Annotated in this window: 45 protein-coding genes and 1 pseudogene (2 of these 46 only partly in view); 22 read left to right on the top strand and 24 right to left on the bottom strand. The window is 67.5% G+C overall.

Annotation, left to right across the window (positions count from 1 at the left end; genetic code table 11):
- Positions 1-2,029, top strand: partial view of a DNA gyrase/topoisomerase IV subunit A gene (locus P2Q00_RS45520; protein ID WP_275780766.1) — the 3' portion only. It extends 428 nt beyond the left edge of the window; only the last 2,029 of its 2,457 coding nucleotides appear in the window; its start codon lies beyond the left edge, outside the window; its stop codon occupies positions 2,027-2,029.
- Here P2Q00_RS45520 and P2Q00_RS45525 read toward each other — a convergent pair.
- Positions 2,026-3,090 carry a CobW family GTP-binding protein gene (locus tag P2Q00_RS45525; RefSeq protein WP_275780717.1) on the bottom strand — a complete coding sequence of 355 codons (1,065 nt, stop codon included), beginning with the start codon at positions 3,088-3,090 and terminating at the stop codon, positions 2,026-2,028. The genes P2Q00_RS45520 and P2Q00_RS45525 overlap by 4 nt on opposite strands.
- Before the next feature lie 321 nt (positions 3,091-3,411).
- On the opposite strand from P2Q00_RS45525, the gene P2Q00_RS45530 reads away from it, so the two are divergent.
- The 3 genes from P2Q00_RS45530 (at position 3,412) to P2Q00_RS45540 (ending at position 4,875) form a co-directional block, all read left to right on the top strand.
- Complete coding sequence (locus P2Q00_RS45530; RefSeq protein WP_275780718.1) at positions 3,412-3,969, top strand: DUF6082 family protein; 558 nt, start codon at positions 3,412-3,414, stop codon at positions 3,967-3,969.
- A 274-nt stretch (positions 3,970-4,243) separates the two neighbouring features.
- Positions 4,244-4,483: a hypothetical protein gene (locus tag P2Q00_RS45535; protein ID WP_275780719.1), complete on the top strand. Its 240-nt coding sequence runs from the start codon at positions 4,244-4,246 to the stop codon at positions 4,481-4,483.
- Positions 4,484-4,638: 155 nt separating this feature from the next.
- Positions 4,639-4,875, top strand: coding sequence for a hypothetical protein (locus tag P2Q00_RS45540; RefSeq protein WP_275780767.1), 237 nt, complete (start codon positions 4,639-4,641; stop codon positions 4,873-4,875).
- Between the two features lie 108 nt (positions 4,876-4,983).
- Here the strand turns inward: P2Q00_RS45540 and P2Q00_RS45545 are convergent, their stop codons facing one another.
- Positions 4,984-6,144 carry a citrate synthase/methylcitrate synthase gene (locus P2Q00_RS45545; protein ID WP_275780720.1) on the bottom strand — a complete coding sequence of 387 codons (1,161 nt, stop codon included), beginning with the start codon at positions 6,142-6,144 and terminating at the stop codon, positions 4,984-4,986.
- A 109-nt stretch (positions 6,145-6,253) separates the two neighbouring features.
- Here P2Q00_RS45545 and P2Q00_RS45550 point away from each other — a divergent pair, with 109 nt between their 5' ends.
- From P2Q00_RS45550 to P2Q00_RS45565, 4 genes are all read left to right on the top strand, one after another.
- Complete coding sequence (locus P2Q00_RS45550; RefSeq protein WP_275780721.1) at positions 6,254-7,510, top strand: citrate synthase; 1,257 nt, start codon at positions 6,254-6,256, stop codon at positions 7,508-7,510.
- A gap of 81 nt (positions 7,511-7,591) precedes the next feature.
- The gene (locus tag P2Q00_RS45555) at positions 7,592-8,533 is read left to right on the top strand and encodes a ferredoxin family protein (protein WP_275780722.1); all 942 of its coding nucleotides are present in this window, start codon (positions 7,592-7,594) and stop codon (positions 8,531-8,533) included.
- A gap of 119 nt (positions 8,534-8,652) precedes the next feature.
- Positions 8,653-10,323, top strand: coding sequence for an ATP-binding protein (locus P2Q00_RS45560; RefSeq protein ID WP_275780723.1), 1,671 nt, complete (start codon positions 8,653-8,655; stop codon positions 10,321-10,323).
- Positions 10,320-11,000, top strand: a complete 681-nt coding sequence (locus P2Q00_RS45565) for a response regulator (protein ID WP_275780724.1) — start codon at positions 10,320-10,322, stop codon at positions 10,998-11,000. Before P2Q00_RS45560 ends, P2Q00_RS45565 begins: the two co-directional genes overlap by 4 nt.
- A 54-nt stretch (positions 11,001-11,054) precedes the next feature.
- Here P2Q00_RS45565 and P2Q00_RS45570 read toward each other — a convergent pair whose 3' ends face one another.
- Genes P2Q00_RS45570 through P2Q00_RS45580 form a run of 3 tightly spaced genes read right to left on the bottom strand, consistent with a single transcriptional unit; the run spans position 11,055 to position 13,847 of the window.
- On the bottom strand, positions 11,055-12,104 hold the full coding sequence (locus P2Q00_RS45570; protein WP_275780725.1) for an ABC transporter substrate-binding protein: 1,050 nt from the start codon (positions 12,102-12,104) through the stop codon (positions 11,055-11,057).
- Between the two features lie 59 nt (positions 12,105-12,163).
- Complete coding sequence (locus tag P2Q00_RS45575; RefSeq protein ID WP_275780726.1) at positions 12,164-13,042, bottom strand: ABC transporter permease; 879 nt, start codon at positions 13,040-13,042, stop codon at positions 12,164-12,166.
- Complete coding sequence (locus P2Q00_RS45580; RefSeq protein WP_275780727.1) at positions 13,032-13,847, bottom strand: ABC transporter ATP-binding protein; 816 nt, start codon at positions 13,845-13,847, stop codon at positions 13,032-13,034. The genes P2Q00_RS45575 and P2Q00_RS45580 overlap by 11 nt, the downstream gene beginning before the upstream one ends.
- A gap of 161 nt (positions 13,848-14,008) precedes the next feature.
- On the opposite strand from P2Q00_RS45580, the gene P2Q00_RS45585 reads away from it, so the two are divergent.
- On the top strand, positions 14,009-14,701 hold the full coding sequence (locus tag P2Q00_RS45585) for a response regulator (RefSeq protein WP_275780728.1): 693 nt from the start codon (positions 14,009-14,011) through the stop codon (positions 14,699-14,701).
- 90 nt (positions 14,702-14,791) lie between these two features.
- Here P2Q00_RS45585 and P2Q00_RS45590 read toward each other — a convergent pair whose 3' ends face one another.
- The 6 genes from P2Q00_RS45590 to P2Q00_RS45615 form a co-directional block, all read right to left on the bottom strand.
- Positions 14,792-16,384: a monocarboxylic acid transporter gene (locus P2Q00_RS45590; protein ID WP_275780729.1), complete on the bottom strand. Its 1,593-nt coding sequence runs from the start codon at positions 16,382-16,384 to the stop codon at positions 14,792-14,794.
- Positions 16,384-16,938, bottom strand: coding sequence for a DUF485 domain-containing protein (locus P2Q00_RS45595; protein WP_275780730.1), 555 nt, complete (start codon positions 16,936-16,938; stop codon positions 16,384-16,386). The genes P2Q00_RS45590 and P2Q00_RS45595 overlap by 1 nt, the downstream gene beginning before the upstream one ends.
- Before the next feature lie 69 nt (positions 16,939-17,007).
- The gene (locus tag P2Q00_RS45600) at positions 17,008-17,691 is read right to left on the bottom strand and encodes a response regulator transcription factor (RefSeq protein WP_275780731.1); all 684 of its coding nucleotides are present in this window, start codon (positions 17,689-17,691) and stop codon (positions 17,008-17,010) included.
- Positions 17,688-18,839, bottom strand: a complete 1,152-nt coding sequence (locus tag P2Q00_RS45605; protein ID WP_275780733.1) for a sensor histidine kinase — start codon at positions 18,837-18,839, stop codon at positions 17,688-17,690. Before P2Q00_RS45605 ends, P2Q00_RS45600 begins: the two co-directional genes overlap by 4 nt.
- Positions 18,836-19,363 (bottom strand): DUF1453 domain-containing protein, encoded by a 528-nt coding sequence (locus tag P2Q00_RS45610; RefSeq protein ID WP_275780734.1) that lies wholly within the window; start codon positions 19,361-19,363, stop codon positions 18,836-18,838. The genes P2Q00_RS45605 and P2Q00_RS45610 overlap by 4 nt, the downstream gene beginning before the upstream one ends.
- A 198-nt stretch (positions 19,364-19,561) precedes the next feature.
- Entirely contained in the window at positions 19,562-21,685 is a 2,124-nt protein-coding gene (locus P2Q00_RS45615) for a DNA gyrase/topoisomerase IV subunit B (RefSeq protein ID WP_275780735.1), read from the bottom strand.
- Positions 21,686-22,127: 442 nt separating this feature from the next.
- Between P2Q00_RS45615 and P2Q00_RS45620 the strand changes: the two genes are divergently transcribed.
- A complete protein-coding gene (locus P2Q00_RS45620) occupies positions 22,128-22,358 on the top strand; it encodes a DUF7455 domain-containing protein (RefSeq protein ID WP_200699702.1) in 231 nt (76 codons plus the stop codon).
- Between the two features lie 115 nt (positions 22,359-22,473).
- On the opposite strand, the gene P2Q00_RS45625 is transcribed toward P2Q00_RS45620, so the two are convergent.
- Entirely contained in the window at positions 22,474-23,322 is an 849-nt protein-coding gene (locus P2Q00_RS45625; RefSeq protein ID WP_275780736.1) for a serine protease, read from the bottom strand.
- A 733-nt stretch (positions 23,323-24,055) separates the two neighbouring features.
- Here P2Q00_RS45625 and P2Q00_RS45630 point away from each other — a divergent pair.
- Entirely contained in the window at positions 24,056-24,886 is an 831-nt protein-coding gene (locus tag P2Q00_RS45630; RefSeq protein WP_275780738.1) for a hypothetical protein, read from the top strand.
- A gap of 351 nt (positions 24,887-25,237) precedes the next feature.
- On the opposite strand, the gene P2Q00_RS45635 is transcribed toward P2Q00_RS45630, so the two are convergent.
- The 10 genes and pseudogenes from P2Q00_RS45635 to P2Q00_RS45680 all read right to left on the bottom strand — a co-directional run bounded on the left by P2Q00_RS45635 (position 25,238) and on the right by P2Q00_RS45680 (position 42,773).
- A complete protein-coding gene (locus tag P2Q00_RS45635) occupies positions 25,238-25,777 on the bottom strand; it encodes a hypothetical protein (RefSeq protein WP_275780739.1) in 540 nt (179 codons plus the stop codon).
- Positions 25,778-25,830: 53 nt separating this feature from the next.
- The gene (locus tag P2Q00_RS45640; RefSeq protein ID WP_275780740.1) at positions 25,831-26,793 is read right to left on the bottom strand and encodes a hypothetical protein; all 963 of its coding nucleotides are present in this window, start codon (positions 26,791-26,793) and stop codon (positions 25,831-25,833) included.
- Between the two features lie 121 nt (positions 26,794-26,914).
- Positions 26,915-30,367, bottom strand: a complete 3,453-nt coding sequence (locus P2Q00_RS45645; protein WP_275780742.1) for a DUF499 family protein — start codon at positions 30,365-30,367, stop codon at positions 26,915-26,917.
- A gap of 33 nt (positions 30,368-30,400) precedes the next feature.
- A complete protein-coding gene (locus P2Q00_RS45650) occupies positions 30,401-33,136 on the bottom strand; it encodes a DUF1156 domain-containing protein (RefSeq protein WP_275780743.1) in 2,736 nt (911 codons plus the stop codon).
- Complete coding sequence (locus P2Q00_RS45655; protein WP_275780744.1) at positions 33,133-36,663, bottom strand: helicase-related protein; 3,531 nt, start codon at positions 36,661-36,663, stop codon at positions 33,133-33,135. The genes P2Q00_RS45650 and P2Q00_RS45655 overlap by 4 nt, the downstream gene beginning before the upstream one ends.
- A 176-nt stretch (positions 36,664-36,839) precedes the next feature.
- A pseudogene (locus P2Q00_RS45660) lies at positions 36,840-36,982 on the bottom strand (tyrosine--tRNA ligase); the annotation flags it as partial.
- A gap of 90 nt (positions 36,983-37,072) precedes the next feature.
- On the bottom strand, positions 37,073-40,174 hold the full coding sequence (locus P2Q00_RS45665) for an SUMF1/EgtB/PvdO family nonheme iron enzyme (RefSeq protein WP_275780745.1): 3,102 nt from the start codon (positions 40,172-40,174) through the stop codon (positions 37,073-37,075).
- A 31-nt stretch (positions 40,175-40,205) separates the two neighbouring features.
- Positions 40,206-40,955, bottom strand: coding sequence for an SDR family NAD(P)-dependent oxidoreductase (locus tag P2Q00_RS45670; RefSeq protein WP_275780746.1), 750 nt, complete (start codon positions 40,953-40,955; stop codon positions 40,206-40,208).
- A 70-nt stretch (positions 40,956-41,025) separates the two neighbouring features.
- A complete protein-coding gene (locus P2Q00_RS45675; protein WP_275780747.1) occupies positions 41,026-41,931 on the bottom strand; it encodes a DMT family transporter in 906 nt (301 codons plus the stop codon).
- Positions 41,928-42,773, bottom strand: a complete 846-nt coding sequence (locus tag P2Q00_RS45680; protein ID WP_275780748.1) for a beta/alpha barrel domain-containing protein — start codon at positions 42,771-42,773, stop codon at positions 41,928-41,930. The genes P2Q00_RS45675 and P2Q00_RS45680 overlap by 4 nt, the downstream gene beginning before the upstream one ends.
- Positions 42,774-42,833: 60 nt before the next feature.
- Between P2Q00_RS45680 and P2Q00_RS45685 the strand changes: the two genes are divergently transcribed.
- Positions 42,834-43,097, top strand: a complete 264-nt coding sequence (locus P2Q00_RS45685; protein ID WP_275780749.1) for a hypothetical protein — start codon at positions 42,834-42,836, stop codon at positions 43,095-43,097.
- On the opposite strand, the gene P2Q00_RS45690 is transcribed toward P2Q00_RS45685, so the two are convergent.
- A complete protein-coding gene (locus P2Q00_RS45690) occupies positions 43,090-43,605 on the bottom strand; it encodes a pyridoxamine 5'-phosphate oxidase family protein (protein WP_275780750.1) in 516 nt (171 codons plus the stop codon). The genes P2Q00_RS45685 and P2Q00_RS45690 overlap by 8 nt on opposite strands.
- A gap of 327 nt (positions 43,606-43,932) precedes the next feature.
- A complete protein-coding gene (locus tag P2Q00_RS45695) occupies positions 43,933-44,847 on the bottom strand; it encodes a DUF4231 domain-containing protein (protein ID WP_275780768.1) in 915 nt (304 codons plus the stop codon).
- 487 nt (positions 44,848-45,334) lie between these two features.
- Here P2Q00_RS45695 and P2Q00_RS45700 point away from each other — a divergent pair, with 487 nt between their 5' ends.
- From P2Q00_RS45700 to P2Q00_RS45745, 10 genes are all read left to right on the top strand, one after another.
- Positions 45,335-45,667 carry a hypothetical protein gene (locus tag P2Q00_RS45700; protein ID WP_275780751.1) on the top strand — a complete coding sequence of 111 codons (333 nt, stop codon included), beginning with the start codon at positions 45,335-45,337 and terminating at the stop codon, positions 45,665-45,667.
- A gap of 63 nt (positions 45,668-45,730) precedes the next feature.
- Positions 45,731-46,042, top strand: a complete 312-nt coding sequence (locus P2Q00_RS45705) for a pore-forming ESAT-6 family protein (RefSeq protein WP_275780752.1) — start codon at positions 45,731-45,733, stop codon at positions 46,040-46,042.
- Positions 46,043-46,101: 59 nt separating this feature from the next.
- On the top strand, positions 46,102-46,500 hold the full coding sequence (locus tag P2Q00_RS45710) for a DUF6507 family protein (RefSeq protein WP_275780754.1): 399 nt from the start codon (positions 46,102-46,104) through the stop codon (positions 46,498-46,500).
- A gap of 2 nt (positions 46,501-46,502) precedes the next feature.
- Complete coding sequence (locus tag P2Q00_RS45715; protein WP_275780755.1) at positions 46,503-49,460, top strand: hypothetical protein; 2,958 nt, start codon at positions 46,503-46,505, stop codon at positions 49,458-49,460.
- 22 nt (positions 49,461-49,482) lie between these two features.
- Complete coding sequence (locus tag P2Q00_RS45720; protein ID WP_275780756.1) at positions 49,483-50,337, top strand: pentapeptide repeat-containing protein; 855 nt, start codon at positions 49,483-49,485, stop codon at positions 50,335-50,337.
- A gap of 106 nt (positions 50,338-50,443) precedes the next feature.
- Positions 50,444-50,737, top strand: coding sequence for a hypothetical protein (locus P2Q00_RS45725; protein ID WP_275780758.1), 294 nt, complete (start codon positions 50,444-50,446; stop codon positions 50,735-50,737).
- A gap of 13 nt (positions 50,738-50,750) precedes the next feature.
- Positions 50,751-52,100 (top strand): type VII secretion integral membrane protein EccD, encoded by a 1,350-nt coding sequence (gene eccD, locus P2Q00_RS45730; protein WP_275780760.1) that lies wholly within the window; start codon positions 50,751-50,753, stop codon positions 52,098-52,100.
- 16 nt (positions 52,101-52,116) lie between these two features.
- Entirely contained in the window at positions 52,117-53,643 is a 1,527-nt protein-coding gene (locus P2Q00_RS45735) for a MinD/ParA family ATP-binding protein (RefSeq protein ID WP_275780761.1), read from the top strand.
- On the top strand, positions 53,640-57,647 hold the full coding sequence (gene eccCa / locus P2Q00_RS45740; protein WP_275780762.1) for a type VII secretion protein EccCa: 4,008 nt from the start codon (positions 53,640-53,642) through the stop codon (positions 57,645-57,647). The genes P2Q00_RS45735 and eccCa overlap by 4 nt, the downstream gene beginning before the upstream one ends.
- Positions 57,644-57,671: the beginning of a DUF6177 family protein gene (locus P2Q00_RS45745; protein WP_275780763.1), read on the top strand. Its footprint extends 1,448 nt past the window's final position; only the first 28 of its 1,476 coding nucleotides appear in the window; the start codon lies at positions 57,644-57,646; the stop codon falls past the right edge of the window. The genes eccCa and P2Q00_RS45745 overlap by 4 nt, the downstream gene beginning before the upstream one ends.

Below are 57,671 nucleotides of genomic sequence, written 5' to 3' on the forward strand. Positions count from 1 at the left end.
GAGCCTGATGACGGAGTCGATCGACGAGGACACGGTCGACTTCGCGCCCAACTACGACGGCCAGGAGCAGGAGCCGGTGGCGCTGCCCGCCGCCTTCCCGAACCTGCTGGTGAACGGCTCGTCGGGCATCGCGGTCGGCATGGCGACGAACATGCCGCCGCACAACCTCGCCGAGGTCATCTCGGCCGCCCGGCACCTGATCCGCTTCCCGGGCGCGGACCTCGACACCCTGATGAAGCACGTCCCCGGCCCCGACCTGCCGACCGGCGGCCGCATCGTCGGCCTCTCCGGCATCCGGGACGCGTACGAGACGGGCCGTGGCACGTTCAAGATCCGCGCCACGGTCGAGATCGAGACCGTCACCGCCCGCCGCAAGGGCCTGGTCATCACCGAACTGCCCTTCGCGGTCGGCCCGGAGAAGGTGATCGCCAAGATCAAGGACCTGGTCGGTTCGAAGAAGATCCAGGGCATCGCCGACGTCAAGGACCTCACCGACCGCGCGCACGGCCTGCGCCTGGTCATCGAGATCAAGAACGGCTTCGTGCCGGAGGCCGTCCTGGAGCAGCTGTACAAGCTGACGCCGCTGGAGGAGTCCTTCGGCATCAACAACGTCGCGCTGGTGGACGGCCAGCCGCTCACGCTGGGCCTCAAGGAGCTCCTGGAGGTCTACCTCGACCACCGCTTCGAGGTCGTGCGGCGCCGCAGCGAGTTCCGCCGCACCAAGCGCCGCGACCGTCTGCACCTGGTGGAGGGCCTGCTCACCGCGCTCGTCGACATCGACGAGGTCATCCGTCTGATCCGCTCCAGCGAGAACAGCGCGCAGGCCAAGGAGCGCCTGATGGAGCGCTTCTCCCTGTCGGAGATCCAGACCCAGTACATCCTGGACACACCGCTGCGCCGGCTGACCAAGTTCGACCGCATCGAGCTGGAGTCGGAGAAGGACAGGCTCAACGCCGAGATCGCGGAGCTGACCCGGATCCTCGAATCGGACGCGGAGCTGCGCAAGCTGGTCTCCTCCGAACTGGCCGCGGTGGCCAAGAAGTTCGGCACCGAGCGGCGTACGGTCCTGCTGGAGGCGTCCGGCGCCCCGGCTGCCGCCGTGCCGCTGCAGGTCGCGGACGACCCGTGCCGGATCCTGCTCTCCTCCACGGGCCTGCTGGCCCGTACGTCGAACGGCGAGCCCTTCCTGGAGGACGCCGACGCCCGGCGCACCAAGCACGACGTGATCGTGTCCGCGGTCCCGGCGACTGCACGCGGCGAGATCGGCGCGGTGACCTCCTTGGGCCGTCTGCTGCGGATCAACGTCGTCGACCTGCCGCAGCTGCCGGACACGGCGTCGGCGCCGAACCTCGCCGGCGGGGCACCCCTGTCGGAGTTCCTCTCCCTGGAGGACGGCGAGACGGTCATCTGCCTGATCACGCTCGACGAGTCCTCCCCCGGCCTCGCCCTCGGCACCGAACAGGGCGTCGTGAAGCGTGTCGTCCCCGACTACCCGTCCAACAAGGAGGAGTTGGAGGTCATCACGCTCAAGGACGGCGACCGGATCGTCGGCGCCATCGAGCTGCGCACCGGCGAGGAGGACCTGGTCTTCATCACGGACGACGCGCAACTGCTGCGCTATCAGGCCTCACAGGTCCGTCCCCAGGGCCGCCCGGCGGGCGGTATGGCGGGCATCAAGCTCACCGAGGGCGCGAAGGTCATCTCCTTCACGGCCGTGGACCCGGCCGTGGATGCAGTCGTGTTCACGGTCGCGGGCTCGCGCGGCACACTCGACGACTCGGTCCAGACGACGGCCAAGCTGACCCCGTTCGACCAGTATCCGCGCAAGGGCCGCGCCACCGGCGGCGTCCGCTGCCAGCGGTTCCTGAAGGGCGAGGACTGCCTGTCCTTGGCCTGGGCGGGCGCCGTCCCGGCCAAGGCGGCGCAGAAGAACGGCACTCCGGCCGACCTCCCCGAGATGGATCCGCGCCGCGACGGCTCGGGCGTGTCCCTGGGGAAGACGGTGGCGGTGGTGGCGGGACCCGTCTAGGCCGACGGCTCCACGAGGTCCGTCTCCGGATCCTGTACGTAGCGCAGGACGCCCCACATACCGTGCTCGTCGGCGGTGTGCGGGGCGCCGCTCCTGCTCGCCTCGAGTTCCTTGCCGAGGGCGGGCGCGTCGATGCCGGAGCCGATGAGGACGACCTGCGTCACTCGCGCGTCGTCCGGCGCCCAGGGCTCCGGGTAGAACCGGAGGAAGCGCCCCACCGCGTGTACGGCGTAACGGTTCCGGATGTCGTGCGCCCCGAAGTCGACGTACCCCTTGATCCGGTACAGCCCCTCGGGCCGGCTGTCGAGGAACTCCATCAACCGGCGCGGGTCCATGGGCACTTCGGAGGTGAAGGACAGGCTGTCGTACGCCGCGTGCAGGTGATCGGCGTGGCCCTGCTCGCCGTGCTCGTGCAGGTCGTCGAAGGACAGCTGCCCGATGCGCTCCTCGCTCGGCCTGCAGTCGAAGAGGAACTCGGGATCGATGCGGCCGTAGGAGGCAGGGACGACGGCGGCACGGTCGACGAGGGAACGGACGAGCCCGAGGACGCGCTCGGCGTCCGGCGCCCGGTCGAGCTTGTTGACGACGACGAGGTCGGCGAGGGCGAGATGCCGGTCGACCTCGGGATGCTTCACACGTGTGCCGTCGAACTCAGCGGCGTCGACGACCTCGACGAGGCCGCCGTACACGATCCCCGGCTGCTCACTGGCGAGCACCATGCGCACGAGTTCCTGCGGTTCGGCGAGGCCGCTGGCTTCGATCACGATGACGTCGATGCCGGCGGAGGGCCGGGCGAGCCGTTCGAGATAGAGGTCGAGCTCGCTGACGTCGACGGCACAGCACAGACAGCCGTTCCCGAGCGAGACGGTGGAGTCACCGAGCGCTCCGGCGACGGCCATGGCATCGATCTCGATGGCACCGAAGTCATTGACGACGGCGCCGATACGGCTGCCACCGCTGCGATGCAGGAGATGATTGAGGAGGGTGGTCTTGCCGGAGCCCAGGAATCCGGCGAGTACGACGACCGGGATCTGCCGGATGCTGTGGCTCGGCTGACTCAACGTGCGACCTCTCTGACACCGACGCGCGCACCGGATCGCGACCGCGGCGCACACCCAAGGATTGAATGCCGGACCAGGATACGAGCCGTAAGAATCACCGCGAAGTGAACGATTGTTAGCAGCAGTTGCGGGGCAGACGTTGGGCAAGGCGCCGGAGCGTGCGACCCTTGCTTCCCTCCGTGCGCCGCCTCTCCGCCTCCCTGCCGATCAGAGCCGCTCGGCACCCTGGGAGACGGCAAGCGCCGCCCACCGCTCGCCGGTCCCCATCAGTCGACCCGCACCCCGACGACCGGCGGACGGCCGCCTGACTCGGGGGTTGACATGGTCACACAGAACTTTGGGCTTCGGGGGCTGAGGGCCGTAGCCTCGGCCGGCATCGGCCTGGCGGCAGGTGCCGCCGCCACCCTGGCCGCACAGCGACCCGCTCTCCATGCCCTGCGCACACGGATCGAGCATCTGGAACAAGCCGCCCAGGCCCAGCGCCAGACCAACTTCGCCCACCAGCAGCGCCTGCACTGGGAGCTACTGAGCAAGGCCATGGACGATCCGGACCTGGCCGAGGTGCTGGACGCCTACAACGGGACCGTTCCGCCCAGGAAGCAGCGCCAGTTCCTCTTCGCCAACGCCCTCTACACCAATGCGTTCTGCTACTACCGCATGGGCAACATAACGCGCGATGAGTTCTTCGGCTTCGCCCGAAGCATGCTCCAAATTCCCATATTCCGTGAGTATTGGTACGCAACCCGGCCTCATCGGGCAACGCTGATCGGAACTTCCGAAGAAGCCAAACTCGGCCGCATGGTTGACGAGCTTCTGGTCCAGCTGGAGGAAACGGACATCGACGAGTGGTGGGTGGTCGGGGAGCCGCCGACCGAGTAGCCGCAGCCGCTTCTCGCCCTCGAGGCGTGAAACGCCGTCCCTGCGAGCCACTCTCCTGAGCGCATCACACGGTTGGGCGGTAACAAACCAGTAAACCGCTGCGTTTCCCCAGGTGCCAACAAGGTTGACTACTGCGCATCCTGCGGAACAGGGCGATCCCCGCCGAACCGCCATCCACGCCGCCCGGTTGTCGAGACCGCGGCCCCACCGGGCCGAATCGCGCCGCGCTGCCCCAGTGCGCACCCACCTCGAGACCAAAAGGAACACCAGAACAGTGAGCCAGATCATCCGTCGGATTGGTACACCGCCGAGCGCCCGGGGAAGCGCGACAGGTGCCAATTGCCCCGATATCTTCGAGCTCTCCGACGGAAGGTTCGCTGTCATCGGCACGGACGTCACGGACGAACTCGACGCCCAGCTCCCTGCCGACGCCTCCAGAGCCGGCTACGAACGCATTGTCGTGGTCACCCGCGAGACCCTCATTCACGCCAAGGCTGACATCCCCGACGCATAGCCCACGGGGTCATTCCCTACGCACCCTCAATCGTTCAGTCAGCCTGTCTTCGTCTGCACTTCGACGTCCCCGGTGCCCTGCAGCCCTGCACGGCAGGGCACCCCCGGGCGGCAACACCATGAGCTCAAGGTCACTGTCTGAAAGGCGGGACAATGGTGGCAATCTTACGGCGGATCGGCGACTCCCCCTATGCGAGAGGCAGCCTGTCAGGCCAGCACTGCCCCGACATCTTCGAACTCAGCGACGGCAACTACGCCGTCATTGGAAGGGAAGCCACCGCAGAACTCGAGGCCGAACTACCTCCCGACGCCTCCAGGGCCGAATACGAGCGGATCGTGGTCATCAGCCGCGAGACACTGATCCGGGCCCGCAAGGACATTCCTCCCAACTGACGCGACTGAAGGCCACCTGGCGCACTCGCATCGCGGTCGCCCCGTCGCCGTCGCCGTCGCATGAGCGGGTTCGGCTTCAGCCCGTACTGCCGAACCCGCCCCACCGGGTCACACCGGCACCGCAACCGGCGCCTCCGCCCCCACATACCGCGCCACCGGCCTGATGATCTTCGAATCCTCCGCCTGTTCCAGGATGTTCGCGCTCCAGCCCACCACCCGCGCCGCCGCGAACGTCGGGGTGAACATCTCGCGCGGCAGACCGCACAGTTCCATGACGACGCCCGCGTAGAACTCGACGTTCGTGTGCAGTTCGCGGCCGGGCTTCAGCTCCGCGAGGATCGACTCGACATGGCGCTCGACCTCCACCGCAAAGTCGACACGCGGGCCGCCGAAGCTCTGCGCCAGCTCGCGCAGCATCCGCGAACGAGGGTCCTCCGTACGGTAGACGGGATGGCCGAAGCCCATGATGCGGTCGCCGGCGAGGACGCGTGCACGGATCCAGGGGTCGATGCGGTCGGGGGTGCCGATCGCATCCAGAGTGTCCAGCGCGCGACTGGGCGCACCACCGTGCAGCGGCCCGGAGAGCGCCCCCACGGCTCCGACGAGGCAGGCGGCCACGTCCGCTCCCGTCGACGCGATGACTCGGGCCGTGAAGGTTGATGCATTGAAGCCGTGATCAATGGTTGAGATCAAGTACTGCTCGACCGCCCGCGCCCGCTTCGGCTCCGGCACCGAACCCGTCAGCATGTACAGGTAGTTGGCCGCATAGGAGAGGTCGTCCCGCGGTTCCACCGGCTCTAGACCCCGGCCGAGCCGGTGCAGCGCCGTGAGCAGCGTCGGTACGGCTGCGGCCGCCACGAGGGTGTCCCGGCGGCGGTCGGCCGCGCCGATGTCGTACACCGGCCGGAAGCCCTTCGCCGCGCCGAGCAGCGACAGTGCTGTGCGCATGCCTGCCAGCGGGCCGGACCGTCCGCTCGCCGCCGCGATGGCAGGCAGGGCCGTCCGCACCTCGTCAGGCAGTCGCCGCAGGGCCGCCGTTTCGGAGATGAAGGCCGCACGCTGCACCTCGTCCGGCAGTTCGCCGTGGACCAGGAGATGCCAGACGTCCTCGAAGCCGCGGGTCTGCGCGAGTTCGACGGCCGAGTACTGGCGGTAGTGATAGAAGCCCTCCAGCCCCCGAACGTCCCCGATCTCCGTGTCGGTGACGACGACGCCGGCGAGTCCCCGCGGTACGTCGACGGTGGCGGCGGCTGACCTGTTGACGGACATGATTCCTCCCTGGACTTGATTCAACTGTCCATGCTTGACTAATTCTCTGTCAATATTGATTGAATCAATGTCATGGATCCATACGTCGTGATGCGGATACGGTGGCCCCATGCGCGATCAAGACCCCTCCGCCGGTCATGCCGAACGCCGGCTGACCACCAAGGAAGCCGCCGAACTGCTGGGCGTGAAGCCCGAGACCGTGTACGCGTACGTGAGCCGCGGCCAGCTCAGCAGCAGACGCGTACCCGGCGGCCGGGGCAGCACCTTCGACGCCAAGGAGGTGGAGGCGCTCGCCCGGCGCAACAGGTGGGAGAGCAGCGGGAGTTCACCGTCAGGCGGCGAGCTCTCCGTGCGGACCCGCATCACGCTCATCGAGAAGGACCGGTACTTCTTCCGTGGCGTCGACGCCACGGAGCTGGCCACGCGCCACTCCTACGAAGAGGTCGCCGAGTGGCTGTGGACCGGCCGGCTGCGCCCCGGCATCGCGTTCACCGCGCCCGAGGTCTCCGTCGCCGTGGCCCGCCGCGCCGTCGACGCGCTGCCCGAACACACCGGGCCGACCGACAGGTTGCGGGTCGCGGCGATCGCCGCCGCGGTGGCGGACCCGCTGCGCTTCGACCTCTCCGAGGACACAGTGCTCGGCACCGCGCGCACCCTCATCCCCACCCTGGTCGCCGCCCTGCCGCCGGCCCGGCGCGGCCACCGCGACGAGGGTCCGCTGGCCCACCGCCTGTGGGCACGGCTGAGCGGACGGGAGGCCGACGAGGCCTCGCTGCGCGCGCTGGACACCGCGCTCGCCCTCCTCGTCGACCACGACCTCGCCGCCTCGACCCTCGCGGTGCGCGTCGCCGCCTCGGCCCGCGCCCACGCCTACGCGGCCGTCTCCGCCGGGCTCGGCGTACTGGAAGGGCCCCTGCACGGAGCGGCGAGCGGCCTCGCCCACCGGCTACTGCTCGACGTGCTCGACGAGGGCAACGCGGCCCCCGTCATCGCGGAAGAGCTGCGGGCGGGCCGCCGCATTCCGGGACTCGGCCACCGGCTCTACCCCGGCGAGGACCCACGCGCGCGTGTCCTGTTCGGCCTCCTGGAGGGGATCCCCCGCGCCGCCCCCGCCCTCGCCGCGGCCCGCGACGTCGTGGCCACCACCGCCCGCCACACCCCGCTGCACGCCAATGTCGACCTGGCCCTGGCCGTGCTCACCGCGTCCTCGGGCATGCCCTCCACCGCGGGCGAGACGATCTTCGCCGTGGCGCGTACGGCGGGCTGGATCGCCCACGCGCTCGAGGAGTACGGGGAGCGCCCGCTGCGCATGCGGCCGAGCGGACACTACGTCGGCCCGAGGCCACCCCAGCCACTGCCCGGGTAAGAGCCGTCCCAGCCACTGTTCAAGTTGGACACGAACACGGCCGGAAGCCACCGTGAGCCAAGTCAGGTTAGGCTCACCTGTGTGAGTACGTGCTCGACCGCCTCCCGGGAGCTCGACGAGCCCATTGCGGGAACCGCGGCCACCGCGAGGACCTGGCTCCTGCTGGAGCAGCCGGGTCCCTGGGGTGCGGATGCACTCACTTCGAGCCACCTCGATCCGGCACTCGGCCGCGCCCTGGAGGCGGCCGCGAAGGGCACGGGCGTACGTATCGCGCTGATCCGCCGCCCGGGACGGCACGCCGACTGCGGCACGCTCACCACACGGCAGGTGTACGCGGCCCATACCGCGCCCGGCAACGCGTGGCTGCACTCCGCCTCGGCCTACGATCCGCGGGCCCTGCTCGACCTCGACTTCGCCGCGCTCGGCCGGGGCGAGCACCACACCTTCGACTCGGCGCTCGGGGCCCGGCCGCACGCCGGTGGTCCGCTCGCCCTCGTCTGCACCAACGGCAAACGCGACCGCTGCTGCGCCCTGCTCGGCCGCCCGCTCGCGGCCGAGCTCGCCGCCTCCGAGGTGGAGGGCGTCTGGGAGGTCACTCATCTGGGTGGCCATCGCTTCTCGCCCACGCTGCTCGTCCTGCCGTACGGATACGCATACGGCCGCGCCCAGGCCCACGCGGTCAAGGAGATCCTGCACGGCGTCCAGGAAGGGCGGATCGTCGTGGAGAAGTGCCGCGGGAGCTCCGCCTGGGAGCGCCCCGGTCAGGCGGCCGAGCTGGCCGTGCGCACCACCGCGCGCGAGTACGCGGCGGACGCCCTGAGCGTCGTACGGACGGACGGCAGCGCACCGTGCTGGGAGGTGACCGTCGGCCACACGGACGGACGCCAGTGGCGGGTCGTGGTCGCGCAGGGCGCGTCCCTGCCGCCCCGCCCGGAGAGCTGCGGCACGTCGATCCTCGGCTCACCTGCGCGTATGGAGGTCCTGGCGGTGCACGAGCTGAGGACGACGGTTCCGGTCGGCTGAGCACGGCGCTTTCCCTACTGCTTCAAGAAGGCGCTTCCTCGACTGCTTCAAGAATTGGTCAAGAGATCCACGCCACACCCCCCTGGGGCACACCGGGCCGCCCACGTACCGTCGTGGGTATGAGTCCCACTCCGCCTGCACGCCGCCTGCGCCTCGGTCTGCCGAAGCGGGTGTTCTCGCAGGTGCTGCTGATGCAGGTGGCGATCGCCGCGGGAGTCGCGGTGCTCGCGACCGGGTTGTTCCTGGCGCCGCTGAGCAAGCAGCTCGACCAGGAGGCGATGCGCCGGGCGCTGGCCATCGCGCAGACCACCGCGGAGCAGCCGCAGATAGCGAAGGACCTGATCAACACCGCCCCGACCGTCGACGGACCGGTCCAGAAAGAGGCGGAGCGGATCCGCAGGGCCACCCATGCCGAGTACATCGTGGTGCTGGACTGGCGGGGCGTGCGCTGGTCGCACACCGATCCCGAGCAGATCGGCCGGAACGTCTCGACCGACCCCACCGAGGCCCTCCTCGGCAACCAGGTCATGGAGATCGACAACGGCACCCTGGGCCGCTCGGCCCGCGGCAAGGTGCCCCTGCGGGACGCCGACGGCACGATCATCGGGGCGGTCTCGGTCGGGATCAAGTACGACAGTGTGCGGGCCGAGCTCATGGGCGCGATCCCCGAGCTGCTGGCCTACGCCGGCGGCGCACTGGCCGTTGGTGCGCTGGCCGCCTGGGTGATCTCGCGGCGAGTCCAGCGGCAGACCCGTGACCTTGCCTTCTCCGACATCTCGGCGCTGCTCGCGGAGCGCGAGGCGATGCTGCACGGCATCCGCGAGGGCGTCGTCGCCCTGGACCGGGCCGGACGAATACGCCTCCTCAACGACGAGGCGCACCGGCTGCTGAGCATCGATGCGAAGGCCGTCGGCCGGTCCCCCGACGAGGCGCTCGGCGAAGGACGTACGGCCGACATCCTGGCCGGCCGGGTGACGGGCACCGACCTGCTCACCGTCCGGGGCCAGCGTGTCCTGGTCGCCAACCGCATGCCCACCGACGACGGCGGCGCCGTGGCCACCCTGCGCGACCGCACGGAACTGGAGCAGCTCGGTCGGGAACTCGACTCGACGCGTGGCCTGATCGACGCCCTGCGCGCCCAGGACCACGAGCACGCCAACCGCATGCACACGCTCCTGGGGCTGCTCGAACTGGACATGTACGACGACGCCGTGGAGTTCGTCGGGGAAGTGGTCGGTGACCACCGGGTCACGGCGGAACAGGTCACCGAGAAAATCCAGGACCCGCTGATCGCCGCTCTGCTGGTCGGCAAGGCGACGGTTGCGGCCGAGCGCGGCGTCGCCCTGTGGGTCTCGGACCGGACGCGGCTCCCGGACCGGTTGATCGACCCCAGGGGGCTCGTCACGATCGTCGGGAACCTCGTGGACAACGCGCTCGACGCGGTCGCCGGCACCCTCCACGCGCGCGTGGAGGTCGAGTTGCGCGCCGAGGGGCCTACCGCCGTCCTCAGGGTGCGCGACACGGGGCCCGGAATCCCTGCGGAACAACACGAGTTGATCTTCACCGAGGGGTGGTCCACCAAGGAGCCGCCGGCGCACCGCAAGCGCGGCATCGGTCTGTCCATGGTGCGCAGGCTCGCGGAGCGGCAGGGCGGCAGCGCGACGGTGGGCGAGGCGGACGGTGGCGGCGCGGAGTTCACCGTCGTCCTGCCGGAAGCACTGACCGAGGCGGCGCCGGAGCTGGCCCTGACCAGAGCCGCGGACGCGCCAGTCAAGGAGGAGTCGCGATGATCGAGGTCCTGGTCGTGGACGACGACACCAGGGTCGCGCAGGTCAACGCCGCCTACGTCGAGAAGGTGCCGGGCTTCCATGTCGCCGGCGAGGCGCACAGCGCGGCCGAGGCGCTGCGACAGCTGGAGGCGCTGCCCCGTCTGGACCTGGTCCTCATGGACCACTATCTGCCCGACGAGACGGGCCTGGCGGTTGTCCAGGAGATGCGCCGCCGCGGCCACCAGACCGACGTGATCATGGTGACGGCGGCTCGTGACATCTCGACCGTGCAGGCCGCGATGCGGCACGGCGCACTGCAGTACCTCGTCAAGCCGTTCGCCTTCGCGGGCCTGCGCGCCAAGCTGGAGGCGTACGCGGAGCTGCGCCGCACACTCGACGGCGGCGGCGAGGCGGAGCAGGCCGAGGTGGACCGCATCTTCGGCGCCCTGTCGGCGCCTTCGGAGCCGGGGCTGCCCAAGGGCCACTCCCCCACCACCGCGGAGCTGGTACGCCAGTCCCTGATGAGTGCCGAAGGCCCGCTGTCGGCCCAGGAGATCGCCGATCGGACGGGGGTCAGCCGTCAGACGGCCCAGCGCTACCTGAAGCTCCTGGAGCGCACGGGCCGGGCCCGGCTCACGCTCAAATACGGCGACGCGGGCCGCCCTGAACACCGTTACGTGTGGGCGACCCGCGCCTGAGGGCACGGCCGTTGGGGACGGGGGAAGGGGCCGTGCCCCCACCTACATACGGACTCAGCCCGCGGCCTTCTCCACGAACTCAGTGGTGAACGTCTTGCTCAGATCCACCTTGGCGTTCTTGATGTTGGGGTTGAACGCCTTGAGGACCTTCTCGACGGTCTCGGGGCCGTCTTTGGGCATCACGCCGTCCTTGGTGAACATCGGCAGCGTGCTCTCGATGGCTGCCGCGTACAGGAGCTTGTTGCCCTGCGAGTAGTCGGCGGGCATCTTGTCGGCGATCTGCGTAGAGCTGTGAGTGGACATCCACTTGAGCGTCTTGACGAATGCAGTGGCCAACTTCTGGACGGTGTCCTTGTGACTGTTGACCCAGTCCGTCTGCATGTACAGGCTTGACGACGGGTACGGGCCGCCGAGCGCCTCCTGGGACCCCTCGGGCGTACGCATGTCGAGGAGGACCTTGCCCGCCTTCTTGTCCAGGATGGTGGCGACGGTCGGGTCGGTCGTCATGCCGCCGTCGATTGCGCCCTGCTGGAGGGCGGCGATGAAGGTCGGTCCCGCTCCGACCGCGACCGGCGTGAAGTCGCTGACCTTCACCCCGTTCTTGACGGCAAGGTACTTGGTGAGGAAGTCGGTCGACGAGCCGAGACTGGTGATGCCGAGCTTCTTGCCCTTGAAGTCCTTGAGTGACTTGATGTCGCCCTCCGCCTTGCTGGAGACGATCTCCACCTCGCCGGGCGCGTGCGAGAACTGCACCACGGACTCCACAGCCTTGTCCTTGGTCTGCAGGTCGAGGGTGTGGTCGTAGAAGCCGACGGCCCCCTGGACCTGCCCGGAGACGAGCGCGGTCTCGGCCTGGACACCGGCGGGCTCGCTCAGCAGCTCCACATCGAGGCCCTCGGCGTCGAAGTAGCCGAGCCGCTGGGCGAGCATCGCGGGCAGGTAGATGACCTTGTCGAGGCCACCGACCATGATCTTGACCTTCGTCCCCTTGCCGTCGCCCTTGCTAGAGGCAGTGTTGGCCACGTCATTGGCACAAGCGGTGAGGGAGGAGAGGGCGAGCAGGCCCGCGGCGGCCAGGGTGGAGTATCTGGCGGTCTTGCGCATGAGGGTTCACGTCCTTGTGAGAGGGCTGTGCGGGGAAAGGAGCGGCTCAAGGCGGGAGTTCAGCTGTCGGAACCCGTCGGCTTCCACCGGAAGATGCGGCGCTCGGCGAAGGTCAGCAGTCCCTCGGCGGCGAGTGCCACGACGGCGAGGATGACCATGGCCGCGTACACACCGGCCGTGTTGAAGGTGCCCTGCGACTGCGAGATGAGCATGCCGACGCCCTTGGTCGCGCCGATGTACTCGCCGACGATGGCGCCGATGAGGGCGAAGCCGAAGCTGACATGGAGGCTGGTGAAGATCCATGAGGTCGCGGAGGGGATGACCACCTGGAGCGTCACCCTGCGGTCACTCGCGCCCAGGATCCGGGCGTTGGAGACAAGGTTGCGGTCGACCTCGCGGGCGCCCTGGAAGGCGTTGAAGAAGACCGGGAAGAAGACCAGGACAACCGCCGACGCGACCTTGGAGGCGGGGCCGAGTCCGAACCAGATCATGAAGACCGGGGCAAGGACGATCCTCGGTATCGAGTTGAGCACCTTGATGTATGGACCAAGGACATCGGCGAGAAAGGTGATCCGGCCAAGGGTGATGCCGAAGACGACACCGGCGATCACACCGAGGATCCAGCCGAGCAGCGCCTCGTACAGCGTGTACCAGATCTGCTCCCCCAGCGGCCCCTGCGCTGTCCCGTGCATCACCCAGGTGTAGATCTGGTCCCAGATCTTCGAGGGCATCGAGAAGTTGAACGCATCGATGACCTTGGTACGGGAGAGCGCCTCCCACAGACCCAGGACCGCGACCAGAAGCAGCACTCGGGCGGCCATCACGGCGATCTTGCGTCTACGGGCGGCACGCGCGCGTGAGTGTGCACGGTCCGTCTTGTTACCCGGCTCCGTCACGGTCAGCGCGATCTGTGCCTCGGGCATGACGTCAGGCGACATTGGCGGCACCCCTCTCACGGGTGATGCGGACCTCTTCGCCGAGCGACTCCCAGATCTCGCGGTAGATCTCGATGAACCGCGGCTCCAGGCGCACCGACTCGACCTTGCGCGGCCGCGGCAGGTCGATGTCGAAGACCTGCTTGACGGTGGCGGGACCGGCTGTCATCACGACGACCTTGTCCGCCAGCGCGATGGACTCCTCCAGGTCGTGGGTGACGAAGACGACGGAGGCGCCCGTGCCCTCCCACAGCTCCAGCAGCTCGTCCGACATCAGCGCCCTGGTCTGCACGTCGAGCGCCGAGAACGGCTCGTCCATCAGCAGGATCTCGGGGTCGTTGACGAAGGTCGCGGCGAGCGCGACGCGCTTGCGCTGGCCGCCGGAGAGCTGGTGCGGGTAGCGGTCCTCGAAGGCGGCGAGCCCGACCCGGGCCAGCCACTCACGCGCCTTCTGCTTCGCCTCCGCCTTGGGCACACCGCGGAAACGCGGGCCCGCCATGACGTTCGACAGGACGGTGCGCCAGGGGAAGGTGGCGTCCTGCTGGAAGACGAAACCGACCTTGTCGCCGACGCCGCGCACCGGCTCCCCGGCGACCAGGACCTCGCCCTCGGTGGGCTCTTCCAGCCCGCTGACCAGCGTCAGCGTGGTCGACTTGCCGCAGCCGGTCGGTCCGACGACGGCCACGAACTCCCCGCGCCCGACCGTGAGGTCCAGCTCCCTGACGGCCGTGTGCAGACCCCCCGACGGGGTCTTGAAGATCTTGCTCGCGCCCCGCAGCTGGATGGCGGGGCTGGTGTCTGCGCTCATGGCCGGGGACGGTAGATGTGGCCCGGGCCACAGCAGCAGCCTTGTGAGCGCATGCCGTTCTTTTGCTTGCAACAGCCTGTTGTGCTCGTTTTGCGCGCGCTACAACAGCGGAGCCGAAACACGGGCTTAACGCTCGCCAGGCCTTGACAGAAAGAGGCCCGATGATTGACGTCCTGGTCGTGGACGACGACTTCCGCGTTGCCGAGATCAACGCCAAGTACGTGGGAAAGGTTCCCGGCTTCCGGGTCGCCGCCCGCGCACACAGCGCTGCCCAGGCGCTGGCCAGCGTGCAGCGTGGGGCCATCGACCTGGTCCTGCTGGACCACTACCTGCCCGACCAGACAGGCCTCGAACTCGTCCACCGCATGCGGGAACAGGGCCACGGCACCGACGTCATCATGATCACCGCGGCCGGCGACGTGGCGACCGTGCAGGCCGCCATGCGCCTGGGCGCCCTGCACTATCTGGTCAAGCCGTTCACCTTCGCCGCCCTGCGCACCCGCCTCGACTCGTACGCCGCCCTGCGCCGCACCGTCGACCGCGTCGGCGGCCGCGGCATCGCCGGCCAGGAGCAGGTGGACCGGATCTTCGGCGCCCTGCGCACCACGCCGGCACCGTCGTCACCAGGCCTGCCCAGCGGCCACTCGGAACCGACGACCGATCTGATCTGCCGGGTCCTGCACCACGCCGAGCACCCCCTCTCCGCCCACGAGGTGGCCGCGGAGACGGGCCTGAGCCGCTCCACCGCCCAGCGCTACCTCCGCCACCTCGAACAGGCCGGCCGCCTCCGCCTCTCCCTCAAGTACGGCGACACGGGGCGTCCGGAACATTTGTACGCGTGGGTGACGCCGTAGCCCGAAGACCGAGCCGTGCGCCGTTCGACTGTGAGGCGTGCGTCCTACGAGGGTGAGGCCTGCGTCCTACGACGGTGAGGGCGGCGGTGGCTACGCGGCCCCCGCCCCCGTCAGCGCCCGCACCTCGGTCTCCGCGTGCTTGGCCTCGTCGGGGATCTCGTCGGAGGTGACTGTCCCGAGCCAGCCCGCGAGGAAGCCCATCGGGATCGACACCAGGCCGGGGTTCTGCAGCGGGAAGTACTGGAAGTCGACGTCCGGGAACAGCGATTCGGGACTGCCCGACACCACTGGCGACAGCACGACGAGGGCGAGTGCAGGGACCAGCCCGCCGTATACGGCCCACACGGCACCGCGGGTGGTGAAGCCGCGCCAGAACAGTGAGTAGAGCAGCACCGGGAGGTTCGCGGACGCGGCGACTGCAAAGGCCAGGCCCACCAGGAACGCGACATTCAGGTCACGGGCCAGCAGGCCAAGGGCGATCGCGACCACGCCGATGCCGACCGAGGCGACGCGCGCCACGGCCACTTCGCTGCGCGGCTTGGCATGTCTGCGCCGCAGGGACGCGTACAGGTCGTGGGCCACGGACGCCGAGGAGGCGAGCGTGATTCCGGCGACCACCGCAAGGATCGTGGCGAAGGCGATGGCGGCGACGACCGCGAAGAGAACCGTTCCTGCTGTGGAGTTCGCACCGCCGCCCAGGGCGAGCGCCAGGAGCGGGACCGCCGTGTTCCCGGCCGCGTTCGACCCGCGTACCGCATCCGGCCCCACGATCGCGGCCGCCCCGAAGCCGAGGATGATCGTCATCAGATAGAAGCCGCCGATGAGCCCGATCGACCAGAGCGCCGAGCACCGCGCCGCCCGGGCGGTGGGCACGGTGTAGAAGCGGGACAGAATGTGCGGCAGCCCTGCCGTGCCCAGCACCAGGGCGAGTCCCAGACTGATGAAGTCGAAGCGTGCGGTCCAGTCGCCGCCGTACTTCAGCCCCGGGGCCAGGAACGCATCGCCATGACCGCTGCGCTCGGCCGCCGTCAGCAGCAGCCGGTCGAAGTCGCCGTGGAACCGCAGCAGGACGAGCACGGTCAACGCGACCGTGCCGCTGAGCAGCAGCACCGCCTTGACGATCTGGATCCAGGTGGTTGCCCGCATCCCTCCCAGTGACACATAGATCACCATGAGCGCGCCGACGCCGATGACGGTCCAGGCCCGCGCCGCCGCGCTCGTACCCCCGAGCAGCAGCGCGACCAGGCTGCCCGCCCCCACCATCTGCGCCACCAGATACAGAACGGACACGGTGACCGAGGAAGTTCCCGCCGCGATCCGCACGGGCCGCTCATTCATGCGCGCTGCGACCACGTCGGCGAGCGTGAACCGCCCGCAGTTGCGCACGAGTTCGGCGACGAGGAAGAGCACCAGCAGCCAGGCGACGAGGAAGCCGACCACGTACAGCAGCCCGTCGTATCCGAACAGCGCGATGAGCCCGGTGACTCCCAGGAAGGAGGCGGCCGACATGTAGTCGCCGGCGATGGCAAAACCATTCTCCATGGGCGAGAAAAGACGCCCGCCGGCGTAGAACTCCTCCGCCGAGCCCTGTCTGTTGCGGCTCACCCACGTCGTGATCGCCAGCGTGATGGCGACGAACACGCTGAACAGAGAGAACGCAAGCGTCTGATGGCTGCCCGTCACTACGCACCACCCCGGACGCCGCGCGTCAGTTCCTGGGTGTTCCACCGCAGTTCGAGTGCGGCCCGGTCCCGGCGCAGCCGCGCATGCCGGGCATAGGCCCAGGCGAACAGGAACGTGGTGAGGAACTGCCCGAGCCCCGCGAGCATCGCCACGTTCACGGCGCCGGCCACGGGATGCGCCATCAACCCGGGCACGGTCGTGGCGGTCACGAGATATCCCATGTACCAGGCGAGGAAGGCGGCTACTCCCGGCACCACGAACCTGAGGTACCTACTGCGCACTTCCTGGAACGCCGCGCTGCGCTGCACCTCGAGGTACACGTCGGCCGCAGCGGCCGCCTCGTCCTCGCTCGCCCGGAGCTCCGGCCCGGCCTCGGGCACGGGGCCGCCGACGCCGTCCGACTCGCCCCAGCCGGAGGCAAGTGCGTCGTACCACGGGTCGTCGTATCTCGCGCTCCCGGGAGCCTCGGCGGGGGACGGGGCGTGATCTCGGTGCTCGGCCGAACCATCGGCGCCATCCCCGCCTCCGCGGGGACGACCGTTGCTTGACTGCATGCCCAAGGATGGACAGAACGGGAAGATCCCCGGCTCTTCTTCTCCGCGCTCTTCACCCCATCAGGTGACTCATCCCACCGGTGGCCGCGCGAGCCCCTTTGCATACGCATAACGCACGGCCTGGGCACGGTCCTTGAGCCCCGTCTTGGCGAAGATGTTGTTGATGTGGGTCTTCACGGTCGCGGTGGAGACATGCAGCTTGCGGGCGATCTCCTGATTGCTGAGGCCGTCGGCGATCAGCAGCAGCACCTCGGTCTCCCGCGCGGTGATCCCGTCCGGCGCCTCGGTCACGGCCGCCGGCTGCGGCTCCGGCTCGGACAGCCGCTCCAGCAGCCGCCGTTGGATGCTCGGCGACAGCCCCGCGTCCCCGGACAGCACGCTCTGCACGGCCCGTACGATCTCGTCCCCGCCCGCGTCCTTGGTGAGATAGCCCCGTGCCCCGGCCCGCAGGGCCGGGAACAGAGACTCGTCGTCGGCGAACGTCGTGAGCACCACGACCTGCGTCCCGGGGTACTCCGCGCGGATGCGCCGGGTCGCCTCCACACCGTCGCAGCGCGGCATGCGCAGGTCCATCAGCACCACGTCCGGGGCGAGTTCCGCGACGAGCCGCACCGCCTCGTCCCCGTCCCCCGCGGCACCGACGACCTCGATCCCGGGCAACAGGCCCAGCAGCATCACGATGCCCTCACGCACAACGGTCTGGTCGTCCGCGACCACCACGCGTGCGGGCCGCTGCTCCGTCCCTTCCGTCATACGGGCACCTTCAGCGTCACCACGAACCCCTCCTCGTCCGGCCCGGCCGCCAGCGAACCGCCCAGCAACTCGGCACGCTCGCGCATGCCCAGCAGACCGTACCCGGCGCCCGCCCCGGCCAGTTCGCCCGGTGAACCGCCGGAGTCCCGTACATCCAGCGTCACTTGATGGTCGCCGTAGTCCAGGCGCACCCGCACCTTGGCCCCCGGCGCGTGCTTACGGACGTTCGTCAGGGCTTCCTGCGCGACCCTGCGCACGGCCTGCGACGCCTCTGCGGGCAGCCGTCTGCGCTCACCCGTAATGGTGACCTCGGCACCGGCCGCCGTACTGATGAGCTGCGAGAGGAAGTCCTCCAGCGGAGTCTGCTCTCCGCGCAGCGCGGAGAGCGCCTGTCGCGTCTCGTCGAGACCGTCACGGGCCATGCCCCTTGCCGCCACCACTCGCTCCAGGATCTGCTCCCGGTCGGCGCCCCGCTCGATCAGCAGTCGGGCCGCCTCCAGGTGCACGAGCTGGGCCGAGAGGCTGTGTGCCAGCACGTCGTGGATCTCACGTGCGATACGGGCCCGCTCCGCGAGCGCCGCCGACTCGGCCTCGGCGGCCCGGGCGGCCCGCTCCTGGGCGAGCAGCCGCTGGGCGTTGCCGCGGGCCTCCGCGTCGAGGCGCAGGACGTAACCGGCAAGGGCCAGGCCCGCCGTCGTGGCCGCTGTGGTCAGCCACACGTCGTTGTTGACCGCGGCGTACGACGCGAGGGCCAAGGACGCCGTCGGCAGGGCGACCGCCAGCGGCAGCCGTTCCAGAGCGGTGATGGCGCAGCCGCACCAGAGGACGAGGGCCGGCCCCCGAAAGCCCATGTCCTGGGCCCCGACGGCCAGTCCCAGCAACAGGAGCATGATGGCCAGGGAGGGCCACAGCCTGTGCTGGAACGTGGTCCGGTACAGGGCCCAGGCGAGTACTGCGGCCACGACCACACCTACGGCGCCCACTACCGTCACCCAGCCGTGGACTCGGCTGCTGTTGAAGGCACCCCACAGCAGGATGGCGAGGGCGAACAGCCTCACGGCCCAGGCGAGCATGCGCCGAGGCCGCGAGATGCCTGCCCGCCCGAGCGCCTCCGGCGAGGGCCAGCGCATCCAGGCGTTCTGCGTCACACGCGCTCCTTTCGCGCGGGGCGGACCATGGGGTCACCGTACGCCGTGCCCCCGCCGACTTCGGGGGCCACGGACTGCGCCCGCCAGAGCAGGATTCCGGAGCGGACCAGGAGGGTGGCCGCGAGGGCTAGGAGCAGGGCGGAGCTGTCCTGGTGGACACCGATCGCCGCGCCAAGTGCAAAGAGGCCGACGCGCAGGCCGATGCCGACGATCCAGACAGTCACGGTCGCCTTGGTGCTCTTGCTCCACACGGAGCCGTCCGGCTGCGCCCATATTCGGGTCGTCCAGGCCCAACCGGCCCCGGTGACAAGGCCGATGAGCAGCTCGAAGGCGAGCAGAACCACCGACTCCGTGCGGTGATGGGCGTCGACGATGCCGGGCCGGCGCAGGGCCACAACGGCGAGGATCACGGGCAGCAGCCACCACCGCCTGCCCGTGCCGCCGATCTGCTGCGCGCGGAACTGTCGTACGACTACGAGGACGACGACAGCCGCGATCACCAGCCCGTTGACGAGCCCGGACATCTGAGCCTCCGTGAGCGAAGAGGGGTACCGGCAGCGAGTGCTGTCGATGCCTTCGACGCTACGGAAATTCGCAGGTCGCCAGATCGGAGCAGGGGTGGATCGTGGGTGGATCCACAAACGCCACGGGCTCCACCCACGGGTGGAGCCCCAGGACCACGACCCAGGCCCAGGCCCAGGCCCAGGCCCAGGCCGCAGCGCCTACGCGTCGATGCGTGACCGGTCCAGCGTCGCCGCCGAGCTGGAGATGAACTCCTTGCGCGGTGCCACGTCGTTGCCCATCAGCAGATCGAAGACCGACTCCGCCGAGTCCAGGTCGGAGAGGTTGATCCGGCGCAGGGTGCGGTGACGCGGGTCCATGGTCGTCTCGGCCAGCTGGTCGGCGTCCATCTCACCGAGGCCCTTGTACCGCTGGATGGAGTCCTTGTACCGGATGCCCTTGCTCTGGAACTCCAGCAGCTTGTCGCGCAGTTCACGGTCCGAGTACGTGTAGACGTACTTGTCCTGGCCCTTCTTCGGCTGGACGATCTCGATGCGGTGCAGCGGCGGCACTGCGGCGAACACCCGTCCCGCCTCGACCATGGGCCGCATGTAGCGGTGGAACAGCGTCAGCAGCAGGGTGCGGATGTGCGAGCCGTCCACATCGGCGTCGGTCATCATGATGATCTTGCCGTAGCGGGCCGCGTCGATGTCGAACGTACGGCCCGAGCCGGCTCCTATGACCTGGATGATCGCGCCGCACTCGGCGTTCTTGAGCATGTCGGTCACGGACGACTTCTGGACGTTGAGGATCTTGCCGCGGATCGGCAGCAGCGCCTGGAACTCGGAGTTCCGGGCGAGCTTGGCAGTGCCGAGCGCGGAGTCTCCCTCGACGATGAACAGCTCGCTGCGGTCCACGTCGTCGCTGCGGCAGTCAGCGAGCTTCGCGGGCAGCGAGGAGGACTCCAGAGCCGTCTTCCGGCGCTGGGCGTCCTTGTGCTGGCGGGCCGCGATGCGTGTACGGGCGGCGGCGACCGCCTTCTCCATGACCACCCGGGCCTGGGCCGCGTCGTCCCGCTTGGTGGACGTCAGAAACGCCTTGAGCTCCTTGGCGATCACCGTGTTCACGATGCGGCGGGCCGCCGAGGTGCCGAGGACCTCCTTGGTCTGGCCCTCGAACTGGGGCTCGGCGAGGCGGACGGTGACGACCGCGGTGAGGCCCTCCAGGGCGTCGTCCTTGACGATGTCGTCCTCGGCGACGCGCAGCAGCTTCTTCGCGCGGAGCACCTCGTTCATCGTCTTGGCGACCGCCTGCTCGAAGCCGGCGACGTGGGTGCCTCCCTTGGGGGTGGCGATGATGTTGACGAACGACTTCAGGGTCGTGTCGTAGCCGGTGCCCCAGCGCATTGCGACGTCGACGCCGAGTTCACGGGTGACCTCGGTGGGCGTCATCTGGCCGTGGTCGTCCAGGACCGGGACGGTCTCCTTGAAGGTGCCCTGGCCGGAGAAGCGGAGGACGTCGTTGACCGGCTTGTCGCTCGCCAGGTACTCGCAGAACTCGCTGATCCCACCGTCGAAGCGGAAGGACTCCTCGCCCTTGCTGCCGCCCTCACCGAGGCCGAATTCGTCGCGGACGACGATGGTCAGGCCGGGCACCAGGAACGCCGTCTGGCGGGCGCGCTGGTGGAGGTGATCCAGGGAGAGCTTGGCGTCCTTGAGGAAGATCTGGCGGTCGGCCCAGTAACGCACGCGCGTGCCGCTGCGGGTCTTGGGGATCCGCTTGGCCTTGCGCAGACCGCCGGTGGCCTCGAACTTGGCGTCCGAGCCGTTCCCCGCGAAGGCACCGGGCACACCGCGCCGGAAGCTGATCGCATGGGTGTTGCCGCCGCGGTCCACCTCGACGTCCAGGCGGGCCGACAGCGCGTTCACCACGGAGGCGCCGACGCCGTGCAGACCGCCGGAGGCGGCGTAGGAGCCGCCGCCGAACTTGCCGCCGGCGTGCAGCTTGGTCATGACGACCTCGACACCGGAGAGGCCCGTCTTGGGCTCGACGTCGACCGGGATGCCCCGGCCGTTGTCCCGGACCTCCACCGAGCCGTCGTCGTGGAGGATCACCTCGATGTGATCGCAGTAGTTCCCGAGAGCTTCGTCGACGGAGTTGTCGATGATCTCCCAGAGGCAGTGCATCAGACCGCGGCTGTCGGTCGACCCGATGTACATGCCCGGGCGCTTGCGCACGGCCTCGAGCCCTTCGAGGACGAGCAGGTGCCGCGCGGTGTAGTTGGAACCGTCCCGGTCTGCTCCTGCCAGCAGCGCTGTGGACGGCACGGACGTCTCGGCGGTCACGCGGTTCGCTCCTCGCTGAATTTCAGGTGGGGCCCTTGTGGGTAAGGGCGCGGCTTCGGTCGCCGTCAAGAGGGTACCGAGGCCTGGTAGAGCCGTTGTAACGCCACCCTCGTCTGGAGTTAAGACTAGTCCAGGGTCGCATGCATGTTCGATCCCTCGATGGAGTGAAGTACATATCACGTTCCCTTCGAGGCATGAACCATTTAGGCTCCGGGCACGTCCTCATGAACAACCGGCAACCCAGCCGGGAGGACCTGACATTGACAGACCGCGCGAACCCGTACGACACACAGACACGCAATACGGCACATTCGCCGCCAACCGGCAGCAGACAGCCGGCCTCGAAAGATTTTTTCGAGGAAAAGCCCGGGGCGGGAACGTTTTAGGGCTGGTTGGATGTTGACCCTGGTACGACAGCTCGTCGAGCTAGAGAAGAGGCGACGTGACTACTGTTCTGACCCCCGCGAGCCCACTGACGGCCGCCGATCGCTGCGACCGCTGCGGCGCACAGGCCTACGTGCGCGTTGTCCTGCTCAGCGGCGGCGAACTGCTCTTCTGCGCCCACCACGGCCGCAAGTTCGAGCCGGAACTCAAGAAGATCGCCGCTGAGATACAGGACGAGACGGAGCGGCTGACGTCCGTTCCGGCATCAGCAACCGAAGAAGAGCGCTGACACCTCGCATTCACGACGAGCCAGCTCCGGCACAGGCCGGTGTACGGGCGGCGCGGCCCCTGATTCCAGGGACCGCGCCGCCCGCGCTCGTACCGGAGATGCGGTACGGGCTCCGTCAGCGGGCCCTGCCGGGCCCGCCGCTCCGGCCCAGCGCTCGCAGGGCCTCGGACACCCGCGTGTAGACGCCGGGGCTGCCCGCACGACCGCAGCCGCTCCCCCAGGAGACGAGCCCGATCAGCTTCCCCTGGGCCACGAGGGGGCCACCGCTGTCCCCCTGGCAGGCGTCATGGCCGCCTCCGGCCTCCCCGGCGCACAACATGCTCTTGGCGACGTACGTGCCGTCGGCGCTGCCCGGATACGCCTCCTGGCACCGGGCATCCGGCAGCACGTGCACGCGTGTCGCCCGCAGACTGTGTGCGTAGTCGCCGCCGCCGGTGAGGTCCCCCCATCCGGAGACCGTGGCGCTCGTACCCGGCCTGTAGGCAGGATCGCCGGCGGCCGCCATCGGGATGACCGAGCTGCGCGGCAGGGGTCTGGCGAGGGTGAGCACGGCGAAGTCCTCGGCATTGCTGTCGCTGTCGAAGGTCGGACTCACCCGGATGTGGCGTACCGAGATCTCGCGGCCACGACCCGAGAGCAGGTCCGTACGGTTCGCGATGACCTTGAGGTCGTGGACGCGCTCCGGCGGTGCTCCGAGGACGTCCTCGGCCATGCAATGGGCCGCGGTGAGCACGGTCGTACGACTGATGGCCACACCGCCGCAGAACTGCCCCGCACGCGTACCCCCGAACCGGTCACGGCTGGACAGCGCCACCGTCCACGGACTCTCGGACACGTCGATCGGGAAACTCCCTATGACAACGCTGTCAGCGGCCACGGGGGCAGTGGAGAGCAACGGTATTGCGGTCGCTGCGGCCGTAAGGACCAGCGGCCGGGCCAGCGCCCGGACAAAGGAACGGCGCATACAGGCTCCTCACTCTGGGATGGTCTTGGGAGACCCAGAGTGATCCAGCCCGCCGCACCCCGCACCTGCGCGACAGCACGAGAAGGCCCGGTTCCCCCGCGGGAGAACCGGGCCTTCTGTGTCGTACGACGGCGACCTAGTCGAGGTAGTCGCGCAGTATGGACTGGTGAGCGCTGTGCTTGGCGTGTATACGCGCAGCTCGCTTGGAAGCGTGACTCTGGAAATATCCTGGGTTGAGCATCACGGCCCTCCCTCCCCACCTGCGACATCAACTATCGCCGACCGTCTGCGATCTGCACAGATGGCGCGCGTCGTGCTCGCTCCCGTCGATGTCGTACGCAATCGGCCGGATGCGGATGGCTCCGTGCCTTTGGTGGGGGTAAGGCGTGGCGGCTGTCCCGGACGATATCCAACTCATGCCGACCGGACAGTGGCCAGAGTCCCGCCTGCCCACGGGGACGAGCCGTTACGCTCCTACGGAACAGAGCTCTGGCCTCGGCGGTGCGGCCTCGGCCTGTAGCTGAGGCCACGGCCCCGACTCCTCCGCTTCCTCTCCGCTTTGAACCGGCGGTCTTTCCCGGATCGACGGGGCGGCATGAGAGCCGACCCCCCGGAAGCACCTCGGGTCGCTGAAGGTCGTTCGTCACGCCCCGACTGGCCGACCGTCACATAATCCGACAGTCTCTCTGAAATCCGGGTGCATGGACATGTTCAGGACCCGATGATGGACGTCATGCAAACGCTCAGCACCCAGACGCTCGCCCGAATGATCAAGATCGGCAAGGGGCTCGGCAAGTCCGACATCCTCGATCTGCTCATGGAAGCGAACCTCTGGTCCAAGCGCATCGCCAAGGACGACAACCGGCAGGAGATCCTGCGGACCGCCCTGAACGAGGCCCGCGACAAGGCCATCGAGGAAGATGACGCCGAGGCTCACCAGGCACTCCTCGATTTCGCCCGAGCTCTCGTGGAGTTCGACCTCCACAGGGACCTGCGGAACCTGGTCGACGACCTCGCCGAGGCTCTCCGAACCGATGGCTACGAACTCGTCGACCAGGTGACGGACGACCTCGACCTCATGGACTTCCGCCACAAGGTGAAGATCCTGCCGTTCGACGCCAGCCAGGCACCCCTCCACGAGGAGATGACCGCGCTTGAGCACGAGTTGTCTGTCCGGGGATACACCCAGGCGCTCGGCCACTACCAGGCAGCGCTCAAGCACTTTTCGGAGCAGGACCACCCGTCGTCGAACGGGCAGCTCCGGACTGCGCTCGAAGACTTGATCGTCAACTTGGCAGTTGACCACACGGGCTACCAGAACACCGGGCGAGCCAACCAGGGCGGCCTCGCGATCAAGAACCTCTACGCCCAGGGCGGAACGGGGCCCGCGGTCACCGGCAAGCCCCTGCCGGAAAGGGACGGAGGCACCATGATCCAGGGCGTCTGGGACATCTCGCATCTGAACGGCTCGCACCCGGGACTCTCCGACGCTCAGGAAGCCCGCATTCGCATGCAGCTTCTGACGGGAGCCATGCACTTCCTTCTCCGCCACTTCCCCGTCTGATCGAACATCGGCCCACGGCACATAGGAGTGATCACGGTTCGCACCTCGCGAACCGTGGTCGGCGGCCACTCTTCCCCCGTCGCCCAAATCCTTTGGTGCCTCCGGACGCCCACACCGCAGTGCAGACAAGATCGAGAACGTACGAAGCGTCGGCTACCGGCTCGTCGCCTCGGCCACGCAAGGGGACAGGGGGCGACATTCACCGGTTCAAACGAGCTGGACGGCAGCGGAGAACAGTCGCAGTCGACTATGCGGGCAAGCTGATTCCGGGCCCGAACGTCCACTCCGGCTTTTGGCCGTCCAGCGATCCCGTTCCTTTGACATCCCCGAGCAGGGTGTGATGAACCCCCGTCACGTCTGCAAGCGCTGAGGTTCCTGGGAGAAGTCTCCCAGGTCTCGGTCCGTGGCCATGATGACCGCGTTAAACAGCCAAAGCAGCCGATACGACCGCACCACGCCAAGGAGGAGTGACGCCTCCACCATCCAGTGGACGCCGCCTGGGTCGGCCTCCGTGGTGTCTAGGACGGTGGCCAGAAGACAGATGCCGGCGATCAGGAGCGTCGCCGAAAGGATGCTGACCCAGTTCCGTCGGAACTGCGACGCCAGGTGCCCTGCGGTACGCAGTGTCCGCATACGCCTTCCCGTAGCGGCCGCGTACTGCGCAATCGCCGCGGTGACGAAGCTGCCGACCAAAGCCACGACCGTGGCGCCTGCCGTATAGATCTGCAAGCGCTGCTCGCGCCGCGGTTTCCCGAAGAGGTCGCTGCCCCCGGACCACTTCACCCAGGCGAGGTGCGCCCCAAGCACCGCGACCACAATCAGCCAGTCAGCGCCCGGTCGCGCACGCCACGTGTTGAGCAGCCGCCGTGGTCCGACCCCAGTACCAGGCATCGTGAATCCCCCCGCGCGACCAGTCAAAAGACTTTCCCCTGTCGCACTCCAGCCTAGACGTCAGCACCGACAGCGGCTCTTAGGGTCCGCTCGTGCTCATGAGCGACCCGCGCCAATTCGGTCAGTGCAACGTGGAGGTCGATCGAGTGCCCATCGGTGGACTCAAGGGGCACACGGCACTTAGCGGTGATGCGTTCCGCCACAAAGTCGATCTTCTCGTCTGTCGCTTGTTGGTTCCATTCCTCGATGTGCGCCTCGGCCCGTGCGACATCCACCGCGTCGGTGTTGTCGAGCCAGTCGCCGATGTCCGCGGCAAGCGCGGAGGTCGAGTCCAGCAGCTGCCGATGTCCGCGTGAGCGGCGCCTCACGGAGTACCACTTGGGCTTCTTCGGCACTTCCAATGTCAGCGTGATCGTCATGTCCGGATACTCCTCATGCATCCGACTGATCGCCGTTCCGATGTCCGAGCTGCTGCGGAGTGCCGACGGGCTGTCATGTGCCTCGGGCTGTACGCGAATGGTCAGCTTCTCCACGGCGTTGGCGCGGGCGAGCTTGTCGCGAGATCGGGCATCGACCACCGGGCGGAGCTGGATCTCCTCGCTGGTGAGACGCATGCCGTTGAACCATCTCTGGATCGCCTGCGCGCGTGGGGCCGAGATACCGCCGCCCATCGTGGCCACGACGTTCCCGAAGGAGAGGAAGTACACCGTCGTGACGTCGACCAGCCCCTGGTTGGCAGCGAGCTGCAGGTAGCTGAACGAGCCGTCGTCGTAGTTGATCTGCTGAGGCACGTCTTTACGGACCTTCGCCAGGAGCAGGTGAGGATCCGGCTGATTGGGGTCCACAGCACCGATCAAAGTCTCGCCGCCCGACTCCACCGTGCGCTGTGGGATCGGCACGTCACGCAACTGGCGAATCCGCGCGCCCCAGTCGCGGTGTTCCATCCGGGAGTTCGGTTCCTTCGCGTCTGCGATCTCGTAGAAGTGAACCGTTCTGTCCCGGTTTCTTGCAGCCATCGGCGCTCCCCCGTCACGATGTTTGCCCACCAGAATAGCGAGTGCGCCGCGGGCCGCTCGATGCGTCTCGCCCCAAGCGGGGTCTGCCGCTCGCAGGAAAGCGGCAGACCCATCGTGGCTCCTACTCGATCTCGAACTCGGCGTTGAGCTTCAGGGTGTTGGCGTTCTCGGTGAGGATGCGCACCTTGTCCTCTGAGAATCCATCTGGGTTCCTGGCCTGGATCTCGACGGTGATCTCCACCTCGGCCCCGATGGCGTCGAGGTGCTGGAGGATCTCGAAGAAGTACTTCGTCGCGTTCTTGCTGTACTGCTCGGAGGTGAGCTGAGCGTTGGCGTAGAAGCGGGTTGGGGTTTGCGGAATGACAGGTTGCTGTGAGCTGCCAGGCGCCCTCGCTGTCGTTCCATTCGTCGTCCCACTCGTGGCAGGCGCGGGAGGGCTACTCGACGTGGTGGTGGCAACCTCACGCTTCTGAGCGGCCGCCTCCTCGTCTTCCTGTTGTTGCCTGACCGCCTGATCCGCGCGTACAAGGAGGGTGCTGTCGGTGATCTGTCCGAACTTCGCGTTGCCGCCCGGCAACGTCAGCCCCTGGTAGCGTCCGCGTTCCTCGTCGTACCCGGAGGCGAGTGCGAAGCCCTCCGTCTCCCAGGTCACCATGGACAGGACATCTTCAATGCCCTGATCGAGGATGAGGCGGTTCACCAGGCGGTTCATGTACGGGTAAGTCGTGTGCAGCTCCCAGAGCTGCCCCACCGAGATGTGTCCCTGCTCCCAGATACGTGACAGCGGTCCACTGAGCTTTTGGTAGAGCAAGGCGGGAGCCTGCTGGATGTACAGGAGCCCTTCCCGCTTGAGACGGTCGGCAGTGCGCACGGCTGCGTCGCCTGCGCGCCCTCCGTCCACCTTCAGGTGCTCCCAGACGATCGGGCCACCTGAACTCTGCTCGGGAATCAGCGCCCATCGGTAGGCGTCGCCGATTCGCAGCTCGATCTTCTCGTTCGCCTGGTCGCGCCGAGTCTGTGCCTGGCGCCGCTGGCTCTCGGTGAGATCAAGCTCCAACTGGATGTCCAGCACCTTCTTCCAGCCGAGGTACTCGCGGGCGGCCTCCATGAGGTCACCCATGTCCTTCTTGTCCGGCGCCAGGAACACCAACGTGTTCTGGTGACTCCGATTCCTGGTGCCGTGAGAGGAGAGCGTCTCTACGGCGAACTGCAGAGCCGGGGTGTCCGGGACATCCTTGCCGCCGCGGTGTACACACTTCGGGTGGAGCAGCACCAATCGTGCCTGCTCAAGGTCAGGAACATCCTTCGTGTGTTGAGGTGCGATGTGCACGGCACCGAAGTCTCCGCGTCGGTGCTGAATCGGGCTCAGTCGTCGGACGATCTCCGCCCACACGTCCTCGTCCCGACCGATGAGCCGCTCGGCCTCATCCTTGGCCCTTCGGGTGATGTTCGCGTGCGTGTCGAACCAATAGCGATCGGCATCGCCGTACAGATACGTCGACCGGTCCGCGAGGGTGTTGAGCGCGGTACGAAAGTTCCCCATAGCGTCACCGGGAACCGCCATACCGAGCCTGATGTGCGCCTCGGACAACCCCTTCTTGGCAGCCTTGATGGTGGGAGCAGACCCCATGAAGACGGTGCGCGCGACGCGGCGACTCATCGCCCGCTGGCCGAGTACTGTCTTCTCGTTGTCTACGGAAACCGGGGTCGAATCGGGACCGTCGACGTCAGCGTCGATGATCGGCTTCCAGCGGTCTTCAAGGTAGTGGGTGAGCTCGCTCGCGACGCGCTGATCGTCGAGCGGGATGTCGCCCGGCATGATCATGGGACTCTTGTTCTGGTCCCGCCACAGCGCGTGGATGACTGCGCTCATCAGCCTCAGTACGCCGCGGGTGCGCTGAAACCTATCGAGGGTCGACCAGTCCTCGTAGAGACGGGTGAAGAGTTCCGGGTGGATCGGATACGTCGACTTGATTCGCCGCTCGTAGTCGGTCCTGTCCACGCCTGCTGGGAAGTCCCGCTTGTACGTGGCGTAGAACTGGGTGAACAGCCGGGCAACTTTGTTTATCTCAGCCTGGACCGCACCAGTCGGGGTCTCGAAGAGGCGGCGTCGCACGATCTCGAAGGACTCGTCAGAGCTCGCCGGCCGCCAAGCATCCGCCTTGCGATGAATGACCTTCTGAAGCCGATCCAGGGCAACCTGGCCTGCTTCGCCGCCGATCTCGTCAGCATCCGCCCTGTCGTTCTGCCCATCTTCTGAAGCCGGGATGGACAACACCAGTTGAGCACCGCTCACCGCTTCAACCGCCTCGGTCAGAGACTGAGCGAAGGAGAAGTGCGTCTCGAAAGTGCCAGCTGGAAGCTCGTCGTTGTTGACCAGCTGGCGCGCGTAGACCACCCACTCGTCAATGAGGACGAGGCAGGGCGCGTACGCCGAGAGCAGGTCCTGCAGTAGCTCCGAACCCGGGCTGGTACGGCTCTGGTCAGCCTCGGCGATGACGTCGTACGCCTGCCGACCGCCCAGCTGCCAGGCCAACTCTCCCCACAGAGTGTTGACCGTAGTGCCGTCCACCTTCACGTCGGGCTGGCCAGGCGCCAGAGCCGTCCCTACAAGCACGGCCCGGCGCACCTCCTCCTTGGGCAACCCCGAGAGCGAGGCCGCGATGAGCTCCTGCATCTCCTGAGGAAGCCGTTGTGGCTGAAGTCCCGGAGAGTAGAGGTGGTAGAGGGCCAGCATGGAGTGGGTCTTGCCGCCACCGAAGTTGGTCTGCAGATTCACCGTCGGCGAAGCGTTGTTGTCGCCGGAAACCCGCCTCAGCGACTTACTCAGCAGGTCGCGCAATCCGTCGGTGAGATAGGTCCGCTGGAAGAACTCCTCGGGCTCCGTGTACTCCGGGGAGCCCTCGCCCTTTGCTACCTGCGCGAGATTGGCCGCGAACTCGGAGGCGTTGAAGTCGCCGCGTGCCACATCTTGGTGCGGGACGAGGACGTCACGCCACGGCTTGAGGCCGTCAGCGGCAACACTCGGCATCGCAGCCGCGCGCCTAGTCTGCCGCTTTGTCTCGGCCTCGATCATGGTCCGCTGGAGGTCGAGTCGTGACTTGCGGATCTGCTCGACCAGCTCAGCGGTGGCGCCTACGGCGATCAACAGCCGTTCCGCGGTGTCCAAGGCGCGCACGGTGTCGTCGGCGCTGAACGGCTCGTTGTGCGCCCACCGGTTGCGTACGTCGTTGACCTCGCTGGCATACCCGCGAGTGGCGCCCGGCAGCGAGTGACGGAAGTACGAACCCCAGTAGCGCTGGACTATGTTCAGCAGGAACTGCGGGTCGCGCTTTGACGTCAGGCTGCGCCCCTTCTCGCGCTCCTCGGCGACCGCATCATCGAACCACGTCGTTCCCTGCCGTCTGGTCATCTCCCGCTCCACAAGCGGGAGCAGACCGTCGGGCAGCAGCTGGATGACGCGGCCGATGCGGTCGAGGTTACTCATTGCCATGGTGTCCGCAGTCCTGTCTTCTAACGCTTCCGTAGTGTCCGCTGCGCTGTTGGCGCCGTGCGCCGTCTCGTTGTTCTGCATGCCGCCCCCTTGTGCAACTTCCGGCTTCGCCGGTCAGAACAACACGTCTTCCTCCGCTGTCACGCCCCGCTTGTCAGCTACCCGAGCCGAGGTCTGCAGGTCCGGCCAAGAACTGACGAGGTTGTTGAACCATCGCTGGCTCTCTGTCCAGCCTCGCCCCTCAGAGATGTTGTGCAAGAGGTAGGCAAGACCCTTGACCGTGTCCTCGTCGATTTCGGTGCGTGTACGTGCGCGAGCCAGGAGCTCTCCGGCCGCGTCGATACCGGAGCCCGGGCCCTTGCCCTCGATGAGACGGGAAAGGTGCATGGCCACTTCCCAAATGGCGAGACGGTCGTCCGTTGTCGGGTCATAGTTGGCCGGAAGGTCTGTCGGCTTGATGAGCGCCGCTTTGCCGGCAGCGGACTTCACAACTCCCGCGTGCACAAGGCCGGGCACAGAAGTGTTGTAACGGTTAGCTAGTTTGTCGGCTTCGCCGAAGTTGGCGGTCTCCCATTGATACTCCTCAAACCACTTGATGCACCAGCGGGTGTCGGCGTCGAAATCCTCTTCATATTCGGAAATGACTTCATCGAGCGCCTTCGTAATCAAGGACAGGGCGGTACGAACACGCATAGGTGAACCATCGGGCTCGGTCACGCGGGCATATCGGGAGAAAATCTCCATGCCAGGACCAATGGCCGCCTGGCCGAGGTCGACTGCCGGGATAGAACTCTGCTGTAGAGGCTTGATGCGCTCTGGGAGTTCGCGACGAAGGGCCTGGAGGAAACCACGACGGTCAAGTACTTCAGCGTCGGCGGGGCGGGGTCGGCATATCATGGCAATATAAGAAGCTACCGCGTTGGACTGGATGCCTCTTTGGCGCGAGCTATGGGTAGCATGCAGTGGCCATGTTCCAACGATGCTGAGGCCAGCGCTCAGCATCGCTTCGAGCATGGCATCCCAAGCAGAGGAAGCCAGCTCACCGTCCTTATTTTCTTCCTGCCTGTGAGCATAAATGACGATGAGCGGCAGATCTTCCCGGGACGCCTGCTTCAGCGAGGAGAAGACTTCAGTGAAGCCATCAATGAAATACTGGCGCGCTTGTCCCGGCCCCCCATGCCGAAATGGGTCCGCAATAAGTTCGGCAGCCTTCGGAGTCGCCATGGTCCCGAAGAGATCAGGGTGAATATTTCTTGCGGCACGTCGAAGCCACACGTAGAAGTAGTCACTCAAATCGGCATATGGAATCTGCGCGAAATACGGCGGATCGGTCGCGACCAGAGCGCTTCTTGGAGAAATCATGGAGCCCGCCGTACGGGCATCGGCCTGCACTGCCTGGCCGGCATGAATCTCGCGGGGAAGTGCATTGATGCCGCTGATCATGGACTTCAGTTGACTGAACCAACCGCCAGCAGATTTCGCGAAAGGATTCACTTCCGCAAAATCCCAGACCATCGGAAGGGCGTTGCGGCCAAATGCTGGCTGAGCCTTCGCGGAACCATGGCGAGAGTCGATCTGCCAGCGGGCCTGAGATGAATTAGCCATCGCCAGTTTACTCACACAGATCGCGAGAATGGAGGAAATCGCCACTCCTTGATCGGAATCTCCGCCGTCGCTCCTTACCCACTCCGGAACTTTTGCTACTGCATCCGCGAAAGCCCCTAGAGTATGAATCTGACGAGTTGTGTAGAGATCTGACTGCTTAGTGATTCCATATGCCTGGACCCTGAACCCAAGAGCCTGTTCTGGGAACTCCATTTCCGGGGCATCGTCTGGCATGGGGATCTCATGTGCCATGAATCCGTCTTGCTCAGGAAGGAAATGTCGTCCCGACTCGTCATCGACGGCGATCGCAAGCAACTGCAGACCCATGAACCCGTCAGTTCCCACCTTGCGGATGTGCTTCTCGTCCACCTGCTTAGCACACGACAGGCACGTAAATTTTCCACCACGGGCCGCTTTGGTGGCGGCAGGAACTTTTTCCTTTAGCCCCATCCCAATTTCGAATCGCACGCGACCATCATCCAGAACAGGCTTAAGCCACGCCTCGCGCCCCTTCTGCTTACTGAGCCAGGGTGAACTGTAGAGAGGGATGTCAATTCCGCAGGCAGGGTTGGTGCACGGCACAGTTCTTGCCCAAAGCCAGGCGACAGCCTCCCCGCCCTTTACCGGTTCGTAAAGGTGTGCAACCTTGGACTTCACCTCATCCTCGACGCGTTTGGCGTAGTGCTGGATATCGGCCAGCAACCCTCCCATTGGGTCGATTTCCGTGTCCTCAAAGGCACCATCATCGCCTGATACGGGGGGCTTTCCGAGCACAGTCGGCACAAGCTGAGTCTCCACCCGCGTCACCAGCGTCGGCACTGGGTTCAGGTCGCTCGCGACTGTTGAGAAGCCGAGCCGCTGTGCCTCGATCAAGGTCGACCCGCCACCGCAGAACGGGTCAAGAACGGTGGGGAGTTCTTGCCCCTGCTCGGCCAGTACTGCCTTCGCCCGCTTCAGCGCCTCCGCCGACGGGGCCGTCCCGTTGTCGGGGACCAGGCCCTCGATGATCTCCAGTAGATCTGCCCGCTTCTCATCGTCACAGGGATCGTCCACAACAGCCGCGAACAGCAACGCTCGCCACGCCGGCGTAGGCATAGGCGCGAACCACTTGTGAATGTTCTTGATGGTTCCGACCTTGCGGTCCTTGTCCGCCTTGCTGGCCCTGCTGATGGCCTCGGTCGGCAGAGCGACCTCAATGAGCTTCCGCTTCCGCGGCGTCGACTCGTTGTCTGTCCCGGCGCTCACAGTGGAGCTCCTCCCTTTGTCCAGGCGTCCGGCCACGACAGCAGGAGCCCCTCGGCCTTCAGATCTCCGAACTCGGTGTCGGCGAAGGCGTTGCTCAGGTATCGCACCTCGTCATGTTCCGGCCCGTCTGGGTGCACGGATACGAGAGCGAGGCGGTGTTGGTCGCCTCGGTTCTTGGCGACCAGGATCTCGTTTCGGCTGATGTAGAACTGATCCGCTCCGGCGCGGCGGCCCTTGACCTCGATGTGGACAAGTCGGCCTTCCGGCGTCAGGGACCGGATGTCGTATCCCGGGTTGTTGTGGGCCATCTCCTCAGGGATGCGCCCGAACTCCCGCTCCGTCCGCAGCACGGCGGCGACGGCCCTGCGGTCGGTCTCGTACCCATCTACCGCATGCAGCGGAGCAAGGGCGGCACCGTCCTCCTCGACTCCAACCGCCTTGGCCAGCCAGCCAATCGGGACGATCAGCGCATGGCCGGCCACCACCGGAGGCTTGGGCTGCAAGGACGCGTCCTTCTCCAGTTCGGCCAGACGCTGTTCGCGGCGGACCTCAAGTTCCTCAGCCCACGACCGCGCGCGCTCCGGCCGGTGTCGGATCCGCTTGCCCTCGGCCAGGTCCTGCTCCAGCTTGCCAGCCTGCGCGTGCCAATAGCTGATCTCCTGCTTCAGGCGCTGCTCGACCTGAGTGCGGGTGCGGTCGATGACCGGGAGAAGGCGTTCACGAGCCGAAGTGAGATGCTCGGGCACGGCTTCCTGGATCGCCCAGTCCAGCGCTCGCGCGCTTCCGCCGTCACGCAGCCACTCCTCGTCCAGCAAGACCTTTATGGCCTTGGCCTCCAGTGCCGTTGGGGGGCGGTAGTCGAGGTAGGGGGCCGGACCTGCATTGCGTGCCACACCGTTGGGCAGCAGCTCGGTGAACGCGAAGGTCCGGTCAACAGCCCGCCGGTGGCCATCCAAAATGTCCTGCTCCAGGGCGACGAGGAGCTGCGGCTGGTCGCCGGAGTCGGCGGCGTCAACCAGGACGGCGCCCTTGCTCAGCAGGTGGCCGTGGCGTCGCACAGTCTCGTTCAATACGGCGTCGAAGAGGGGGTGTCCCGGTGCGATGAGGTCGGCTCGGGGCTTGCCCGGCACGGTGATGGATTCCCTATCGAAGCAGACCCGTTCGTACTTGCGCTGGACCATGCCTCCGAGTCCATCACCGAAGCGGCCCGTCTCACGCAGGGCAACCGGCACGTGGGTGATCTCGGAACGGCCGGCTTCCCGGGGCTTCAGTTGGCCGCCCAGGCGGGCGAAGGCGTCGCGGAAGAAAGCTTGCACGTAATGGGGGTGCAGTCGGCGGGCCTGTGCCTCTTCCATGCGCAGCCGCACCTTGTGGACGTCCTCGATCCCCATGACCTGAGCGTCAAGAGCGAGGCCCTTGATCAGCTCGACGGCGCGCTCACCGACTCGCGCGTCAATGACCTGGTCGAGCTGGGCCTTCACCTCGGGCTGATCGCCGTAACGGATCGCCTTGACCAGCAGCTCACGCAACGGTTCACCCTCAAAGATCTCGCCCAGGACATTGTAGACCTTGCCCTGATACGCCTTGCTTTGTTGCTCGATCTTGTCCAGCAGCCGCTGGAAGACCTGGCCTTCGCGGGTGTTGTCGGCGACAAGGTTCCAAAGGTGGCAGACCTCGGTCTGCCCGATGCGGTGGATACGGCCGAAGCGCTGCTCGATCCTGTTCGGGTTCCACGGCAGGTCGTAGTTGACCATGAGGTGGGCTCGCTGGAGATTCAGACCTTCACCGGCCGCGTCGGTGGCGACGAGCACCAGGACGTCGGGGTCCTGGTTGAAGGCGTCCCGAACGTCACGCCGCCGCTGCCGCGGCGTACCACCGTGAATGTTCACAACGGTCTCAGGCTGCCCGATGAGCGCGCGGATGCGGCGCGAGAGGTACTCCAGAGTGTCGCGGTGTTCGGTGAAAACGATCAGTTTGCGAGGCCGCCCCTCGGCGTCTCGCATGTGCTCGTTGTCTTGCAGCAGTGTGGAGAGTTCCAGCCACTTGCGATCCTCACCGAGCGCGAGGACACGGGTGGCCAAGCGTTCCAGCTCCCGCAGACTGTCGATCTCCTGCTTCAACTCGACGATGGTCAGCGCAGCGGAAGCCGAGTCGACGACCTCCTCCTCCAGGTTCTCCAGCTCCTCGCCGGACAGGTCGTCCAGTTCGTTGTCGAGCGAGGACATTCCGGCCATCGCCGCAGCGGCGAACTGCGGAGCGGTGGCAGTGAGCTCGGCGCGCTGCTTCGCGGCGAGCATCTCCTCGCGTCGGGCTTCGAGCCGTCTCCGACGGCGCTCCAGGGATCTCGCGATTGCCTCGGGGCTCGACGCGAGGCGGCGCTGCAGCACAGTGAGGGCGAAACCGACCTGGTTGCCCCGGCGGCCGTCGAGTCGCTCCGCACGGTTCATCTCGTCACGTACGTATTCGGTGACCCGCTCGTACAGCTCCTGCTCGGCCGGCGAGAGCTCGTACGGGACCGTGTAGGCGCGACGCTCTGGGAAGAGCTTCCTCCCATCGAAGGTGAGGAGGTCTTCCTTGACCATGCGCCGCATCAGGCCCGAGGCGTCGTGCTGGTGGACTCCGTTCCGGTACTTCCCGGCGAAGCGGTCGCCGTCGAGCAGCGCCATGAACAGCTGGAAGTCCTCCTCCTTGCCTGCGTGCGGAGTGGCCGTCATCAGGAGGAAGTGCCGCGCGACCCGGCCGAGCAGACGACCGAGCTCGTAACGCTTGGTCGTTTTGAGCTCGGCCCCGAAATAGCTGGCACTCATGCGGTGCGCCTCGTCGACGACCACCAAGTCCCACGCCGATTCGACAAGACGCTCCTGGATCTCTTCGGAGCGCGCCAGCGCATCCATACGCGCGATGAGCCGAGGATGCTTGTCGAAGACGCTGCCGTCGATGGTGGAGTCGATGAGCTGCCTGGTGAGCAACGTGAAGTCGAGCCCGAACTTCTCCAGAAGCTCGTCCTGCCACTGCTCGACGAGACCTCCTGGGGCGACGATCAAGCAGCGCTCCAGGTCACCGCGGAGGGCCAGCTCTTTGATATAGAGACCGGCCATGATCGTCTTTCCGGCCCCTGGGTCATCGGCAAGCAGGAACCGGAGGGGAGTCCGGGGAAGTAGCTCGTTGTAGACCGCTTGGATCTGATGAGGCAGCGGATCGAGCACACTCGTGGAGACAGCCAGCATGGCATCACCACGGGCAGCCATGCGGATACGCAGAGCCTCGGCAACGAGGCGGAACAGGTGGGGGTCGGCGTCAAACGCCTCATGGGAGGACGTGGATGCCCCGGGCGTGAGCCTGCTCTCGTGATCCCGGTAAAGAATCGTCTCTTCGACGGTGCCATCAGGACGGCGATAGGTGACCTGTGCGGCAGCGGTCCCAAACATCTGTAGCGCGACGATCACGACGTCCAGGCCAGGGACGACACCGGATATCACGCGCCCCGGCGTGAGTTCCTCCAGCCGGAGGGGGCTTTGTCCAGACATTCCCAGCCTCCTACCGACTGCACTCTTGGTCACGCGTATAACGGGCTTCAATGATGCCCCAGCACAAACGTGCTCGGTCCGGAACTGCAGCGGTCTCCCCCTGTCCCGTCTCGGCCCACTAGGCGAGGTGGCCTCATGCCGCCGTCGCGTCGGCGGCGAGCAGCTGGAGGTACGGCTTCGGTCAGGTCGTCGGGGATGGACATCAGCCCGGCCGTAGACGTCATCAGGCGACGCGGTCAGGCCCACGTAGTTGCCCCTTGCTCTTGCTCAGCTTGGTGCCCGTGCCGTCGGTGCCCTCGATGAGCGGCGTGGTGATGACGACCTCGTGAGTCTGGTCCGAGATTTCCAGTAGCCTCCACCGACACCGATCCCGGATCGCTTCACAGCATCTTGCGCTCCGCCGTTGTCCCTACTCCCTCGCGAGCCGGAAGCCAAGATCGTCATTGCGTACGAAGCACTGTCCTCGCCCCCGGTACGCCGCCAGAGCCCTATTGTGCCGGTGGCGCCACGAGCCCCCTCGGCAGACACGGGCGTCGCTGGGCGCGTCCGACGGACGGGCATCCCGGTCGTAGGGATACGGCTCCGGGGCGCTCGCCGTCCACTCGAAGACGTTGCCGGACAGATCGTCGATGCCTGCGGGGCTACGTCCCTCGGGGAAAACGCCGACGGGGAGCGTGCTGCGCGCGTGGAGCTCGAAGGTGTTCGAGGCGAGCGTCTCGAAGTCGTCCCCGTAGGGGAAGGCTCGCCCACCAGGCGACGCGGCGGCCTCCCATTCGTATTCGGTGGGCAGACGGACCGTCGTGCTCGTCACCGCGCTGAGCCAGGCGCAGTAGGCCTCCGCCTCGTAGACGGAGACGCCGACGACGGGGGCGCTGGGGTGGGCGAGGAGGCTGTCGTACCAGTACGCCGGTGTGGACGGAGCCTCCGTGCCGTAGATGTCGGTCAGTGCCTTCTGGAGGGCCTTGTCGGTCATGGTGGTGAGCTTCACCATGCTGACGGCCTGTTGAAGGGTGGCCGCGCCGGTGCGGAGCATGTCGACGGGGAGGGTGGGACGGCGGCGCAGGTTGTCGCGCTTCTTGCGCCACTCGAAGGCGATGAGTTCCTGGATGCCCTCGCCGGAGCGCCATCTGCGGGCGTGGGCGGAGTGCCACCACTGGTCGTCTTCATAGCCGCCGGCGGCTATGAAGTGGGCGTACTCGGCGTTGGTGACAGGGCGGCGGGCCAGGTCGAAGGCCGATAGCTGCACCTCGTGGACGGGCCGCTCCAGGACGTACGGGGAGCCTTCGGCTCCGATGCGATGGTTGCCGGCTGGGATGCGCGCGAACTCCGGGAGGAGCGCACCACCGTGAGCGCTCTCGACGCGTGTCAGGCGAGGATCGCCCAGGACGCCGAGGATGCGGCCGTAGTGGATACGGGCCCGCAGGTCTGTCGCCGGGTCGGTGCTGCGGGCGACGAGCGTGTGCGTCACCTCGGTGCGCACGGCTGCGTCCACGCGTACGTCGGGGGCGGCCAAGCAGCGGCCGGCCAGGGCCGGGTTGATGGTGAGGATGTTGCGGACGTACGCGTCGGGGTCCTCGGCCAGGGCAGCGGCCATGACCGCCGTCTCCTCCCAGCCTGTGGTCGGAAGCGGCGGTAGCGGCTCGCCGGGGGCGAGTTGGGTCAGGATCTCGGCAAGGGGCGGGGTTACGGCGGTGGCGGTGTCGGGTATGGCGAGGCGGGAGAAGTCGGGGGCTGCGGCGAGTTGGCGTGCGGCGAAGAATTCCTGGAGGAGCTGGTGGAAGAAGCGGATGGCTTCTTCGTCCTCGTCGAGGATGCCGGTGTCGCAGCCGACGCGCAGGGATGCTTCCGCGAGGCGGGCCAGCCCGTTGAGGAGGTCGACGGCCGTGTCGTAGTCGACGACGACGCTTCCTTTGTCCGCGCCGCGCTTGGTTTCTTGCATCTGGTAGGCGAGGCGGGTCAGGGCGGGAACGAGGTGGCCGCGGTCCGGGAGCCAGAGCGGGTCGCGGACGCCGTCCCGCAGGCGACGTTGTTCGCGATCGGTGATCAGCTCCGGGTCGGCGGTCCGCGGGTTGCCGGAGAGGATCTCGCGGCGGAGTAGTTCGCGGACCATGCCGGCGAACGCGTCGACGCGGCCGACGGGGACGGTGCCCACGGCGCGGACCTGGTTGACCAGCAGGCGCAGCATGTAGGGAGTGCGGTAGAACGACAGGGCTCGCGGGTCACGGTTCAGGGCATCGTGGACGAGGTCGGCCTGTTCGGGCAGGTGGAGGGCGATGTACTCCAGGACCTGGTCGCGGGTCATGGGTTCGAGGCGGATGTGCGGGACGCCGACGTCCTTGCTGCTGAGCATGGCGCCGTAGTCGAGGGCGCGGCAGGTGAACACGGCCCGGTTTCCGGGAACGTCGCGGACGCATTCGTAGAGGAATGCCTTCCACGCGTCGATGCGGCGGCGCAGGTCGGCGGCATCGAGGTGGGCGAGTTCGTTGAGGCCGTCCAGGAGCAGCAGGAGGCGGCCCGACTCCAGGAAGTGCGCCAGCTCGGGCAGGTGCGGGTTGCGTGCCCTCCAGCGGTCCTCCAGCCAGCGGCGCGGGGCAGGCGGTTCCCCGGCGTTGAGACCGTATTCAGCCAGCGAGATGCTGAACGGGATGACCGGATCGGCGGGGCTGGTTATTCCTTCTGCGGCCATGTCGAGTTCGAGGCGGCGCAGCAGCGTCGTCTTACCGGAGCCCGGCGCTCCCAACAGTACGTACGCGAAGGAGTCGCTGCCGGCGAGGATGGCCTGGAGGTCGTCGGTGCGGCGGCTGCTCGGCGCGGTGACCCAGCGGTCGGCGGCGTCGGTGCCTTCGTCGTAGACCAGGGCGAGGCGCACGAAGCGGCGATCGAGCTGGTGGCGCGGGGTGCACCAGCGGGCGTAGCAGGACAGGATGTATTCGCGGATGCTGCGCGAGGGGTGGTCGCGGATGTCGTGGAGCTGCTGGTCGGTGAGGGCGACGGAGCGGTCGGGGTTGCGGATGGCTTCTTCGAGCGCGGCGAACGCGCCGAGCAGGGTGCGGGGCGGGGCGAAGGGGGTGGTGACCACGGCGTCGTCCACCGAGGCCGCATGGGGCCACGAGAACGAGCCTCGCAGCGCGGTGACGAGTGCACGCGTGCGTGCCGCCCATTCGCTCTCGTCGGCCTGGGCGGTCCATTCCAAGCGCTGAAACGGGACCAGTTGGTAGTGCAGTTCGCAGCCGTCGATGCGCACCACGTGGATGGGCTTGCGGTGATCGTAGAAGAAGAACCACTCGTTGAAGACTTCGCGGGACTCCGTAGCCTTCTCGGTGAGGAGCACGACGAGGCGGTCGGCTGACCGTAGCGCCTGGTCGATGGAGGTGGCCCACCGGTCGGTGTGCCGGATACGCTCGGTGTCCACCCAGGCGTCGAAGCCTGCGGCTTCCAGTGTGTCGTGGATGCGCTGCGCGAGGGCAGCGGAGTCCCGCTGGTAGGAGATGAAGATCTTCTCCCGGGCCACTGTCACACCTTCCCCCGATTATCTGTTCTCTTCAGCCGCGGCCCAGGGTGAACCCTGCGTCGGCGGTCAGGAGGGTGCCGGTCATGTACGGCGACTCGGCGAGGAAGACGTAGGCCCCCGCGATGTCGTCGGGTGCGATGAACTGGCGCAGGGGGATGATGTCCAGCCAGGAATCCTTCAGCGCGTCGTCGGTCCGATCCATGTACGAGGTCTCGACGAAGCCGGGGGCGACAGCGTTCACGCGTACGTTCGGGGCGAGTTCCTTGGCCAGGGTGCGCGTGAAGTTGTTGACCGCTGCCTTGGCGGCGGAGTAGGCCATCACGCCTTCCCGGCCCGTCGCATCGAAGCCACGGATGGAGGAGGTGTTGATGATGGCGCCGGTGCCCCGCTCCTTCATGGTCCTGGCCGCCCGCACCGAGCACAGCACGGTGGAGAGGAGGTTGATGTTCAGCATGCGTAGCCAGTGCTCCTTGGTGGAGTCCAGGATGGGCATGCCTTCGGTGAGGCCCGCGTTGTTGACGAGGACGTCGACCGGGCCGAACGCTTCCTCGGTGGTCGTGAAGAGCCGCTCGACGTCGGTCGTGTCGGCGACGTCGGCCTGCACGTAGAGCGCGCTGCCGCCGTTCTCTTTGATCGTCTGAACGAGCGCCTCTCCGCCTGTGACGTCGCTGTGGGAGTTGATCACGACCTTCGCGCCGCGCTCCGCGAAGGCGAGCGCTACAGAGTGCCCGATTCCACGCGAGGAACCGGTGACGACGGCAACCTGACCGGAGAGCGACATGATCTGTCCTTCGCTGATCGTGAATCGGTGATCTCGCACGGTGAGATCACCGTATCGGATCAACGCTCAACTAGCCTGCTTCTGTTTGGGCGTTGGACACGGAGTCCTTGCTGACCATGATGCCGGCGACGAGTACGAGACATGCGCCGAGCCAGGTGGGTGGCACGGGATGTTCGCCCAGGAAGATCCAGCCGGCGACCAGTGCCGAGACCGGTTCGAGGTACAGCAGGATTCCGGACGTCGTCACCGGCAGACGCTTGAGGAAGGCAAGGTAGGCCAGCAGCGCCAACGCGCTGTAGACCAGTCCCAGGCTGGCGATGACCAAGACGTCGACGCCGCTCGGAAGCTTCGGATGGACGGCGAGCCAGGGCATCAAGAGCACTGCGGCGACCGCCAGTTGGCCGGTGGTGACCCCTACGATCGGCACAGTACTGAGCGCCTTCTTGCTGGCAAGCGTGGATCCGGCATAGGCAAGCGCCGAAACCGCGATCAACGCAAGGCCGCCGAGGCCGCCGGTCTGCCCCGGCTGGAGCACGAAGACGCTGCCGACCAGGGCCAGCGCCAGCGATGCCACCTGGCCACGTGTGACATGTTCCTGGAGAGTGCGGTGGGCCAGACCTGCGATGGCGAGCGGAGCGAGATAGATACCGAGCAGGACCGTGCCGATCGGCGCCCGCTGCAAGGCCATCACGAACGTCAGCCAGTGCACAGCCAGGAGCGCTCCGGACCAAAGCAGCGAGTGCACCGCCGGCTTCCCGTAGCTGCGGATGCTCGCCCGGCCCCGCCCTCGCGGCGTGACCGCCTCCCACAGCAACAGGGCCGCCGCACCCACCGCGGCGCGCCCGAACGCGATCGCCACGGCGGACAGCGCACTTTCACGGACGAGGACGCCACTGGTGCCCCACAGCACCGCCACGCCCGCAGTGCCCAACGCCGGGCTGTAACGACGAATGAACGGCGTGGACGCGGCGCTCACGGCGCGCTGGTGGCAGCGATGCCCGGCTGGTCGGCCAGCACGTCATCCGGTGCGCGTCCGTCGTGAACCACCGCACGCAGCACGCCTACGAAGCCGGGGATGTCGGTGCGGTTGTAGGTCTGCCTCCCAAAGCAGACGCCGGTGGCACCCGCCGCGATCGCGCCGTGTGCGTTGGTCAGGGCCTCCCGGACCGACGTACGAGGCCCGCCGGCGACGATCACGGGTATCCCCATGGATGCGGTGGTGACCGACGCGAAGGACTCCGGGTCGCCGGTGTACTGCGTCTTCACCACGTCCGCGCCGAGCTCCACCGCGATGCGCACGCAGTGGCGCACAAGATCCGCGTATCGGGCGCGCTCGTGGTCTTTGAGTTCGAGGTAGTTGTCATCCGCTCCGTTATGGGTGCGCCGTGGGTACATGATGGCCAGGAGCGGCATCCCCCACCGTTCACAGTCCTCGGCGACCGCGCCCAGAGTCGAGAGCATGTCGGGCTCCTGACGATCCGACACATTCACGTGCACCGCGACTCCGTCGCACCCATGACGTACGGCGCGCTCCACAGAGCTCACCGCGACCTTGCTGGTGTGGACTCCGAGGATCGTGCTCGCGGTGAGATTGGCGACGAAGGGGAGGCGTATGCCTCTCTCCGTACACTGTGTCAGCAGGCGCGGGAAGCCGAGTATGGCGTCGGCCCCGCCTAACGCCACCTCTTGTACACGCGTCACAGGATCGGCGAGACCGGCGTAGGGCCCGTTGATGAGGTCGTCGTCGAAGGGCACCATCACCGTCCGGGCACCGGGGATGATACGAGCGAGCCTTACTGCCTTGCCGACGGAAGTCACGGGGGCTGGGGGTCCTCTCTCGGGTGTGTCATGGTCAGCGTGGAGCTGAGGAATGGTGTGTTGGCCGGTAGCGTGGCGGGCGGCGGACCGACGACCGACCGGGAGGACGATCGCATGGACGCGGTGCGTGGACAACGGCGTACGGACTGGGTGCAGCAGCTCCAGGACGGCACGCTCCCTCACAGCATCGATCCCCTCGATGAACTGCACCGGCTGGCGGCCGACTTGGACCCTGCAGACAGTCTGGCCGTCTTCGCGAACGTCGACGTACCGGAAATCGACATCGCGGACGACGCCGCACCGACCATCCTTCCTGCTACCTGACGACGGCAGCCTTGACGTACACGCGGCGTCCGAACCGAGGCTCGTCCAGCAGCGTCAGCGACTCGACACGGAAGCTGTACAGCGCCAAGGGACCTTCGCCGGTGAGGAAGCGCTGCTGCGTCGCCGTGTCCTGCGCGAACGTCGGGAACCGCCCTTGATAGCAGACCAAGGCAGCCCATGCGCCAGTCTCCGCATCCCTGGCCTCGTGCACGACGCCGGACAGTTGGACGCCTTGAAGGTGCTCGCCGTACTCGGGCGGCTGGTGCGTCACGGTAGCTGCCGCGCGCGGATCACTCGCGGTGTTTCGGCTGTGCTGGGTGGATCGCTCGCTGACGAAGTACAGGTTCAGCTCCCCGTCGTGGGCGAAGAATGCGGTGTTGATCTGCGCACCGCCAGGCCCCGCCGTAGCGAGGGAGAACAAGGTGTTGTCGGCGAGCAAGTCCTCCAGACTCGCACGCAGTGCTTCATCGGTGTGGTTGCCGTCTTGGGCGTCAAGCCGGTAGGGCACGAGCGTGTTCCTCCTGGTTAAGACAGTGACTGAGAGGTCGTTTTCATCGGCAGAGCCTGTTTCATCCCAACAAGTCCCCGTGGCGGAGCGGGCCTTGGGGGACTTTAGAGGTTGGTGGCGATTGACGGGGCGTGACGGAAGCCCGCATTTCCCGTCTAATCCCATGAAGTCCGTCTCATCCCATGGGCAGTTGATATCAGCGATTACTCCCGCCGCTCTGTACAGGAACCCGATACGCGCGAGGTGTGAGTGTCTATCTGTGGCGCGTGAAGGGGTGCAAACTATCTGAAAACGACCTCTGAGTACGAACGAGCACGGGGACGGATTTCAGGCGGCCTCCCTGCGGGCAAGCCACATCGTGTGCTCCCGTGAAATGGCCTCCTCGGCCTCGCTGCATCGACGGGACCATTGGACCTCGTCATCGGCCACGGTCTCCAAGTCAGCCTTCACCAAAAGCAGTTCGTGCGCGGTGAGCAAGTAGGCGGCAGCCAGCGGACGGTACTGCTTGAGCTGCGTCCATGCGGTAGCGGCAGCCGCAATGGCCGAGGCGCTGCCCAGCCCGTCGTAGTCGAGCAGGCCGAAGGCACGCAGGAACCCGCCCGCCAGTCCGAGCGACGTCGCGATGAACGCCGCAGCCGCCCACCGGCGGGCCATCCGCGTGAACGTGGCGGCTTTGGAGGTGTACCAGGTGTACTCAGCGTCCAAGCGCCCTCGCATGTAGGCCTGTTGCCGAAGCCGGAGAGGCTGGCTGCGCAGGTGCCGCATCTGAGGAGTGATCTCGGCCTGGCCGCCGGCATCGATGAGCCAGCCGACGTCACGGAGGTCGCGCAGGATGCTCGACATGTCGCGCAGCAGCCGCTCGTCCGCCGCCTCCTCGGTGCCCGCGAAGGGCTCCGCCCGCACCGCGTACTTCCACGACAGAGTGCGCAGCGATTCGGCCGCCGCGCGCCCTCGATACCAGGCACGCTGAGGGTTCTTCGCGGTCAGCCATAAAGCCGGTGCGAGCGAGGCCAAGAGCGCGATTGACGCGATGAGTGCGCCCAAATCAAGGCCGTTGCCGAGATGGATGTCAACGCCGCCCAGCACGGCACCGGCGACCAGCATGGCCAGCTGGAGAGCGGACCACCGGACGGTATCCGCCTGACCGGCTAAGGAGGCGGCGTCCGCGGAGCGGAACATGGACGGCAGACCGTCATCGGTCAAGATCAGGTCGCTCGGCCCCCCAGACATGCCCACGATCATGACGATCACGGGGAGGGCGCGCAAGGACTTCTCGGCAACCGGCCCAACGGTCGCAGGGATCCGCCCGATGGTGGCGTTTCCTCAGCCTGTTGGGCACACCCGTAGAACGTTTCTCCGTACCTGCTCGACTCCTACCTAGGCGCTCACCGGCCTCCCTCGCTACGTCGGTGAAGCGGCTGCTCCTGGCCGGGCCGTCGACGTTCGTCCGCAGGCCGTCGACGTTGCGGTGAGCGCTCCCAGGCCAGCACCACACCCGCACTGGCCCGCCAGCCGGACGGACCGCTCACGAAGGAGATGCGAGAGGTGCGGAATGAGAGACTTCACAGCCTCTCATGAACTAGATCACGCCACTTCGGCCCCTTCTGCGTTGCGCCTGCAACGTGTGATGCGAGAGGATATTCGACGAGTTGTGAGGCGAGCGTGACACGCGATCATGCCGCGACGATAGAGCAATCCCAGTGCACAACATGCTTACGGGGGTGGGTGAATGAAGTTCGACATGGGGTCAACGACCCTGTCGGATCTCGGCAAGAGCACTGTCGGTTCCAGCGAGGACCTGGGCACGCTGATCAGACTGCTGATCCAGGCAGCGGAGCCGCTGGAGGGCAAGTTCAACGGCGCGGGTAAGGCAGCGTTCGACGCGTTCAAGGCGCACGCCGACGAGATCACTAACGAGCTGAACAGCTCGCTCGGCGCGATCCTGGGCGGTCAGTCCGGCATGGACACCGCGTTCGGTACCGGTGATGTGGAGCTGGGCGACAACGCGCACCAGAACATGGGCGCCGCCAACTTCGATGCGGCCCGCTTCGGCGCACGCTGAGCGTCGTAGCCACCAGTCCTCAAGTCACCTTCACCGTCACCGTTCTCAAGGGGATATTCGATCATGGCTCAGAACCAGGACCGGCGCTCCTACGACACCGGCGCCTCCGCCGAGGTCCAGGGCAGCCTCGCCGGCGTCATCGGCCAGCTGGAGCGCGTCCTGACCGACCGCGACCGCGCGGTGAAGGCCGCGATGGCCGACTTCACCGCGGACGGCGTGGCCGACGAGTACCACGGCAAGGAGGTTCGCTGGCACCGCGCCGCCAGCGAGGTCCGCGAGATCATCCGGCTGGTCCGCTCGACGCTGGAGCAGAACGACGGCACCGCCCAGTCGACCCTGTCCAAGGCCAAGGCAGCCGTCGACAACATCGGCTGACGCAGCGACAGGCGCACGGCGGGCAGATGCCCAGCAGGCACGGGACGAGGGGGAATGTCGTGACGGGGTGGGACATCCATCCGGCCGGGGTGTACAGCGTGCTGTCCAAGACGGGGACCGCGGCGAAGGATATGTCGGACGCGGGCTCGGCGATGCAGGGCAATCTCGAGGAGGCGGCCTCCGCTGCGGGGACGCTGACGAGTCAGTACGGGCCGTACACCAGCACGACCGGGCTGGTCGGTTCGGCACTTGGCCAGTTCGCAGAGCACTGGGGCCGGGATCTGCTGTACATCGCCGAGCGGACTTCGAAGTCCCTGCACGGAGCGGATGAGGCCACCCGTCACTACCTGGCCGGCGCCCTGGAGCAGGCGGGCAACGCGCAGCGGGCGGCGGCCAAAGAACCAACGGTGCACATGCCGGGCGAGGGCGGGACGGGCCGTCGTACGGAGGGTCGGTAGCGGTGGGCGACGAGGCGAAGCTGATCAACCCGTCCGGAATCCCGCACTTCATCGGCGACCTGGCCACGCTGGACACGGATGTGATGCTGCTGACCGCGGACGCGGGCCAGTTCCGGGCCTCCGGCTCGGATGTGCACACCGAGTTCCAAGGCCTGTCGGCGTTCTACCACGCACCGGAGGCGGAGCAGCTGTTCGCCACCACGCTGCCGGTGAAGCAGAAGGCGGACGCGTTCGCCGACGACCTGGAGAAGGTCACCACGGCCCTGTCGGACTACAGCTTCGAAATCCAGCCGCTGGTCAAGAAGTTGGACGCGCTCAAAGCCGATGCCACCGCATTCGTGAACTCGGTCACCGGGGACGACGACTGGCGCAAGGACCAGGACAAGGTCGACCACAACAACGACCTGTGGCACGACGTCAACCACACGGTCGCCGCCTTCCAGGCCGCCGAACGCACCGCCTACAACAAGATCATGGCGCTGATCGGCGGAACCAAGCTGACCGCCGACGACGGCTCCCACGGCAAGAACACGTACGGCTACAACGCCGACGACCTCGACCACGCCAAGGAAACCCCCTGGGGCACGGCGGTCGAGCGGGAGTACGAGGGCTGGGCCTGGCTGGCCCATCAGACCAAGCAGGTCTGGGACGGCGTCTGGCACGACGGTGTCATCGGCACCATCCACGGCCTGGGCACCTTGTTCGGCTCGGACGGCTGGGGCGCGGCCGGCGAGGCCTGGAACAACCTCGCCAAGCTGGGCACCGCCTCCTTCCTCACCAGTTCCACGGTGGGCGCCTGGTGGCTGATCCCGGACGACCAACTGCCCTCCTGGCTACGAGATTCACGCAAGGTCCACAACCAGGCGGTGAAAGGCTTCGTCGCCTACGACCAGTGGAAGACCAACCCCGCCCGCGCGGCCGGTGCGTTCGGTTTCAACGTGCTGACCGTGGCCGGTACCGAGGGAGTCGGCAGCGCGGCAAGCGGTGCGGGCAAGGCCGGTGCTGCGGCCCGTGCCCTGTCGGTGGCCGGCAAAGTCGGCCGGGCCATCGACCCGATGACCTACATCGGCAAGGTGGGCAAGTTCGCCTTCGTGAAAGTCGGCGACACCTTCGCCACGCTGAAGAATCTCCACACCGGCACGTACCTGGACATGGCGAACGTCGGCGACAGGTACACGCCCGCCGAACACCCAGTGCCTCTCGCGGAGCGCCCCGTCTCCGTGCCGGACAGAGCCATCGAGTACGTCGACGCCAAGGGCCACCCGGTCTATCTCACCCAGGACGGCCACGTCCTCAATGCGGACGGCAGCCTGCGCCAGCACGTCACACAGGCCAAGACCGAACTGTCGGCCGGCGACCGCATGGCCTCGGACTCCACCCCGCACACGCCCGCAACAGCGGCTCGCGCGCCCGAACTCGTGGCAGTCCATGGCGGCGACAGCCTGCCTGGCACAGCCGCGCACACCCCGACTGGTGCCGCACCCCACCTGCCGAACGGCGGTACGGATGGTTTGACGCATGGCCCTTCCGCCAGCCACGAGAATCCCGGTACCCGCAGCCACTCCACCAGCCAAGGAGGCGGCGAGCATGCTCCTGGCGGCGGCTTCGGCCACGATGCCACTACGGCGGGCGATCACACCGCCACCGGCCACGGGGCTCCGGGCTCGGGAGGCGAGGGCGGCACGATCCCGCCGACCGGCGGTCACGACCTGCCGGGTGGCGCGGCACCGGAGCCTCCTCGCGGCAACCTCCCCGACGGCTCGTGGGAGGGTGAGAACGGTCTCCACCTGCCGCCCGACGCCAACGCCGCAGCCGACCACTTCATCCGGCAGTCCACCGAGGCCGAGCCGCGCATCACCGACACGCTGCAGCAGATCACGCACAACGTTGACGACGGACGCTTGATCGGCCTTGAGTACCGGCTGAAGGGCGAGGACTCCCTGAAGCGAAAGCTCGCGACAGCTCTGCTCCGAAAGTCGAACGTAACGCCGGAAGGCGTGCTAAGCGGAATCAAGGACTCGGTCAGGTACACGGTCGAGTTCCCCTCCGCCAACTACGCACACGGTGTGCAACAGGCCGTGGATACGTTGCGTAGCCAGGGGTTCGAGAACGTCACTTTCAAGGACACCTGGAACAGTCCCGGATACAAGGGGATCAACTCCACATGGAGGGATCCGGTCAGCGGTCGGGTATTCGAGGTGCAGTTCCACACGCCTGATAGCTTCGCCGCAAAGATGGATGGGCACGTCCTCTACGAAAAGGAGCGGCTGCCCGGGGTCTCCCCCGAGGAGCTCACCGCCATCCGAGCACAACAAGGCGAACTCTTCGGCAAGGTGCCGGTGCCCCATGGAGTCGAGGCAATCAACCTCGATCATGAATTGCCCACTGCTCACCCCTCCACGCATGCGTCTGACACCGGGCCCAGCCACACAAGCGACCAGTCCGTCCATGGCAATGGACCGCCTGCAGAACTGACCCCCGCTGAGCGCACACTCCACGACTCATATCTCCATGAGCTGGCCGAGCGCTACCACGAGGATTTCGACCAACTGAAGCAAGACCCCGACCACAAGGGCAAGGTCAGGCCTTCAGAGATGGACGAAGCTCGGGTCGCTCTCGACCTGCGCGAGTCCGGAAAGGCCCCCTCGGATATCCAACGACCTCCGGGCGCGGATCAGGGTGACCTCTATTCGCCCAGCACCGGTACGTTCTACGACATCAAGGGCGTCCACTCCGATTGGCCGCCGCTGAACAACGTTCGTGACAAATCTCTCCCGTTCAAGGGGGCCTACGACCCGGCGAACAATGGAACCTGGGTCCGGAAGCTCAATGATCAGATCGTGACGAGGGAACGCGTGGTTATCCTCGACATGCGCAATGCAAATCAAGCAGCAATCGACGATGTGAAGGCGATCGTCGAAGAGCACGGTTGGAGTGATCGAGTTGTCTGGTATCCGTGACGTACGCCGATGCGTACGATCGATGCCCTCGGACCCCGATGCTGCTGCCGAGCTCACGTCGTGGAGCGGGCAAGAGGACACCACTCTCGATCTCTCCGGCCTCGATGCATCTGGAGCTGATCTCAGCGGTGCTGACTTGGCCATGGGGCTCTTCACACAGAGCCGCCTGGCGGGCGCCATCCTGGTTGATACTGACCTGTACCGCGCCCACTTGGAAAGCGCAGTTCTCGACCGTGCCCATCTCACCCGTGCCTCGCTCGTCAAGGCAGTGCTCGACGGGGCAAGTATGCAAGCCGCAGTGTTGTCCGAGGCGAATCTGGGCAGTGCCGAACTCGCCGAGGTCGACGCACGCTCGGCTTCCTTCCGCACGGCACGGCTCAACGGCGCCTCTTTCTTGAACGCACGGCTCGAAGGCGCCGACCTGACCGATGCGACGGTGCAGGAAACAACCCTCGACGCACTGCTCGATGAACGCACGGTCGTGCAGGGACTCTCCGGCACGGTGTACGGCCCAGCACGCATCGACGAACACGGCTCACTCCGAGAACTAGCTGGCCTCGAACTCGAGCTATGGCTAAACCAACGTGGCGCCTCAGTACAGGTCCTCAACTCGCCGACAAACATGGTCACTTACTATGCACTGGTTAGTGACGATTATCCGCGCAGCAACCCCCAAGGCATCGTGCGCCGGCGCCAAGCTGGCGACTTCACGTCTGACGAAGCGTTCACTCGCAACTTGCGCTGGGAGCCCACTGAGTATCTGCGTCTGTACGAGCTGGGACACAACGACGACGACCACGTGGAGATCACTGCGGAAGAAGCCCATCAGTTCATCTCCATGATTACCCGCAAGCTCAAGAACGAAGCGACCGACTGACATCCGGCTCCGCGCATGCCGCTTCCTGCCCGCCTATCCGGTGACGGGCACCTCAACAAACCACGTACCTGGGCACCACGTCCAAGGAATCCAAAGGAATTGAGGCATGTCAGCCCAGGACTACGACAGTCAGCTTCTCGAGTCGGTCTCGGTCAGGCGGCGTCGGCTGCGTGATGCCGTGCTCTTCGGTGGGCAGCGGCAGCGGCGAACGGTGGACGAGCGCTTGGGTAAGGTGTTTGCGGGTGTGGTGATCGCTGCGGTGTTGTGTGCCGGGTGTGTGGGGTGGTCGTTCGTTTCACATCGGGTTCTCGGCCAGAGCTCAAGTCCGTACGGGACGTCGACCACGGTCCCGTCCTCACCGCCTGCCGAAACACCGACCGGTGCGTCTTCTGCCCAGTGATAAGTTCGAACGCGTGATATCTACGGGGGCATCGAGCCGTACGGGACTGGCATTGAGCCGGGTCACTCTGGTTGGTGAGCGGCGGCGGGTCGATCTTGTGCTGCCGTCGCAGGAACCGATCGGGCGGCTGCTTCCCGAGGTGATGCGGCTGCTGGACGATCGGGTTGGTACGCGGCCGCAAACACGTCATCTGGTGGCGGGCGACGGCAGTGTCCTGGATCCGGACGCCACCTTGGAGTCGGCGGCTGTGGCGGACGGTGCGGTGCTGCGGCTGGTGCGCGTCGAGGACGCGCCCTCCGCGCCCGTCGTCCACGATGTGACCGACGAGGCCGCCGACGATCTCGATGTACGAGCCTGGCGGTGGCGGCCCGCCGCGCGACGCGTCGTCGCCGGGGGTGCGACGGTCGGGTGGGCGCTGGCCGCCTCCTTCCTCGCGCGGCAGGCGTTCGGCGCGCAGAGCGTGGGTGCCGTGCTGCTCGTTGTCGCCGCGCTCGCCACGGCTGCGGGTGCAGCGTTCGGCCGGGCCGGACTGCGCGGGCTCGCCGGCACACTCGTCGTCACCGGTGGCGCCCTGGGTGTGTTCGGGGTGTGGAGCCTGGGGGACGCCCAGGGCTGGTCGGGAGCGGTGCGGCTTGCGGGTGTCGCCGGGGTGGCGGCCGTATCGCTGCTGCTGCTCGGATGGTGCTCGCCGCTCGGACGCGCCGGGGTCTTCGGGGCTGCCGCGCTCGTTGGGGGCGGGCTGTGCTGGGAGGGAGCGCTCGCCTTCCAGTCGGCGGGGCGGGCCGGTGCGCTGCTCGCCGTCGTGTCGGTGGTCGTTCTGGGACTGCTGCCTCGGTTCGCGTTGATGGCGTCCGGGTTGTCTGGGCTCGACGACCGGCGCTCGGGCGGCGCGTCGGTGAGTCGCTATCAGGTGTCGACGGCGCTCGCGGCCACGCATCGCGGGCTCGTTCTCGCGACGATCGTGACGGCGGTGTCCGCCGCCGTCGCCGGGGTGCTCGTGCTGCGTACGGCCACGGTGTGGACGGTGCTGCTCGCGATGGCCGTCACGCTGGTGCTTGCGCTGCGGGCGCGGGCGTATCCGCTGGTCCCTGAGGTCGTCTCGCTGTTCGTGGCGGCCGTGGTGGTGGCGGTGCGGCTGGCCTGGGTGTGGCTGGAGCAGTCGGATGCGGTCGGGCCGCTCGCGGTACTGATAGTGCTGGCGGTCGTGCCGCTGGCCGTGCTGGTGGTGCAGCCGCCCGAGCATGTGCGGGTGCGGTTGCGCCGGTTCGGCGACGTGCTCGAGTCGGTCGGGGTGATTGCGCTGTTCCCGCTGGTGATCGGCGTCTTCGGGGTGTACGGGCGGCTGCTCGGCACCTTCGCGTGAGCGTGAGGCGGCAGGGATGACCGGGGCTCAGGGCGGCGGTTGGCAGGACGAGGTGCTGCGCGAACTGCGGGGCAGCGCGCCGACGCCGGCCGGTCCAGAAACTGCGGCCGACGCAAACGACGCCTTGGAGCCCGATGGCTTTGAGCGCGGTACTACGGCGGGCCAGCAGGAGGGAGAGGCCGCCAAGGCCCCACTCCCGGTCCGTCACCCCGCCGAACAGCGCCCCAACCCGGGGCAACCGTCTCCCCCGCACACCGTCTCGGCGGCACCCTCCGGTGACATACCGCGGCATCCGCCCGCGAACCCGCCCCGGCCGGCCGAGCAGGTCCCCCAGCATGTGTCCGGGCCTCGTCCTCTCTACCCCCACACCACGCCGAACGGCGACGCCACTACCCGACCCGCGCCTGCGCGGCCGGGCCCCTCCGCTACCGACCCTCAGCCCCAGCTCCCCGAGCACGCCTCCACCGCTCCGGGCATGTATGCGCCCCTGCCCGAACCCCGCCCGAACCCCCCGGGCCAAGGCGCCCCGGCCGTCCGCCCCGACGGGCCCTCCGCGGCCTCGCCCGAGGCGAGCGGCACGCCGGTGGTCCGTCACCGCCCCAGCAGCCCCATTCGCCCCTTCCCCACCCCCGAATCCGTCCCCACCGTCGACCCGCGCCTCGCGCTCGCGCTGGGGAAGCCGCTGCATGGGGACTCCGTGGCGCGGCGGACCGGGGAATCGATACGGCGGCTGACCTCGTCGGCGTCACAGGAGGTCGCCGAGGAATCACGGATCGGGCGGGAGTTGCAGCAGCCGGTCACCACGGGCCGCGTGATCGCCGTGACGTCGATCCGGGGTGGTGTCGGCAAGACGACGGTTGCCGCGCTGCTCGCCCGTACCTTCAACCACTACCGGCACGATCCGGTGCTCGCGCTGGAGGCGGACGCTGCGCTCGGCACGCTACCGGTGCGACTCGGCGCGGAGTCGGTGCGCTGGTCCTGCGGCGAGTTGGCTCAGATCCTCACTCCGTCGATGCAACTCACCGATGTCACGGGGTATTTGGTGCCGGTCTCGGACGGTGGCTGGTTGCTACCCGCGAGCCAAGGCAGGGTCGGCGCCCCGCTGGACATCCGCACCTATCGCACGGTGACGCTCGCGCTGCGCCGCTACTTCGCCGTCACGGTCGTGGACTGCGAGGCGCTGCCCGGTGAAGTGGCCCGTACCGCGATGGACACCGCGCACGCCCGCGTGGTCGTCGCCCCGCTCACCGCCGAGGGCGTGGGCGGTACCCGCATCGTCCTGGACTGGCTCGCCCAGTTGCCGCACGAGGCCCTCGCGTCAACCGTCGTCGCCCTCACCTCGGGCACACCAGATCTGAACCTCGACCTGAAGACCGCCACAGCACATCTGCGTGAGACAGGGGTTACTGTCGTGCACCTGCCCTACGACCGTCATCTGGCGGCCGGCGGCCCCATCCGTACGGAACTGCTCGGCTCGGCCACGCGACGTACGGCCACCCGGCTCGCGGCGGAGGCGCTGCAGCGGGCGGTGCGGGTTCGATGACGCAGCACCTGATCCACCGCCCCGCCCGGGCCACCCGCCCGCTGCCCGCGGCCGAGGCGCGCACCATCGAGCCGCCGCCGAACCTGCCCGAAGGAAAGATGGGCACCGCGGCCACCGCATTGCTGCCGATGGCCGGTGTCATGTCGTCCGTGGTGATGATGACCGTCATCCGCTCAAGCCAGTTCGCGGGCCTGGGCGCGGTCGTGCTCGTCATCGCGTTGCTCGGGGCGGTGGCGCTGTTCCTGTCACAGCGCGGCAAGGCCCAGCGACAGCGGAGAGTGCAGCGCGAACGCTATCTGGAATATCTGGAGGAACTGCGCGAGGAGTTGGGCGCGGCCGAGCGGGCACGACGCCGCGCCGCACGGGAGCTGAACCCTCCGCCGTTGGCCCTGTACGACCTGCTGCGCGATCCGGCGCGGCTGTGGGAGCGACGGCGTACGGACGCCGACTTCCTGCGGGTACGCATCGGCCTAGGTGACGTACCGGTGCAGGACGTCGTAGTCGGGCAGAACTCGACGAGCGGGGTGCTCACCCCGCCGGACCCGTTCATGCTGAACGAGGCACGGGCGCTCCAAGCCCGGTTCGCGACCACCGCCGACCATCCACTGACGGTGCCGCTGGACCGTGCGGGCAATGTGAGCGTCATCGGCGACCGCGAGGACGTGCTGCGCGTCGCCCGGGCGCTGCTCGTACAGGCCGCCGTCACGCACGCGCCGGACGACGTGGCGCTCGCCTTCGGTGTACCCGGCGATTCCATGGACGCCTGGGAATGGGCCAAGTGGCTGCCACACGTTATCGACCCCGACGAGTCAGATGGGCCGGTGGCCGCTCGCCGGATCGCACCCGATCTTCAGCAACTCGCCCGCCTCATTGGCGTGGACCTGAAGAAGCGTGCCTCCTACGCGGCCGAAGTGCGACGCGGGCTGTCCGACCGTACGGCGCTCAGTCTGGGCAGCCGACTCGTCGTGGTCAGTGATGAGTACGGTCGCAATGCCAACGAACTGCCTCGTCCGGACACCGCTATTGGCCTCGGTGACATGGGTGTGACCGTGTTGCATCTGCTCGCAGCGCAGGTACACGAGCCCGATCAGGTGTCCGTGCGGATCACCGTCGACGAGCAGCAGGTCACGATCGACGACCTGCGGGGCGAGCACGTCGTACGGGTCTCGGGGGTCCTTGATCCGGTGAGTGCCGCCGGGGCCGAGGGGCTCGCCCGGATGCTGGCGCCGCTGCGGCTGTCTGCCGAGTCGACCGCCGACGGCACTCCGGTGTCCGGCCCGGTCGACTTCCCAGAGCTGCTCGGCATCGATGATCCGGCCGTCCTGGACCTGGGTCGGCAGTGGGCGCCGCGCGGCGACAGAGACTTCCTGCGGGTCCCGATCGGGCTGGATGACCGGCACGAGCCGGTGCTGCTCGACCTGAAGGAGTCGTCCGAACTCGGCATGGGGCCGCACGGGTTGTGCGTGGGCGCCACCGGTTCCGGCAAGAGCGAGCTGCTGCGCACCCTGGTGCTCGCCCTGGTGACCACACATCCGCCCGAGGATCTGGCGATGGTGCTCGTCGACTACAAGGGCGGCGCCACCTTCGCCCCATTCACGGGCCTGCCCCATGTGGCGGGCGTCATCACCAACCTGGAGAACCAGGCCGGCCTCGTCGAGCGCGTGCACACCTCGCTGGCCGGCGAGATCAAACGCCGTCAGCAGGTCCTCAAGGATGCCGGGAACATCGCCGACATCGGGCACTACCGGGCGCTGCGCGCCACCGCACGCCCGGACCTCGAACCGCTGCCGCATCTGTTCGTCGTGATCGACGAGTTCGGCGAGCTGATCACCGCCAAGCCGGACTTCATCGACCTGTTCCTGTCCATCGGGCGGATCGGCCGCTCCATCGGGGTGCATCTGCTGCTGTCCAGCCAGCGCATCGAGGGCGGCAAGCTGAAGGGGCTGGAGACGTATTTGTCGTACCGGCTGGGGCTGCGCACCTTCTCTGCCGACGAGTCGCGTACGGTCCTTGAGACCACGGACGCCTTCAACTTGCCGCCGCTGCCGGGCTTCGGCTATCTCAAGGTCGACACGTCCATGTACACGCGGTTCAAGGCCGGCTTCGTCTCCGGCGCCTACCGCGGGCCGGTACAGCGCGATGCGATCGCCGACGACGAGCCGCTGGCCTGGCTGTATCCGCCGTACAACACACTGGAGACGCCGACCGGGGCGGCTGGTGACGACACCGTGGCAGCGCCGCGCGAGCGGACGAGCGGGCCGACCGTGCTGTCCGCCGTGGTGGACCAGCTCGCGGGCGCAGCCAAGCCGGTGCGGCGGATCTGGCTGCCGCCGCTGCCCGAGGCGGTGACGCTGACCGGGGCGGCCGGCCCGGTGCAGGCATCGGCGGAAGGGCTGCAACTCCCGTATGCCGAGGGCCCGTTGCAGATTCCGCTCGGGGTACTCGACGACCCGGCGCGTCAGTGGCAGGGCCGGTGGGTGCACGACCTGAACACGGCCGGCGGGCACACGGCCGTCATCGGCGGCCCACAGTCCGGCAAGACCACCCTGCTGCGCACCCTGGCCCTGTCCCTCACCCTCACCCACACGCCCCGCGACATCGCCATCTACGGCCTCGACCTCGTCGGCGGCGGTCTGAGCGCGCTGTCCGGCCTGCCGCACGTGGGCGGGATCGCCGGGCGCGCCGATCACGAGCGCGCCGCCCGTACGGTCGCCGAGGTGCGCGCCATGCTCACCGAGCGCGAGGCTCTCTTCCGCGAGCACGGGATCGACTCCGTCGAGCAGTTGCGCTTCCTGCGCGGACGGGGTGAGCTGCCCGAACTTGGCTGCACAGACGTGGTGTTGCTCATCGACGGGTTCGGCGCGTTGCGGGACGAGTTCGCCGATCTGGACGACGACGTGGCCGACCTCCTCAAGCGCGGCAGCGGCTACGGCATCCACGTCGTGGCTGGCATGCTCCGCTGGAACGACGTGCGCATAGCCACCCAGTCGATGTTCGGCAGCCGGATCGAACTGCGCCTCAACGACCCCGCAGACTCCTCCGTCGACCGCAAACTCTCCGAGACCCTGTCCGCCGAAACCCCTGGCCGCGCCCTCACCGACGGCAAACTGTTCGCACACGTCGCCCTGCCGCGCCTCGACGCGCTCGCCTCGGCCGCCGACCTGGGGTCCGCCCTCGAGGACGCCGTACGCTCGGTGGGGGCCACCTGGCACGGTGAACTGGCCGCTCCGGTACGGGTGTTGCCGACCCGGCTGCCCGCGCAACGCCTGCCCTCCACGGTCGCGGTGCCGCACGCGGTACCGATCGGCGTCGACCAGGAGTCCCTGTCCCCGGCCGTCCTGGACCTGTTCGGAACCGACCAGCACCTGCTCGTCCTGGGCGACAACGAGTGCGGCAAGACCAATCTGCTGAAGCTGATCTCGCGCGCGCTCGTGGACCGATACGGCGACGAGGAGCTCGTCTTCGGCGTCTTCGACCCGCGGCGCGGCCTGCGCGGCGTGATCCCAGAGCCGTACCGCGGCGGCTACGCACACAACACGAAACTGTCCGCCGCCCTCGCCACCGGCATCGCAACCGAGCTGGAAAAGCGCCTCCCGGAGACCGCCGACCCCGACGCGGCGAGCGACGAACCGGCCTTCGCGGGCCCTCGTATCGTGATCCTCGTCGACGACTACGACATCCTCACCACCGCCGGGCAGCAGCCGCTCGCCCCGTTCCTGCCGTACATCTCTTCCGCGCAGGACATCGGGCTGCACTTCGTCGTCGCCCGCCGGGTCGCGGGCGCCTCGCGCGCCCTGTACGAGCCCTTCCTGACGACGCTGCGCGAGACCGGCGCGACGGCGCTCGTGATGACCGGCGACCGCACCGAGGGCCAGCTCTTCCCCGGCCTGTACGCCTCTCCACAGCCGCCCGGCCGGGGCACCCTGGTCCGCCGCGGGCGCCGCCACCAGCTGATCCAGACGGCCCTCGCGGCAGAGACCGACTCGATGGAGAGCACCACGTGACCAAGGACGTCATCGCGCTGACCC

The organism is Streptomyces coacervatus (assembly GCF_029223485.1).
GTDB lineage: Bacteria > Actinomycetota > Actinomycetes > Streptomycetales > Streptomycetaceae > Streptomyces > Streptomyces coacervatus.

Bases quoted from the DNA above. Each gene is read 5' to 3' on its own strand.
- P2Q00_RS45695 (WP_275780768.1), bottom strand. From the start codon at position 44,847: ATGATCGTGGGCATGTCTGGGGGGCCGAGCGACCTGATCTTGACCGAT.
- P2Q00_RS45580 (WP_275780727.1), bottom strand. From the start codon at position 13,847: ATGAGCGCAGACACCAGCCCCGCCATCCAGCTGCGGGGCGCGAGCAAG.
- P2Q00_RS45625 (WP_275780736.1), bottom strand. From the start codon at position 23,322: ATGCGCCGTTCCTTTGTCCGGGCGCTGGCCCGGCCGCTGGTCCTTACG.
- P2Q00_RS45600 (WP_275780731.1), bottom strand. From the start codon at position 17,691: ATGACGGAAGGGACGGAGCAGCGGCCCGCACGCGTGGTGGTCGCGGAC.
- P2Q00_RS45670 (WP_275780746.1), bottom strand. From the start codon at position 40,955: ATGTCGCTCTCCGGTCAGGTTGCCGTCGTCACCGGTTCCTCGCGTGGA.
- P2Q00_RS45545 (WP_275780720.1), bottom strand. From the start codon at position 6,144: ATGTCCGTCAACAGGTCAGCCGCCGCCACCGTCGACGTACCGCGGGGA.
- P2Q00_RS45725 (WP_275780758.1), top strand. From the start codon at position 50,444: ATGTCAGCCCAGGACTACGACAGTCAGCTTCTCGAGTCGGTCTCGGTC.
- P2Q00_RS45585 (WP_275780728.1), top strand. From the start codon at position 14,009: ATGATTGACGTCCTGGTCGTGGACGACGACTTCCGCGTTGCCGAGATC.
- P2Q00_RS45635 (WP_275780739.1), bottom strand. From the start codon at position 25,777: ATGCCTGGTACTGGGGTCGGACCACGGCGGCTGCTCAACACGTGGCGT.
- P2Q00_RS45570 (WP_275780725.1), bottom strand. From the start codon at position 12,104: ATGCGCAAGACCGCCAGATACTCCACCCTGGCCGCCGCGGGCCTGCTC.
- P2Q00_RS45595 (WP_275780730.1), bottom strand. From the start codon at position 16,938: ATGCAGTCAAGCAACGGTCGTCCCCGCGGAGGCGGGGATGGCGCCGAT.
- P2Q00_RS45640 (WP_275780740.1), bottom strand. From the start codon at position 26,793: ATGGCTGCAAGAAACCGGGACAGAACGGTTCACTTCTACGAGATCGCA.
- P2Q00_RS45645 (WP_275780742.1), bottom strand. From the start codon at position 30,367: ATGCAGAACAACGAGACGGCGCACGGCGCCAACAGCGCAGCGGACACT.
- P2Q00_RS45560 (WP_275780723.1), top strand. From the start codon at position 8,653: ATGAGTCCCACTCCGCCTGCACGCCGCCTGCGCCTCGGTCTGCCGAAG.
- P2Q00_RS45550 (WP_275780721.1), top strand. From the start codon at position 6,254: ATGCGCGATCAAGACCCCTCCGCCGGTCATGCCGAACGCCGGCTGACC.
- P2Q00_RS45610 (WP_275780734.1), bottom strand. From the start codon at position 19,363: ATGTCCGGGCTCGTCAACGGGCTGGTGATCGCGGCTGTCGTCGTCCTC.
- P2Q00_RS45630 (WP_275780738.1), top strand. From the start codon at position 24,056: ATGCAAACGCTCAGCACCCAGACGCTCGCCCGAATGATCAAGATCGGC.
- eccCa (WP_275780762.1), top strand. From the start codon at position 53,640: ATGACGCAGCACCTGATCCACCGCCCCGCCCGGGCCACCCGCCCGCTG.
- P2Q00_RS45700 (WP_275780751.1), top strand. From the start codon at position 45,335: ATGAAGTTCGACATGGGGTCAACGACCCTGTCGGATCTCGGCAAGAGC.
- P2Q00_RS45720 (WP_275780756.1), top strand. From the start codon at position 49,483: ATGCCCTCGGACCCCGATGCTGCTGCCGAGCTCACGTCGTGGAGCGGG.
- P2Q00_RS45705 (WP_275780752.1), top strand. From the start codon at position 45,731: ATGGCTCAGAACCAGGACCGGCGCTCCTACGACACCGGCGCCTCCGCC.
- P2Q00_RS45530 (WP_275780718.1), top strand. From the start codon at position 3,412: ATGGTCACACAGAACTTTGGGCTTCGGGGGCTGAGGGCCGTAGCCTCG.
- P2Q00_RS45565 (WP_275780724.1), top strand. From the start codon at position 10,320: ATGATCGAGGTCCTGGTCGTGGACGACGACACCAGGGTCGCGCAGGTC.
- P2Q00_RS45735 (WP_275780761.1), top strand. From the start codon at position 52,117: ATGACCGGGGCTCAGGGCGGCGGTTGGCAGGACGAGGTGCTGCGCGAA.
- P2Q00_RS45575 (WP_275780726.1), bottom strand. From the start codon at position 13,042: ATGTCGCCTGACGTCATGCCCGAGGCACAGATCGCGCTGACCGTGACG.
- P2Q00_RS45655 (WP_275780744.1), bottom strand. From the start codon at position 36,663: ATGTCTGGACAAAGCCCCCTCCGGCTGGAGGAACTCACGCCGGGGCGC.